Below are 57,671 nucleotides of genomic sequence, written 5' to 3' on the forward strand. Positions count from 1 at the left end.
CCCGCTGGCTTGATCGCAGATCATGAGGCAAACAAGGTTAAAGGGCGAGAAGAATTTAGGATGACATTACAGATTACACGATGAAGGGGCTAGAATGAAAATGAAAGCAAAAATGATCCTTATGCTGCTCGCAGTTATGCTGGTTGTATCCGCATGCGGCAAAAAAGAAGAGACACCCGCTGCGGAAGGTAATAATGAAGGCAGCCAGGCGACTCAGGAAGTTACGTTGAAAGTGGCTACATTGATTCCGCCAATGACCGATGTACTGGATATTGTGAAGCCGCTGCTCAAGGAAGATGGCGTGAATTTGGAAGTCGTCGTCCTGTCCGATAACGTTCAACCGAATACGGCTTTGAAAGACAAGGAGGTTGACGCTAACTTCTTCCAGCATGTGCCTTATATGAACCAATTCAACGAAGCCAATAATGCGAACCTGGTAGCTGTACAGCCGATCTACAACGCGATCTACGGTGCGTATTCCAAAAAGTACAAAACCACTGAAGAACTGCCTGAAGGAGCAACGGTCGCTATTGCCAATGACCCTTCCAACATCGGACGTTCACTCGTGATGATGGAACAAAACGGTCTGATCAAGCTGAAAGAAGGCGTAGGATTCAACGCTACACAGGCGGACATTATCGAGAATCCGAAGAACTTCAAGTTCCAGGAAGTAGACCTGCTCATGCTGGCCCGCATGCTGGATGATGCAGATCTGGTTGCCATGACACCGGCGTATGCAAGCCCGCTGGGACTTACACCGAAGAAGGATGCACTGTTCACAGAGAAGGATGATTCCCATTTTGCCATCACTTTGGTTGCGCGTGAGGACAACAAGGATTCCGAAGCCATTCAGAAGCTGGCCAAACGTATGGCAGGCCCTGAAGTGAAGGCTTTCTTCGAAGAGAAGTATGCAGACATCGCCATTCCGGCGTTCGAATAACAGTTGCTATGCATAGATTGATCTGATCCATATCCGATACAAAGGGCTGGATGATCATCAAAAAGATCCGAGCGTAAACCGTTCGGATCTTTTTTCGTTTGGTTGCATGGGAATACTGTTTAAACGTTAGGTCTGGCTTGACGTTCCTTCTCACGTTCCATAAGGCGCACCAATTTCCGCTCGGTGGCCGTATCCTGTGCAGGAGTGTATATACTGCAACGCAGATCGGTATTACCCTGAACCTGTAACGAGGTCAGATTGAACAACATTTTGCCTGCTCTGGAATGTCTGAATTCAATCAGTACGTCTGGTGCACTGCTCACGCTGCTTTGTTTCCATAGGGACTGGAACTCCGGATATCGATCCATCATTTCATTCAGAAACAGATTGTACCATTCATCGTCGACATATTGGCCGTAATAGGCACGGAAGATCGCAAGGTATCCGAGGACAAAATCCTCCCAGTTGACTGCCAGTCTCCGAAATTCCTTTCGTTCAAATAATAGACTAATCATGTTTCGCTGTTCGGCAGGAATCTGCTCAAAATCAATGAAGACATGACTGGCTGCTTCATTCCAGCCAACAATGTAGCAGCGGCGATCGGAAATAATGGTGGGACAATTCTGGAGCTCCTGCAGTATTTTTTGCAGGGAAGGATGGAGCTGGTAAGGTTCTTCCTCACGGATATGAAGTTCGGAGTAATGCTCCATGGCAAGGGAGAACAAGTACTTGCGTTCATCCGGGGTCAATCTGAGTGCGGAAGCAATGTTATCCAGCACCGAATGGGATACCTGAATATCCCTTCCTTGTTCAAGCCAGGTATACCAAGTCGTGCTTACGCCCGCCAATTGGGCTACCTCTTCTCTTCTAAGACCCGGTGTTCTGCGCCGGGTGCCTTCCGGCAAACCGACCGCTGACGGAGCTATTTTGGCACGTTGAGTTTTCAAAAATACGGATAAAGCCTGAAGCCTGACATCCTGGTTCATCTCATTCCACCCCAACCTCATTTATCATGGTAGTCATTATACTATTATAATTCACAACTTGTAATAGGATACTGCACGTGCCAATATAAATGCAGAAGTTCAGTCGGTTAGCCTGAATGGCTAGGGAGGATGAGTTAGATATGGAACGCGAACGTGTTGTGATTACCGGCATGGGAATTGTCTCGCCGCTTGGCAATGATGTAGATACATTTTGGAACGGACTTGTGAAAGGGCAGTCAGGAATATCATTAATTGAAAGCTTCGATACCACTTTATATAAAACCAAAATGGCTGGTGTTGTCCGAGATTTTGACGGAGAGGGTCGCTTCGGACGCAAGGAAGCCCGCCGTATGGATCGATTTTGCCAATTTGCTGTAGCGGCAGCTGACGATGCTCTTGTGCATTCGGGACTGGATATGGAGAAAGTGGACAGGGAACGGGTTGGGGTATACATTGGTTCCGGCATCGGCGGCATTCAAACACTGATGGAGCAAGGAAAGCTGTTGTCCGAACGTGGTCCAGGCCGAGTTAGTCCCACCCTTGTGCCAATGATGATTTCCAATATGGCAGCTGCCATGGTGAGCATGAAATTCGGATGTTGGGGACCGACTCTTTCCCCTGTGACTGCCTGTTCCATTGGAAATACAGCCATAGGTGAGGCCTTCCGGCTAATTCGTGACGGAGGTGCAGATGTCATTATTGCAGGGGGAACCGAAGCGGCTATCACGGAAGTTTCGCTGGCCAGCTTCGGTAATGCTACCGCGTTATCCACAAGAAACGAAGCCTATGAAACGGCGAGTCGCCCCTTTGACGCTGGAAGAGATGGGTTTGTGATGGCAGAAGGTGCGGGGATTGTGGTGGTAGAGTCTCTATCCCACGCTCTCGCTAGAAACGCACATATCCTGGCTGAAATTGTTGGATATGGTGCCAGTTCAGACGCATATCATATGGTAGCAACCCATCCGGAAGGCCGCGGAGCATTCCTGGCCATGAGAGCTGCGCTTGCTGACGCGAAGCTTCAGCCTGATGACGTGGATGTGATTAACGCCCACGCAACCAGTACCGAAGCAGGAGATCTCTCGGAGACCCGAGCGATTAAACAGCTCTTCGGTGAAGCTGCTTATCGTATTCCCGTGACGGCCAATAAATCGATGACTGGGCACATGTTAGGAGCCGCCGGTGGAGCGGAAGCTATCTCACTAATTCAAACCTTGCAGCATGGCATCATTCCACCAACGATTAACCAGGAGCAGCAGGACCCGGACTGTGATTTGGATTATGTACCTAATGAAGCCAGGGAGGCAGAGATGCAGATCGGAATGTCCAATTCTTTTGGTTTTGGCGGGCATAATGCCGTCGTTGTTTTTCGCAAACATTCGTCCTGACAACAAGAGAACAGCAGCAGCCGAAGGGCTGTGCTGTTCTCTTTTTTATGTGTGTTTGGTCACCTGTATTCTTTATGAAGAGAGGGATGTTGATTCCGTTTTGCTCGTAAAAGATTTCTTCAGCCATTGGCCGCGCCATTTGGACTGCATAACCAGTACAAGCAGCATGGACGCGGCTGCGATCAGACTAAGGATGACGAATCCCGGCGTATAGGACTGGTAGGAACTATACAGTTGACCAAGAATCAACGGGAGTGCGTATCCACCCAAGCCACCTGCCGCGCCGACAATGCCTGTCATCAGACCGATTTCATTGCCGAAACGCTGTGGAACCAACTGGAACACGGAACCATTACCAGCCCCAAGGCACATCATGCCCAGGAATAACATGACGACGACCACAGGAAGTGGAGGGAGGAAAGATACACCTACAAGCATGACACAGGCACCAGTGTATAGGAATGTCAGCATTCGCGTACCACCGATCTTGTCTGCCAAGTAACCGCCAACAGGTCGGAAGAAGCTTCCGGCAATAACGCAAAAGGTTGTGATATCAGCGGCCCGGACAGGAGATAAGCCATATTGGGTGTTGAAGAAGATGGTCAGATAGTTACACAATCCCACGAAACCGCCAAAGGTAACACAATAAAATGCACAGAATACCCAGGCATCCCTTTGTTTCAGCAAGGTGCCGTACTCGGAGAGCTTCTTCGGTGCTGGCCGGTTGGGACTGTTACGGGCGAAGATAGAGAAAAGGATAAAAACGACCACGATTGGAATGATGGCGAGTCCAAAAACGACTTCCCAGCTGCCGAAATGAGTAGCCAGTCGGTTGGCAAAAAGGGTAGCGAGTACCGTCCCGCTATTCCCTGCTCCCGCGATTCCCATGGCAAGTCCCTGGTGCTCCTTGGGATACCATTGTCCTGCGAGTGGAAGGGCGGCGGCAAAAGAGGCCCCGGCAACACCGAGCAGGAGAGCAACAACATATAACTGGCTTAGTGAGTCCACCCACAACCAGCCTAATAATAAGGGAATTAGCGTTATTCCCATTCCGATCTGGGCCGTAAGTTTTGGACCAATATAATCGGACATAAAGCCAAGCACAAGTCTAAGAATGGAGCCGCCAAGGATGGGCAATGCCACGAGGTTGGCCTTTTCCAGAGGGGTCATCGGGTAGTCCATGGCAATAACAACTGCGAGGGGGCCAAGCATGCCCCAAATCATAAAACTGATATCAAAATACAGAAATGCCCCGAAAAGGCTGGGCTTATGCCCGCTCTTCCAAAAACTTTTGCTCTCCACCATTCAGCATCGCTCCTCATCCAATTGAATAATCTTACCCTGTCTTTGTGCAGTTCAGGCAGAAAAAGGCCGCAATTCGTCCAGATGATGAACGATTTGCGGCCTCATTGCCGACAGGCAGGACACGTCATTGTGTTCCTGCACCTGATTTGATCACAGCACGGTGATTTTGATTCAAATTATAAAAAGAGAATTTATGTGTGTCAAGAAAAATAACATAAAAATTTTAATTAAATCGTTTTGAAAGTTAATTCGGAAATGTGTGTTAATTTTGTTGACACATAATATGGTTTGCCGTAATCTGAATTTAATATGAAATCACACAATGGCGTGTGAATTCCTGAGGCAACGGTGCCCTTTTCCGATCCATGGAGAAGGGATTTTTCTGTTTATTTTTTACTCAACATGTAATAGAGACAGGGGGCAGCCCATGAGCAAGAAGAGACTGGTCGTTATTGGAAACGGGATGGCAGGTGTTAGGTGTGTGGAAGAAATCATAGCCGCATCTCCGGATACATTCGAGATTGTCATCTACGGAAGTGAACCACGTCCCAACTACAATCGGATCATGTTATCCAAAGTATTGCAGGGCGAGCACGATCTGCAGGACATTATCATTAACGACTGGAGCTGGTATGAGGAGCATGGCATACGGCTATGTACGGGAGAGGTCGTCCACAGGATCGATATTCAAACTAAAACGATTGAAACGTCGTCCGGGATAAGGGAGTCCTACGATATTCTGATCCTGGCGACGGGGTCTTCTCCGTTTGTTCCGCCCATTCCTGGCGTGGATAAAGAGAGGGTTATGTCCTTCCGCACGATAGATGACTGCATGCTCATGTCCGATTATTCCAAAGTACACCGCAAGGCAGCCGTTATTGGTGGCGGATTGCTTGGACTTGAAGCTGCCCGCGGGCTGCTGCATTTGGGAATGGAAGCAGTCGTGGTGCATAACGCACCTTATATTATGAACCGGCAGTTGGATCTGCAGGCAGCGACCATGCTTCAACACGAGTTGGAAGCTCAAGGCATGTCGTTCCTGTTAGCCAAAAACACACAGAAAATCGTTGGCCGGTCCCAGGCACAGGGGCTTCAATTTACAGATGGATCCAGGCTTGAAGCACAGGTTGTCGTTGTTGCCGTGGGCATTCTCCCCAATGTGGACGTGGCCCGGCGGAGCGGAATCAGGACTAATCGGGCGATCGTGGTCGACGATTATATGCGTACCAGCGTACCTGATGTTTATGCTGTCGGTGAATGTGCCGAACATCGGGGCATCAGTTACGGTCTGGTAGCTCCTTTATATGAGCAAGGTAAGGTACTCGCACGTTTTTTATGTGGGCAGGAGACAACAGCGTATAAGGGTTCTATTCCCTATTCCCAACTGAAGGTCTCTGGCGTTGATGTGTTCTCGGCCGGAAACATTAGCGGAGAAGAAATGCGGACGGCTGTACAGATGCTTGATGGTATTCGCGGTACGTATAAGAAAGTATTGATGAAGGAAGGGCACGTAAGTGGAGCGATCCTGTTCGGGGATACGACGGAGAGTGCCAGCCTATTGGGACTTGTACAGCGTGGGGCTGGCATCGAAGAACTCGCTCCGCGCGAGGAAGGGACGAATCCAGCCGAGAAGGCAGCAGCAGCATTGCCTGATCAGGAGACGGTGTGCGCCTGTAACAATGTGAGCAAAGTGACGATCATGAGGGCCATACAGGATAAGGGGCTGCAGACTGCTGAACAGGTGAAGGAGCATACCAAAGCCTCCGGTTCCTGCGGCGGATGTCGTCCAATGGTTACCGCCCTTGTGAAGCACACTCTGCATCTCCAGAAAAACGGCGGTAGTGCAAGCGAAGCAGCAGCTGCGGCGAAAACGACAGAATGGCCCGTTTGCAGTTGTACGGATCTGGGCCATGCCTCACTGAAAGAAGCGCTCAATGGGTTGTCGGATGGAGATCCCTATGAGCTTGCAGCTTCAGTAGAGCATCACCATCTGTATGGAATTCATGAGGGAAATGGAATGAAAAGAATCATGCAGCAGCTGGACTGGAGAACAGAAGAAGGCTGCCATATCTGCCATCCTGCACTTCGTTACTATTTGAACATAACCGGAAAGTGGATAAGTTTGCATCAGCCTGATCGGGCTGGAAACCGGAATGATATCCTGCGGGGCGCGGTTGTGGGTATCGAGGTCCATGCAGGTGATATGAAGTTCGAAGCCATGGCAGAGGACCTTCAATTCAGGTGGGTTAATGCAGATATGCCTGCTCCCGTGAGGGTCGTCTTGTCGGGTGGAGCAAGCTCATGGGTCAGCCCCATCGTGCAGGATATCGGTTTGCAGGAATCTCCCGCCGGCTGGGAAATTTACGCGGGTGGTCATGCAGCCCATCCGGTAAAAGAGGGGGGACTCCTCGGACTTGCCGAGACGGAAAAAGATGCAGTGCGGCTGATCTCGGCATGCGTGGAGTGGTATCGCCGAACCGCCTGGTACGATGAACCCCTCTGGGCATGGGTAGAGCGATTGGGATTCATATCAATCCGCGAAAATCTGCTGGATCAACAATTCCAGAACGAGTTGGCGGGCAGAACGGTAAGCGAATTGACACTTACTTGATCAAAAAGGTAGGGAAGGGAGTGAAGATGGAATGAAGACATCAATGGAACACAGTTCGTTTGTTTCAAAACTGCATGTACGGGAGACACAATGCCCCTATTGCAGCGTACAGTGCAAAATGACCGTCGAGGAAGTTGCTGGGCCCATCGCTGGTGAGCGCCGTGCCACGTACACCGTTGAAGGCGTGCCGAATGAAGCTTCACAGGGGAGATTGTGTGTCAAAGGCATGAATGCACATCAGCATGCACTGAGTGGACAGCGACTTCTGCAGCCTCTCATCCGCCGGGATGGTGAACTGATACCTTCTTCATGGCCAGAAGTCACTGAATATATCGCAGGGCGTTTTACCAGTCTTCAGAATCAATATGGTGCCGATGCAATCGGTGTGTATGGAGGGGGTTCCCTCACCAATGAAACAGCCTATTTGCTAGGAAAATTCGCAAGGGTTGCTCTAGGGACACGATATATTGATTATAACGGTCGCTTCTGCATGTCTGCCGCTGCCTCTGCAGGAAGTAAGGTGTTTGGTATGGATCGGGGGCTGACATTCCGCTTGTCCGACATCCCTCGGGCCGAGTGCATTGTACTTGCAGGGACTAACGTTGCAGAGTGCCAGCCCACTCTGCTGCCTTATTTCAACCAGGCGAAGGAAAATGGAGCGTATATCATCGTTATTGATCCGCGCAAGACAGCTACTGCAGCCATTGCCGACCTTCATTTGCAGGTCAAGCCGGGTATGGATGCACGGCTTGCGAACATCATGCTGAAGATCATTATGGAAGCCGGGCTGGTGAATGAGCATTTTATTGATGCAAGAACCCAAGGGTATGAAAGTTTGCGGAATGCGCTGAGCGAGATGGACCTGGAACAATCCGCAGCACAATGCGGGGTGGACTTGGCTATGATTCGTCAGGCCGCAATGGCCTATGGTCGGGCGGAGACAGGCATGATCATGACCGCGCGCGGAGTGGAGCAGCAAACGGATGGACATCTCGCTGTCCGTCATTTTCTTAATTTGGTACTGGCGACTGGAAAAATCGGCAGACCAGGCTGTGGTTACGGTGCGATCACTGGACAGGGAAACGGACAGGGCGGAAGAGAGCATGGGCAGAAGGCCGATCAGCTGCCAGGATATCGTTCCATAGAAAATGCACAGGACCGCGCACATGTAGCATCCGTCTGGGGAGTTGCGCCTGAAACCTTGCCGGGGAAAGGTGTATCTGCCTATGAAATGATGGAACGGGTGCATGAGCAGGAGATCCGTGCCCTGCTTGTGATGGGCTCCAACCCGGTTGTATCCAATCCCAATGTGCGCTTGGTGGAAGAAGGCCTCCGCAAGCTGGATTTTCTGGTCGTGGCGGATATGTTTCTGTCCGAGACGGCGAAGATGGCTGATGTGGTGCTTCCGGTCACGGCTTATCTGGAGAACGAAGGTACGCTGACCAATCTGGAAGGCCGGGTGCTGTTACGGGAACAGGGCAGACCTGCACCAGGAGGGGCCCGTCACGATTGGGATATTCTATGCTCCATCGCCAGCGGACTCGGCAAAGCTTCTTATTTTCAATATGCATGTGCCGAGGATATCTTCAATGAACTCAGACTGGCCAGCCGGGGCGGGGTTGCAGATTACTACGGAATGACCTATGAACGACTGCGGACGGAGAAAGGTATCTATTGGCCCTGCGTTTCTCTGGAGGATGAGGGTGAAGGATTGCTGTTCAGTGAGCGGTTTGCCCATGAGGACGGCAGGGCTGCATTTACAAGTGAATTAAGTGCTGGTTGGCGTGATGTCTCGCGGGAATTTCCTCTGATTCTAACCAATGGCCGCGTCCTTCCTCACTATCTAACTGGCGTACAGACCCATCGGAGCCCAACGCTGGAAGCCCGTGAACTGGAGAATTTTGTGGAACTTCATCCGGCTACAGCTGCGCGTAATCGAATTATGGATGGAGAGTGGGTCGAGATTCAATCCGTGCATGGGAGCTTCACGGTACGTGCACGTATTAAGGAACATATTCGCGAAGACACGCTGTTTGTACCGATGCATTGGGGTGGCATTCAGAACGTCAATCGGGCGACAAGACCCGAACTGGACCCTTATTGCCGTATGCCAGGCTTCAAAACGGCGGCTGTAACGATTCGCCCCATGCGATTGGCCAGATGAATCCAAAGCTGTTCATTTTCTCATAACACAAATCAGGTCTGCATGAATGCTGATGTGGCTGGGAGTTCCAAGGTTATTGGAACAACCCGGCTTTTTTTGCGTAAGTACGTTGGGAGTGCAGTAGTTCGCAGGTTTCAGGTAAACGTGAGGAATGGCTCATGATTGTGGCGGAAATATTGGTTATGATGCTAATAAGGGGTACATGTGTACGCATTTTTAGTTTTTTTACTAGACTGGTGAGACGTAACTAGTCAGTTCATATAGAAGAAGGGAGGGTGCGTTGTGAACGTATGGGTCACGGTCAAAAGCCTGGGCAAACGCAAGCCTGCACTTGCCAAACAAGCCACAGCACTTCCGGAAACAACCGGAACGTTACGAGAGCTAATTAAACATATGGTACACGTGCAGGTGAACGCTCTTCAGGAGAAGAAAAACAGTGCGGCGTTACTCACCTATCTTATGCCTGAGGAGATTCAACTTAAGGGATTAACGGGAAAAGTCGGCTTTGGTGAAGTGTATAATGAGGAGATTCAAGGCCTGGAGCATGCGGTCCAAACGGCTATGACGGCTTATGAAGATGGACTATACAAAGTCTTCCTCAATGATGAAGAATTGTCCGAGCTGGATGCACCACTGAAGTTGCAGGAAGATGACGAATTGGTGTTTATCCGGTTCACCATGCTTGCCGGCCGCTTGTGGTAATAAATGATAAGGAGGAGATTGGATGAATCAGAACGATAATGAACAGGTGTATATCAACGGTCTGCAAGAGAAGGCAGAGTCATTGAACGGGACCTGGCAGGAGCTTGCAGGATATGTGGTGGAGATGGCTGGTTCCACATATTTGCGCGGAGATGAAAAAGTATATCTGAATACAGAGGAATTTCTGCAAAAGCAGGCTGCCGAAACGGGAGAGCCCTTATTTGAACCCTTGCTGAACGTGCTTGGGCAGCTGGTGAATGAACGGTTGGTGGAACGATTCCGTTACATTGCTGACCGCGCCACAAATTACCCGTACAGCATCATGTATGAGCGCCGGCCATTTCGCACTTCCGATCCTGAACAGCATATTGGACAGGTGATCCGGAAACTCATTGGACTGCTGCGCATGGAGATGCGGCAATTCTCCATGGACGAATATGTATCTGTTCGTGAATACAAGTTTGATTATCTGTATGAGATCCGAACTGTGCTTCCGGACTGCATCGCCTATGAACTGGACCATGGCAACGGAGATATGAAGCAGGCATTACACGAGATCATATATGGCGACAATCAGTCGGCGTTGCTTACTGGCGAGATGATCAAAGGCATATTCATGAGTGACCAGACAGAGGCGTACCATATGGTTGGTGAGCTGCTTGTGGCAGCAAGGCTGCAGGAAGGACTGCGCCAGAGTATCGTTGAACGGATGGATGAAGGAACCATTGAAGCATTTATATACATAATAAAAGTAATCATCGATCACAATCTGATTCGTTTCAGTTCAGTGGTTCGAGCATTGGCTGTATGGACAGGGCTCGGAATTGAAGCGGCCAATTCGCGCGTTGCATCACAGTTGATTGAGCAAGCCTATGAAGCGCTGACCGATGCAGCTGTTCGTGAAGATTGGGAGCAGGATTCAAATGCCAATAAGATATTCATCAGTCTGTGGGCGACGGCTGTTATTGAAGAGGACCATCTCAATGACAAATTGATCCGTATTATGGATCAAGGCCAACTGTATCAGAAAATTGTTGCGCAATATGTGCTTGCGAACAGTCAGAATCGTGACCTGCGGCTAAGCATTGCCCGTCGGTATTTGGACGTACAGGATCTGGAGCTGATGCACTGGACTATCCAAAACTATGATGCCATGTACATGCATAACTGGCACTTCGAGGATGGAGAGAATCAGCGCAGCATTCACATTTCGCCCCTGCCTGTCTTTGAAGACAAGGCAATTCGGCGTCAGGACTTCGATCAATTTAAGCAGCTGCTGGACCGCATTCCTCTGGGAGGGGAAGGTGGACCATCTGGCGTTCTTGAATATGTCCATTACCGGATTGAACGGAATGATGTGGTCAAAAAAATGCTCTATCTGGCTGCGTATGATATGGACCCCGATTGGATCGGAGAAGTCATTGCAATCAAGGACATGCTGAGCCCGGAACTTCGAGGCGAGCTGTTATCCCAGTTCGTTCAGCAGCCCGATAACGAGGTGCAAAGACAGTTTGTGTTTGAGAGCCTGTCCGACAAAAGCATGAGCAACCGGGAGATTGCTCTAGTCAAAGTGAGGAAGCTTGTGCTGACTACTGACGAGATGAAACAGATGGAGGCCTTGCTCAAACTCAAGACCGGTTCACTTCGGCAGAAGGTCATTCAGGTTCTTTTGCTGCAACCTGTGGATCAACTGGCTGTTTCACTGGAACGTTTGCTGAAGGCGAAGAATGAATTGCAGCGTCTGGGCGCACTGGAACTGTTGACCGAGATTTCTGCAGATCCGGAACGTGCAGATCAACATGAACAATTACAGCCGTTAGCCCGACTGATCCAGAAGCCTACCGCGAAGGAGCAAAAGCTGCTGGACAAGCTGACGAAGGAGGGCAGCCGGTATACCTCTTCGAATGGTTTTGGATTGTTCGATCCATCCCGGGTGGAGCCACTGCTGGAGGAGAAGCGTGATCTTAGTGATTTCAATCCCAAGGAGATCTTCACCCTCTCGCTGGAGAAGGCCAAACCATTTCTGGAAGGATTAGATGCTCTGGTCCATCAACACAGGGATCATGAGTATGAGGTAGAGTATTATGCGGGCTACCGTGAGACGCTTTTGATTGGAGCCGGCCTGCGTTCTATGTTCTCCTATGCGGAACGAAATCAGATGAAACAGATGGAGCAATATCCTCTCCACGAAGTTTGGGAGGCGTATGTTGCGCAGAGTGATCTGAACAGCCTGGAACTCATGCAGCTTTATTTTATTTTGCAATTCAGCACACTGAGCGGCAACTTAAATGAACATTACAGCTATTATCACGATCAATATGATTATAACGAATTAAGCAAAATCCCGTTATTGGAAGGCTGGCGCAAGTCTTTTGCCGAACAGACCTATCCTCTTTCCTATATGGAAGAAATGAAACAGATGGCGGCTTCGCTGACCTACAAGGATCAGGTTGCTGAATTGATTGCAGCCGCGTTCAGGGACAGCAACCCTGCAGATACATTTGAGATCGCGGAGAAAACATGGGCTTCCATTATCGCCAGTATGCCGGACGATCAACTGGAGAAGGAAGCTGGCATGCTTCATATCCTGACGGAACGGTGGAACTACCTGGTAAGAAGCAGAATATATGATGATGCCAGTTTCCAACGATTCTTCCAAACGGCGTATCAGTTCATCAACCTTGTGGGAAATACACAGCGTTTCTCCCTTTTATCATTCGAGGATTACGTGCGGGCATTCAAATTACGTTTGATTGACAAGCAGACGATATACCGTCAGTTGCTGACGGGCGGGGAGCGTTTTGCATTCATTCGTGAGCTGACGTCGACACGCACCGAAGGCATCATGGATGATCCGGAACTGATAGAGCTGCGGAATACCGTCGTTGAACGAATTTTGGAGATCGAACTGACACGAGGTGAGCTTTCCACCGAAGTCAGCACACTGGCCATGAAGTTTGAACGAATTGAAGGCATGGAGCATTGGGTGCATCTTGTCTCAGCCATGGATAAGGATACGTTTGTACGAGGCTATATCTACAGCTACGGAGATAACACAACACGCAAGGAGACGTTCAGTCACCTGATTCAAGTCTGTCATCCGCGTGAGGGTGAGGATGAGAAGCTCCTAGGGCAATTGCTTGAGCAATATCCGATTCAGGAGAAAAAGCTGTTGGAAGCCGCCATGTACGCACCGCAGTGGATGGAGATCGTAGCGAAGCATCTGGGATGGGAAGGACTTCGCAGTGCCGCATGGTACTTCCATGCCCATATTAATGAACGCTTTACGGCTGAAAAGGAGACCATCGTCGCTCACTATTCACCGATATCGCCGCAGGAATTCAACGACGGAGCATTTGATATTGCCTGGTTCGAGGAAGCTTATGCTGCTGTCGGCGAGGAACGATTCAATCTGTTATATGATTGTGCCAAATACATTTCCGGTGGAGCAAACCACCGCAGATCCCAGTTGTTCGCCGATGCAGCGTTAGGGAAGCTTCGTCTGGAGGATATGCGTCAATCTGTACAGGAGAAGCGTAATAAGGACCATCTGCTCACGTACAGTTTGATTCCATTCCAAGCGGAGCAGAAACAGGATCTGCGAGAACGTTATGATTTCATTCAGAAATTCCTGCTGGAGAGCAAGCAATTTGGTGCCCAGCGTCGTGCCAGCGAAGGTGCAGCCGCGCAGATTGCTCTTGGTAATCTTGCACGCAATGCAGGGTATACGGATGTCACCCGGCTGATCTGGAACATGGAAGCGAGCAAGCTGGATGAGATGAAATCCTATTTTGAACCGAAGGCCCTGGATGAGACAACGACAGCACAACTGGCCATTGATGAGGAAGGCCAGTCCGAGTTGGTTCTTGTAAGTAAAGGGAAGACACTCAAATCGGTACCCGCACGGTTAAAGAAAGACGGATACATTACGGAATTGAAGGAATTAAAAGGAGATCTGGTACAGCAGTATCGCCGGGCAAAACAGGAACTGGAGCGTTCCATGACGGCAGAGACGGCCTTTACCGTCCAGGAAGCTGCCAGCCTCATGCAAAATCCGGTCATTCGACCGCTGATTCGCACGTTGGTGTTCCAGTCAGGTGACCGTTTGGGGTATTTCGATGCGGAATCTGCCTGCCTGATTGTACCTGGCGAACAACGTACCACACATGCATTGGAGGAGCAGGATCCACTGGTGATTGCACATCCACTGCAATTGTTCCGCAGCGGGACATGGAGCGAATTCCAGCGGGATCTGTTCACCCGTCAGGCACGTCAGCCGTTCAAACAGGTCTTCCGTGAGCTGTACCTTCCAAATGAGGATGAGCTTGCGAATGGAACCGTCTCCCGCCGTTATGCCGGGTATCAGATTCAACCGAAGAAGACCGTTGCCTTGCTGAAAGGTCGCCAGTGGACCGTCAGTTATGAGGAAGGCTTGCAGAAAGTCAGCTATGAGCATAACCTGATAGCCAATCTGTATGCCATGGCAGACTGGTTCTCACCGGCAGATACGGAAGCACCTACGCTGGAGACAGTACAATTTTATGACCGCAAAACGTATAAGCCTGTAGCCTTGAAAGATGTACCGAAGGTCTTCTTCTCGGAGGTCATGCGTGATATTGATCTGGTAGTCAGTGTTGCGCATGTGGGCGGGGTGGATCCGGAAGCCAGCCTGACAACGATTGAAATGCGTCATGTTATCGTGAATGAATCCCTACGTCTGCTCAAGATAGACAATGTACGACTGGATGGCAATTATGCACGGATCAAAGGCGACCTTGGCGAATATGCCGTTCATCTCGGCAGTGGCAATGTGTTTAAACAGGCAACTGGTGCGCTATATATCGTACCTGTGCATAGTCAGCATCGGGGGAGGATCTTCCTGCCATTCCTGGATGAAGATCCAAGAACAGCTGAGATTTTATCCAAAATCATGCTGCTCGCAGAAGATAAGAAGATCAAAGATCCACAAATCCTGGCGCAGCTGAAGAGCTAGAAGTAACTCGAGATCGCAGGCAAGATTAGGACAGAGCAGGTGACATGGTTAGTAAGAATGGATGTAAGAATTAAGGAAGTTTGACTAGAGAAATGCGATATTATTAGAGTGAGTAATGAAGAAATAGCAGCCGGGGTACCTGTTAAAAGGGACTTCGGTTGCTTTTTATTTTCCATGTGGAACGAAGAAATTTATTGCATCCGTTTACAAATGGACTTTGGGCCCAGGTGCACAATTGAAATTCCTTAATATGATAATTAATTGAATAAATTGTTAATTTGAAAGTGGGACATAACGACTGTTTTCAAAAGTAAATGTTTTGTATGATTTGAGTTACAAAAATGTAATTAACTCGTTTTCATATGATGTTATACGAAATAATTCTGACATCATACCTAAGAACTAATCCACTCCTTCCGGCTCCATTTCCATATTTAAGGGGATGTAATTGATCCGCAGGTCGGCTATCGTAAGAAAGCGAAATTGCTCGCTCGCTTGTCGAGCCGCACTTTTCGTAGCGATGTGCAGGGCTGCCTGAATGCTTGAAGGGCTGGGACAAGCCAGTTTGCATTCCCTTGTACACATGTATTCAAGCAATGTGTGCAAGAAAAATGATCAAGAGAGAAGGAGAGCTTACAAACATGAACAGAAGACTCAACCTGATTTTCCTCAAACGATGGTTTATGCTGTTAATCATCGTGGCGGTTGCGGCCATGCCGTTACACGCCTTTGCCGCAGAAGCGGATTCCGGGGCAGATCGTCCTTGGATGAACAAATCCTTATCTGCGAAGGAACGCACCGAGCTGCTGCTCAAGGCGATGACGCTGGAGGAGAAAGTCGGATTCGTTACTGGTAAAGTAAATAACTATTATGGTTTCTATAATGATGGATTGGAGCGGCTTGGCATTCCGGCACTGCAGATGGCGGATGGACCAGCAGGGGTGCGTGTTGCCAATCCGGATGTGCAGGACAAAAAGTCCACGGCACTGCCTGCACCGATCGCATTGGCAGCATCCTGGGATACCGATCTTGCCAAACAGTATGGTGATCTGATCGGACAGGAAGCCCATGATACAACACATAACGTTGTTCTTGGTCCTGGTCTGGACATTGCACGTACACCATGGGGATCACGCAACTTCGAATCCCTGGGTGAGGATCCACTGCTGGCTTCCGGCATGGGTGCAGCGTATGTCAACGGGATTCAAAGCAACCCGGTGATTGCAACGGCGAAGCACTACATCCTGAACAATCAGGAAACGGAGCGTTTCACAACGAATGCAACAGCCAGTGAACGTGCGATTCAAGAAGTTTATGCACGTCCATTCCAGGCTATTGTTGAGAAAGCGGATCTCGGTTCCGCCATGTGTTCATTTAACCAGGTGAACGGTACATATGCTTGTGAGAACAAGGAGATGCTGACCGATCTGCTCAAGGACCAGTTTGGCTTCGAAGGGTTCGTCATGAGTGACTACGGTGCCAATTTCAGTACAGCCAAATCGGCTAACGCGGGTCTGGATCTGGAGACACCAGGGGAGCCTTATGGTAAATGGGGAACGCAGCTGCTGGAAGCCGTGAAAAAAGGTGAAGTCAGCGAGCAGACCATTGATGAGAAGGTTCGTCGCATTTTGCTCCAAATGTTCGAGAAAGGGCTGTTCGACAACCCTGTAACCAATACGCAGATTAATGCGAAGGCAGACGGTAAGCAAGCACGGGAAATTGCTGAGCAGAGCATGGTGCTGTTGCAAAATAACAATGACGTGCTGCCACTTTCGAAGAAAGAACTGAATTCCATTGCAGTTATTGGACCGGATGCAGACACAGCTTCTGCAGCAGGTGGAGGCAGCAGCCTCGTTAACCCGACATACACTGTGAGTCCGCTTGAAGGCATTCGTAACCGTGCAGGCAATGGCGTGGAAGTGAAATATGCAGCCGGAACGGATCCTATCTCCGCCGGGGATGCATTTAACGGTCCTTCCGCAGTACCATCCACACTGTTGTCTCCGGCAGATGCCGAGAAGAGCGAGCAGAATGTTGGTACGGACAAAGCGGAATATGGTCTTCGTGCCGAATACTGGACCAACACGAACATGGAAGGTGACCCTTCACTGGTTCGTACAGACAATCAGGTTAACATGAATCTTGGATTTTATAACTATGAAGGGTTCAACGCCCAGTCCTCCAAGCTTCCGGTTACACCAACGGAATTCAACAGTAAAATGTCCGCACGTTGGACAGGTTCCATTACAGCACCCAAAACGGGTGATTACAAATTGTCTCTGACCAGCCTGGGATCTGCGAAATTGTACGTGGATGATCAGCTGCTCGTAGAAAATCAAGGTGAAACGCTGAGCACAACGAAGAAAGCAATTACGTTAAAAGAAGGCGAATCCCACAACATTAAGATTGAATACCGTACCGATTTCCCGGTACAGTCAAGCCATGACATGGGTGCCCAAATGCGTTTCGGCTGGGAAGCACCTGAAGATGCCGTGGATGCCAAAATGCAAAAAGCAGTGGACCTGGCCAAAAAATCCGATGTGGCCGTTGTCGTGACACGTACGTATGACAGCGAAGGTTATGTGGACCGTTCCGATCTGGAACTGCCGAACAACCAGGAGCAATTGATTCGTGAGGTTGCAGCAGCAAATCCGAAGACGATTGTTGTACAAATGAGTGGCCGTGCCGTGGAGATGGACTCCTGGCAAAAAGAAGTACCTTCCATTGTTCAAGCTTGGTATGCAGGTCAGGAACAAGGTAATGCGGTAGCTCGCGTTCTGTTCGGTGATGTGAACCCATCCGGTAAATTGCCAGTAACGTTCCCATCGGATGATTCGCAAACACCAGTATCCACTGCGGAACAATTCCCGGGTGTGAATGGCGTGGGTACTTACTCAGAGGGAATCTTTGTAGGCTACAAAGGATATGACAAAGAAGGCATGACACCAGCATTTGCGTTTGGACACGGGCTGTCTTACACGGATTTCGACTACCGTAACCTGCACGTGAAAAATACAGGCAAAGGCAACGATGCTACCGTAGAAGTGTCCCTGAACCTGCGCAATACGGGTAAAGTTACAGGTGCAGAAGTTGTACAAGTGTACGTGGGCAAACTGCCAACGAGTGTGGAAACACCGGAAAAACAACTTGCTGGCTGGGCCAAAGTCGATCTGAAGGCAGGCAAACAGCAGCGCGTTAAAATTAAACTGGATCGCAGTGCACTTTCCTATTGGGATGAAAAGTCACATGAATGGGTAATGCCTAAGGGTAAGGTATCTGTTTATGTCGGCAGTGCATCGGATGATATTCGTCTGACAGGTAGTGTGAATATCGGAAGCAAGTCCGGTAAATAAAAGGAAGAAGCAAAAAGTCGTGGCCCATGGGCCGCGGCTTTTTCCACACCTGGAGAGGAGCGTGTGATGAGATGAAGTCACGATGGAAAGAGAGGAAAGCAGCCTGGATCATCCTGCCGCTCGTTGTATGCATTGTGGCTGGTTTCGGCGTTTGGTGGATGACAAGCCACACCGAAGAGGATGCCATACCGCCACCAGTAGAGAAGAAACCTGCAACAGCTGAAGTATGGCTGACAACCGGAGATCAGCAGCATTTATTGGAACCGCAGCAGCCAATCTCTTGGAATACATCGGAGGAGAATGATTCCGACGCAGATGCAGATTACACTATCATCATTGATCCGTCCCAGACGTATCAGACCATGGATGGATTCGGTGCTGCCATGACAGGTTCGTCCACCTACTTAATCAACCAGCTTCCACCAGAGCAGCGAGAACAGTTACTTCAGGAGCTGTATACCACGGAAGGCTTGAATCTGGACATGGTGCGACATACCATTGGTTCCTCCGATTATTCGGTGGATGCATCAGGGAAACCATCAAGTTACACGTATAATGATATCGAATCGGGTACGGATTATAATATGGAGCACTTTTCGATCGAGAAAGATCAGGAAGTGGTGGATATGCTGAGACACATTGTTGGACTAAAGCCGGACATCAAGGTTATGGGCACGCCCTGGACTGCCCCGTCCTGGATGAAATACGGCGAGAAGACCATGAATGGCTGGTATCTGGATTACAGCAATCCTCAAGTGTATGATGCTTACGCACGTTATTTCGTAAAATATATCCAAGCCTATCAGGCCCAGGGTGTGCCCATCTATGGAATGACGCTGCAGAATGAACCGGAGTTCACCACGGCTAACTATCCGAGCATGAGCATGGGGGCAGAGGAACAGGCCATGTTTATCCGGGATTACCTTGGGCCGGCCATGCAAGAGGCAGGACTGGACACGCGAATCATCAGTTATGATCATAACTGGGATCAGGCAGTGGAGTATACAGGCAGCGTACTTGGCGACGAAGCCGCTGCATCCTACATTGATGGTTCGGCATTCCATTGTTATGGAGGGGAGCCTTCCGCCATGTCGGAAGTGCATGATCGTTTTCCGGATAAAAACATCTATTTTACAGAGTGCAGTGGTGGGGAATGGAGTCCTGATTTTGGCGAAAATCTAAGTTGGCAGATGTCCAATCTGATAGTCGGTGCTCCGCGAAACTGGGCCAAAAGCGTACTGCTCTGGAATATAGCGCTCGATCCGCAAGGCGGACCTACAAATGGTGGCTGTGCGAACTGCCGGGGAGTAGTGACAATCAACCCGGATAACGGTGAGGTGACCCGTAATGTCGAGTATTATGCGCTTGGACATGTCAGTCGTTATGTGCGTACAGGAGCCTTAAGAGTGGAGTCTACCCAAGAATCGGATGAGCTGAAAAATGTAGCTTTTCGCAATCCGGATGGAACCATGGTGCTGGTTGCGGCTAACACGGGGAACAAAGATGCTGCCTTCCATGTCGTTATGGAAGGAAAGACGTTTCAATACACGCTACCATCCCAATCCGCTGCCACGTTTCGTTGGAAGCCAGAGGACACCTCAAATAGCGGGGTCGGGATAAAAGGTAGATAAGACCAATCATTACATCAACTTCTACGTCTGCAAAGCAGCATTTGATTTTACCCACTCCTTGGAGTTATGCACTATAATAAACACTACATTGGAGGGGAGGAATTGAAAGTGATGGTTACACCATACCGTAAGCAGGATCATGCCAAGCTGGTTTCCATCTGGGAACGTGCTGTGAGGGCGACGCATACGTTTCTGGCTGAAGAGGATATTGTCTTCTATAAAAGTGTGGTGAGTGAAGCTCTGTCAGGCATGGAAGTATGGGAAGCGGTGGACTCGGCGGGAGAACCCATTGGTTTTATGGGGCTGGATGGCAAGCACATTGAGATGTTATTCGTGGATGTGGATCAGCATGGGCAAGGGGTCGGACGGATGCTTGTTACGCATGCCATTGACCTTAAGGGTAACGATCTCAAAGTGGATGTGAATGAACAAAACGAGGGAGCTGCGCGGTTTTATACCCGGATGGGGTTTGTGCAGACAGGCAGATCGGAGCTGGATGGCTCAGGTAATCCTTTTCCCCTATTACATCTGGAATTAAAATAGAATTCCCCCGTAACCAACATCTTGAGATGGATGGTCGCGGGGGATTTTTCATACGTTAGTGAGTCTCATCATCGAGAAAAGGTTTGTTCACCGCATAATACATGAAGCCCATCAGCAGCACGCCCCCCACCAGATTGCCGAGGGTTACCGGAACGAGGTTATGGATGACCCCGCCAAACGAGATCGTTCCCGGATGATTCAGTACCAGCGCGATGGCGAACGTGCACATATTGGCTACGCTGTGCTCATATCCGGAGATGAAAAAGCAGAAGACAAACAGCATCATGGCGAACATCTTGGCGCCGTTCTCCTTCATAAACATCGGCACGAAGAACGCCAGGCACACAAGCCAGTTACATAGAATTCCCCGGAAAAAGAGCTGCATCGCCGGTGCCTCCATCTTGTGCTCCACCACACTTAGCAGAAATCCATTGACCTGAGATGAATCGAATAATCCAGTCAGATAGATTAATAGAGCAAAGACAGCCGCGCCCATCAGGTTCCCGCTGTAACTGGCAATCCACAGCTTCACGACTTCGAGCCAGCGCAGCTTCTTCCTGAGTGCAGCATACGTGTAATAAAACGTATTTCCGGTAAACAGGTCACCCCCGCCATACGCAATCAGAATAATAGCCGCTCCAAACGTAAGTGCTGCCATGGGGTATGTAAATGGGGACTGCTCCATATAGAAGAAGTTACCTGTCTTAAACGCCACGATCACACCAAATCCGATAAACATGCTGGCTAACATGGAACGTGAGAGGTACCTGATTAAACTTTGTTTGTAAATCTTGTGCTTCTTCAAGGCTAATTGTTCAACGTTGCGTAAACCTTCGGTTTCCATAATTCGCCTCCCGCTTCTCGGTGTAATGCTTACATTATAACGAAAATTTGGAAGAAGTGTGGTATGAGTTTAATCTACCACTGCAGCAGTACAGTTAAACAATCACTATCTAATCATGCAGATACCCAGACATATTGAATGCTATTTCACTGGAAAAGGGTACATGCAGGCGCCTAGAATTTCAGCCAGTTGTTCTGCTGTTCGTTCACGTGGGACTAATTCTTCTGCGTAGGAACGCTCCAGTTTGGCTCTCATAAAACGTTCGGCATATTCATTGGGACGGGAGTGAAAGTCTTTGGTGTACTCAGCATAGTCATGCGCATCCCGGACCTTTTCCAGCACACTGTTCAGCAGAGGACTGCCCGCGTAGAGGAGAGAGTCGGTTTCCTCGCATTCAAATTTCAGGAACATGATGGCCTTCTGCAAAGCATTGATTTCACCCTGGGTCAGGTAGACAGGCTTCACGGCATGTTCTCCCGATGCTGCATTGGACCGATCCATATTTTCATAAGCTTCATGTTCACGGGAAGAAGGGTCATGTTTGTTCATAGGTTATCACTTCCTTGGTTCGATTGTATTACCCGCTTCGCAGAAGAGCCGAAATCGGGATCGGATTGAAGTGATTCTAGCGCAGACCGAGCACCGGAAACGTGTTGATGTGCAGCAAGAACGGCAAATGCAGCTCCCTTGACCAGGATGTAGGCATTCCCCTGCAAAACATCCAGAGCCAATTGAATCTCGGCTTCGGTGATGGGCAGTAGGGCTAGAGTCTGCAAGGCGTAGTTTTGTACATCCTCATCTTCGTCCGGGTCACGAACAAGCTGCGCGGCAGCATGCAGGACTCCATCCAGAAGATCAGAGGAGCATACCATACCAAGGGCACGCCAGGCTTCGATGCGCACCAGATCTTCTTCTTGAGAATTCATGCCGATAGCCAGAACTTGCTGCGTGAGATGATGGTCTGTTAGCTCTGTCAAATTACGAAGAGCCTGCCGCTTTTCTTCTTCACTGAGTGCGTCGAAATCTAGCTGTTCAAAGTTATTGTAGTTTGGTTCAGACATAGCGATCGTTCACCTCCTGAATGAGAAGCTAGGATTGAGGCGGAAGCTGGATAGGACGGGCAGCAATTGCTTCTTCTACAATCTGTTCGGGAGTCAGGTCTCGATCATCCCAGAAAATCAAATTACTGATCTCGGCATATGGCAGCAGCTGCTGCAGCTCAGTCAGCATATCATCCAGTTCCGCTTCCGTTCCTTCGGCATTCATCAGCTTGCGAACCTGTTCTACTAATTGTGCATGGTCGGACATAACAAGACCTCCTGAATAATTCATAGTGTAAGTAATCACTCGATCCGTATAGCAAGATTGCCAAACTGCTCTCCCTTTTCCATACGTTCGAACGCTTTCGCTGTGTCCTGTAACGGATACACTTTATCGATTACAGGGTGTATATTATGTTGTTTCACCCACTGCAGCATCTGGACAAACTCTTCACGGCTTCCCATGGAAGTGCCGATCAGGCTAACTTGAGGGAAGAAGATGGATCTGATCGGAACAGTCAGATCATCTCCAGAGCTTGCCCCATACATTACGATTCGGCCACCCGGTCGGATAATATCGAAATATTGGGGGAAAAGGGCTTGTCCGATGCTATCCAAAATCAGATCCACGTGGTCAAGTTTGTTATGCTTACTCCAATCTTCATGACTACCGAATGCTTGTTCAGCTCCCAATCGAATTGCTTCATTTCGCTCCTTGAGGTTACTGTTACCTTGGCTCCGGCTGATACCGCCATGAGAAGAGCATAGGTGGCTACGCCACCTCCAATGCCGGGAATCAGAACATGTTCTCCCTGCTGAACACCACCACGGGTGAATAACGCACGATAGGCCGTCAATGCCGATAGGGATAACACCCCTGCTTCCTCCCATGTGAGATGAGATGGCTTGGGCAAGGCATTATCAGCAGGGAGTGTGATGTATTGTGCAAGTGTTCCATCCGTTGGTCCACCTACGATCTCAGGTACAATCGGCACATCTGCTGCAAAGCTCCAACCCAGAGTTGGATGAATAATAACTTCATCACCTACAGAAGGGTGTATTACTCCTTCGCCAGTTTCTACTATTATACCAGCCCCATCGGAGCCTGGAATGAGCGGGGCGTCATGGGTTGTCCGACCTGCCATGATGAAGAGATCGCGATGGTTAAGACCGGCGGCTTTTAACTGAATTTTGACTTCGCCGAACCCTGGTGGTCGACTTGTGAATGATGTATATTGGAGCCCCCTGAGGCCACTTCGGCCTGAATGTATAATAGCTTTCATAATGTTATTCCTCCCGTTGATGTAATTAAAGGTCATGATTGAACCTCATTGTACAGTTGGGGTGGTTTCACGTAAAATGAACAGAATTGAATGTGGGTATCAATAAAAACAATAGCTAGCAAGCAGGTGATTATCGTGGATGCAGGAGATCTAAAAATATTTCGGACTGTTGCTCGAGAAGGAAGTATTAGTAAAGCAGCATTGGCACTGAATTATGTGCAGTCCAATGTTACAACGCGGATCAGGCAGCTGGAAAATCAACTTCAAGTTCCACTTTTTCATCGCACGAACCGGGGAATGGTACTTACACCTGCTGGAGAGCATTTGCTCGGGTATGCAGATAAAATACTGGATTTGTTGCATGAAGCAGAATTGTCGACTCAAACAGGAAGTAAACCTGCAGGAAAGCTTCGTTTAGGTTCCATTGAGACAGCGGCCTCCAACTTCCTTGCTCCATTCCTGGCTAAATACCATTCCTGTTATCCAGAGGTACAGGCTTCACTTGTCACAGGAGGGACCCACGAGCTGAATCAGAGGGTCATGCAGCATGATCTGCAAGGTGCCTTAGTCTATGGGCCAGTCGATCATCCTGAACTGAACTATATCAAGGTGTTTGATGAAGAACTGGTTCTGATTGCGGAACCCGGCTTGCATCAGGTGGCCGAAGTATTAGGTAAACCGATGTTGTTCTTTGAGATCGGGTGTACGCACAGAATTCAAGCTGAAGCTTTTCTACATAGCCGTGGGGTCCATACGCTCAATGTAATGGAATTTGGTACACTGAACACGATCCTAAGTGGTGTATCTGCCGGAATAGGGGGATCTTTACTCCCGCGATCTTCGGTTGTTCAAGCCGAATTAAGAGGAGAGGTTTCTGTGATATCTTTGCCAGAGCCATATTGCAGATTGGAAGTGGGACTTGTACATGCCCGAAAAGCTCATCTATCGGCCGCATTACGTGGCTTACTGGAGATGATGACATTGAGGCCAGGAATAGAGAAGGATAAATAGATTACTTCACAAAACTAAACAGGGCTGAGCACTGTTGTTAATAGTGAGTTGCGAAACTCAATTCTTATAAATAGCAAAGTGAGGTTCGATGATGAGCTTTTTGATCATACCCAAACTAATCTGTGCAGCAATCATTGCTCTACCGGGTTATCTTCCTGTTCCCAATCAAGAACGAACTGTATTGGCAGATCTCAAACAAAATCAACAAGACATTACATTAAGCGCAGCAACCAAACCTGTTCAAGGGATGTACTCCGGTATTACAGTCACATGGAACAACCAAACGAAATTATTTCCATGGGAAAACATCATCGAACGGGCTTTTTACCCGGAAGTCGTTATCAGCAATTTAGATGGAAAAGGTCCGGACGAAGCCATCATTATACTTACGACTGGAAAAGGTACTGGCGCGCGGGACTCAGCCATTCATGTGTTACAAGAAGATTGGACTGAAATCCCCGTCGGGGACCCGATAGCGAAAGCTCAGAATTCGTTGTCTTCGATGTACAAGGAACACCAGGCAACGGTTGAATACACGATGAACATTGCTGGTAAAGCGTATGTCTATTCTTATCCTGTTGAAGATGCGCACATGTGGTTTGAAGAGGCAAGCATTGGTCGTATTTTGAGGTACAGGGTTCAGGACAATAAACTGATTGCTGAAATGCCGGTGCAAGTTTCTCCGGGCACTTATACAGGTACGATGGAAGTTGAATTCAGGGAGTACAATGGTAAATTGATTCCCTCGGAAGTCAGTTACATTGAGGACCTCTAGTCAGTAAATATGCTCATATCGAGATCATTTGGAAGACTTTATCTCACTTATAGAGGAGGATGTTTCGTGGAATCCAAGCCACTGGAACCGATTCGGACACTTTTGGATCAGGCATATCAGACCGTAATGGGGAGGAGCTGTACTCCGGAATCGGAGCAGGCGATCGTTGATTTTGAGAAAAAGCACAATGTTGATCTTCCTGAATCGTACCGGGACCTTTTGCTGTACTATGGTGCTTGTAACTTCGGTGATCCCGCGCTCTATTCCGTACAGGAATTGGACTGGGCATACCCTGCATTTGTGGAAACGTATCATGAGTATAAGAAGGAGTATGACTTGTCTGAAGACCTGAATCCGTTCCCGATTGGCGGCTTTGGAGAAGGAAGCATTGCTGTTCTGGAACGGAATTCGGGTAAAGTTCTGATGCTTATCCATGACTATGCAGGGGACCATCCATTTCAAGAGGTGGCCCCCCACTTTAACGGATTGATGGAGATGTTAGCTGAGTCTGCGATCTGGGTTCAGGAACAGATGAAGTAGTTAAACTAGGTGACAGATTGCTCTTGAATATATTTGCGATATAGGGCCGGTGTGATCTCTTCGAATTTTTTGAAAATTTTGATAAAGTACCCGGATTCATTAAAACCCAGCTCATCACTGATCTGTGAGATCGGCATGTCGGTGACCTCCAGCAATTGCTTGGCCCACTTGATTTTGAGTTTGGCCAGATAGGTTGTGAAATTGTCCCCAGTTTCCTTGGCGAACAGTCTGCTGAAATAGCTTGGACTAAGGTGGCATAGATCTGCCATGTGTTTCAGTGTCACCTGCTCACTCTTGTGACTGTGAATATATTCGAAGGCGGGCTGTAACGCAGGGCTGGTACTTGCATTATCGCTTGGACTGTTTTTGAGATAGGCATCCGCAATCGCATTGGTCATTTCCTTTTTGATGGATTCAATATTGCGAATGGAATACCCGGGCAAAATCGTGGATAGATTAACGGATTCCTGAGAGCCGGAAGCCTTCTCGAACATCTCCACCAGCAAATTTTTATTGAGAGCTTCCTCTACAATATAGTTGCACAGCAGGGACAGCATGTTGGAAATTTTCACAATCTCTTCATAGGTCATGACAGGCAGCTGATCATAATCGTCCTGCAGTTCCTGCAGCTTCGCTTCATGCATGGGCACGTTTTTGGAAGAGACGATCTGTTCCAGATCAGTTCCTTTATTGGGATCTGCAAGTTTAACTTGCCCTGCGAGCACGGCACCAATGTATTTCCCGTCAATTGTGATGGGAATGGCGATATCAATAATATTGAAATGACACAAGTACACATAAGGCTCATTCAACCGAACAGCTTCCAGCCCGCCACGTGAATCGCATTTTTGGCAGTAGGGAAGCAGTTCGGGATCTTTGCGTACATTTTGGCAGAACGCTTGGCAGCTGCTGTGGCTTGTCACTGGGATGCCTTTGTAGTCGACGGTCAGGATGGCCAGCTTGGTTACATTTGCCAGTGAATCCTGTAGGCGCTTCCATTTATTTAGGTCGAGAATTTTATTAATGTGCAAGTATTCTTTAATCATTATGTGAACCTCCATAGCTAACCTGATTAATGGCCCTTAAGCGCTAAAAAGTTAGCAAGTTGTACATATTAGAATAGGATGCAAACGGGTAATGTAAGATGATGTCAACATTCAACCATCCAATGACAATAACATACCATGATTTCAGAAAAAAGCAAAAAATTACGATTGGAAGTTATAATAATTTGTTATTAAAGTCCAATGTGTCTCTCGCATTCATGAGATATATTTAGGTTAATTGTGAACCATTCAAATTTGATCCATTAACACGACCCTATTAACTATCTTTAGGAGGCATACACTACTATGAGAAAAGCATTTATCAGTCCAACCAAATATGTGCAAGGCGAAGATGAACTGTTGAACCTTGGTTACTTTGTGAAATCCTTCGGAGATTCCGCGTTGTTGATCGCACATCCGGATGATGTTCAGCGTGTAAAGGCAAAGCTTGATGCAACAGCAGAAAAGTTTAATATCACCTTTGTTGAAAGCGGTTTTAGAGGGGAGTGCTCCCGTCAGGAAGTGGCTCGTCTACAGGAAATTGCGAAGGAAAAAGGATGCACCTGCACCATCGGTCTTGGAGGTGGTAAAGCCATTGATGCAGCCAAATGCGTAGCGGAAGGTGAAGCATTGATCATTTGCCCAACCATTGCTGCAACCGATGCACCAACAAGTCACTCGGCGGTATTGTATACACCGGAAGGATCTTTTGATGACTATGCGTATTTCAAACAAAGTCCAAGCGTTGTGCTGGTGGATACAACCGTAATCGCTAACGCACCAACACGCTTCCTGGTATCCGGTATGGGAGATGCCCTCTCTACGTACTTCGAAGCAAGAGCAACAGCGAAATCGTATTCCCGTGTAAACGCGAGTCTGCCAATGGGATCCCGCGAAGGTTATACGCCATCTGCTGTAGGTACGAATGCAGCACTGGCGCTGGCTAAATTGTGCTATGAAATGCTGCTGACTGACGGAGCGAAAGCAAAAGTAGCCAGCGACAGCAACGTTGTAACGCAAGCGCTGGAAAATATCGTTGAGACCAACATTCTGCTGTCAGGTCTTGGATTTGAAAGTGGCGGTCTGGCCGCTGCACATGCCATCCACAACGGATTGACGGTTCTGGAGGGTACACATCACTTCTTCCACGGTGAAAAAGTATCCTTCGGTACGATTGCACAGCTCGTCCTCGAAAATGCACCAACCGAAGAGCTGCATGAAGTTATGGACTTCTGCCTCGAGGTGGGACTGCCTGTAAGCTTGGCGGATATCGGTGTAGATACCATTACGCAAGAAGAGCTGCTGAAAGTGGCAGAGATCGCATGTATTCCGGAAGAATCCATTCACGCTATGCCGTTCCCGATCACCGTTCCAGAAGTGGCTGCTGCCATTGCAGCGGCTGACCGTATGGGTCGGGAATACAAAGCTCGCCGGGAGGCAAAGTAATGAAGAAAATTATCAATGAGGCTGAAAATGTCGTGATGGAAATGTGCAACGGGATTGCGCTGGCGCACCCCGAGCTTGAATTTTTGAAAAAGTATAAGGTCATCAAACGCAGAGAGATTAATACGGACAAAGTCAGCCTCATCAGCGGCGGCGGCAGTGGCCATGAACCGGCTCACGCTGGCTATGTGGGGAAAGGCATGCTGGATGCTGCGGTATGTGGAGATGTATTCGCATCTCCTTCCCAGATTCAGGTGTACCAGGCAATTAAGGCAACGGCCAGCAGCAAGGGCACACTCTTGATCATCAAGAACTACAGCGGTGACATGATGAATTTCAAGAATGCTGCACATCTGGCGGAGGAAGACGGTATCGATGTACAGTATGTACGTGTTGAAGATGACATTGCTGTACAAGACAGTCTCTACACCGTAGGACGCCGCGGCGTAGCCGGAACGGTTCTGGTCCATAAGATCGCCGGAGCTGCAGCTGAAGAAGGGCGTAGTCTGGGAGAAGTGAAGTTGGTTGCCGAGAAGGCAGCCCAGAACGTACGCAGCATTGGTTTTGGATTTACGTCCTGTACTGTGCCTGCCAAAGGAACACCAACGTTCGAAATTGCGGACGATGAAATGGAGTTCGGTGTTGGTATCCATGGTGAACCTGGTATTCGTCGTGAGAAAATTGTTTCTGCTGATGAGCTTGCAGGCCGCATGGTTGAAGCCCTGCTCGCTGACATGAAGCTGGATGGCGACACATCCGCGGAGATTGCAGTGCTCGTGAACGGATTTGGTGCAACACCGCTGCAGGAACTATACTTGCTTAACAACTCCGTTCAGCGCGAGCTGGCAGGCCGTTCGGGTCTACAAGTAGCCACCACCTTTGTTGGCAATTATATGACCAGCATCGATATGGCTGGCGCATCGCTGACGATCCTGAAGCTGGATGATGAACTCAAGTCGTTGTTGTTTAAGGAAAGTGACACACCTGCATTCAAGGTTTCCGGTCCTCCGGCTGCACAAGTAGCCTACTCCGAAGCACTTGAAGCAGTTGTAGGTGAAGACGCTCCAGTTTCCTATGAAGTGGAGACACCTGCATCTGCTGCAGTGATTAACAACAATCAATTCTCCTTGGACAACATCGTGTACCTGATCGATAAGATGGGTGAGATCATCATCAAGAACGAGGTACCGTTTTGTGAATTGGATTCTCATGCAGGGGACGGCGACTTCGGGATGAGCGTGGCGAAGGGCTTCCGTCAGCTGAAGCGCGAATGGAACCATATTATCAACGAAGAGAAGAAGAATATCGGTTCGTTCCTGGATGCATGCTCGCTCGTTATTATGGAGTATTGCGGCGGGGCATCCGGTCCAATCTGGGGTTCGGCATTCCGCGCAGCGGGCAAAGCTGTAGGAGATAAACAGCAGCTGAACGTATCCGAGTTTGCCGAGATGATGCAAGCAGCCGTGCAAGGCATTCAATCCACGGGTGAGCGGTCCTTCGGACGCGGCGCAGTTGTGGGTGACAAGACGCTGATTGATGCACTCGTACCTTGTGCCGATTCCTGGACACAAAGTGCAAATGCCGGTGATGACTTCAAAACCGCGTTTGCCAAAGGGGCACAAGCGGCAGTCGAAGGTGCGAAGAAAACCGAAGACATCGTGGCACGCATGGGCCGCGCAGGTACGGTTGGCGATCGCAGTCTGGGATATCCGGATGCCGGTGCATACGCACTGGGAGTTATTTTCACAGAGCTGTCCGAGTCAATGAAATAGATATCCATAATCAACGTTTCATCCAATATGGATGTAAGTAAGAAAGACCACTTTGTAGCTTGGTTACAGAGTGGTCTTTTTGTTTAAGAAGCTATAGCGGCAGGGCAGAAATTTGGTGTCCTCATGCCAAATAGTGTAATCTGTAGAACAGATACGTAAGGAATGTGCATGGATCAGCACTCAAACAAATTGAACGAGAAGGGATCAGGATCAGGTAATGACACAAAAGTTATATTACGACTCCGCATACACGCGGGAATGGCATACACAAATTACCGGTAGAGTGGACAAGGAAGACGGTACATATATCACGCTTGCGGAGACGGCATTTTATCCGCATGGGGGTGGACAACCTTGTGACCTGGGCCGAATCGGAGGTGTTGCTGTTCTTGATGTAAATATCGAAGATGGCGAGGTATGGCATAAGGTCGAGCAGGCGCCTGAGCAGAAGGAGGTTCAATGCGAGATTGACTGGGAGCGCAGATTCGATCATATGCAGCATCACACAGGGCAGCATCTGTTGTCAGCGATCACGCTGAAGCTGGCTGATGCGATGACGCTCAGTTTTCATCTGGGAACCGAATATGCAACGATTGATGTAGCTGCTGCAGAACTGGGAGCGGATCAATTGACAGCCATTGAGCAGGAAGTGAACCGCCAGATTTACCGCAATGCCCGCATTAGCAGCTCCTGGGTTACTGCGGAGGAAGCAGCGCGTCTGCCGCTTGTGAAGCAGCCTTCTGTGACAGAGGACATTCGCATTGTAGAAATGGAGGGCGTGGAATACAACGCCTGCGGCGGCACACATGTAGCGGCAACAGGCGAGATCGGCATCCTTAAGCTGCTGAAAACGGAGAAGGTTAAAGGTGGCACGCGCATCTACTTCAAGTGCGGATTCAGAGCATTAAACGAATTCGTGGCAGTACAGCAGGTGTTAAACGGAATATCGGTGAAATTAAAAACCAGCAGGGAAGAGCTGCTTGACCGTATCGATAAAATGGAAACAGACCAGAAACAGCTTCTGTCCGAGCTGAGTACGGTCAAATCGACCAATGATGCGTATTATGCGCAGGAACTCCTTTCTGCACGGGAAGGATTGGTTATTGCCCAGGTATTCGAGGACAAATCCCTCAAGGACATGCAGAGCCTGGCAACCAAGCTGACGGAGGAACATGAGGGTATTGTTCTCTTTGCCAGCATCTCGGAGGCCAAGGTCGTTCTGGCACAGAACGGGCAGCCGCCAGAGTGGTCTTGCGGTCCATTCTTCAAGGGTAATCTCGGAGCCTACCAGGGCAAAGGCGGGGGCAGTGACAGAATGGCTCAAGCAGGCTTTGCCAGCAGTGAAGATGCCTTAGCTTTTTATGAATTTACCAAGGACCAACTGGGACATCACTAAGATGAGTTTTGTTTCTGGAACGGAACGATATCAGTAAGGAGCAGCACGCCACAAATTGTGGCGTGCCTTTTCACATGAGGGGAAGATCCGTCTGAGCAGAGCTAGTAATACATCCCATCATTTTCCTATGATATACTCGGGGGTATATCGATCAGACGGCAAGGAGGTACAAAGGAATGACAGAACGTATTCCATGCATTCGTGAAGGATGCACCAATACGATTTTACCTGCAACCGCGGCCAAAACAGGTGGTTACTGCATGCCCTGCAAGCAGGAGATGGAGCGGGAGGAACGCCGGAAATACATTGAAGCGAATCGACGAGACGTGAATTTGTATGAGGGAGTGCATGATCCGGTGCAGATTCTGAAAATCATGCATATACCTCATGTACGCGATCCATTAATTCACTATGTGCCATATGAACGTTCCCAAGAGCAAGTCTACCTGTCCCTGTCTGCCGAGCAGCAGGAAGCGATGGCAGACTATGCGATGGAGTTGATTCCTACCGATGATATGGATACCGGCAAAGACATTCTGCTGTACCTGGTCTGTTACCATGATATCTCGCTCGCTGCACAGATTCCCGAGCTGTTGGAGCAGGAGATCTACTATCCTGCGATCCTATATAAAAGTGCCTCAGCGAAAGTGCGGGATCTACTCTTGCAGCAGGTGCACACCGATGACGAGAATCGTAACCATATCCTGATTATGTTAGCCTATATCGGCGATGAGGTAGTCGTGGAGCAGTTCTGGCAGTGGAAGCAGTCTCCGCCGGTCTGGGCAGATCAGTTATATGTAAAACCAGAGCAATACACCTTCGAAGCCGGGTGGGAACTCACCGAGGACGGGAAGCGCAGAGAATTGTTCATTACCCCAAGTTATTCATTACATAAAGGTGATGCAAAGGATGAAACAATTGCGCCTTCAAGCGGCGTACCCATTCAAATGCTTCAAACAAGTTCCGGCAGCTGTCCATGGTGTGGAACCGCTTTAACCACTTTGGTTGCTCTGGATGTGCGACATCCGGCCTTGCAGAATGTTTCCTGGCAAGCCGAAAAGCTACAGATTCGAACTTGCATCAACTGCAGCTGCTACGGTGTAGTCTATATGGAGACAAGCTCAGCAGGGGAGCCCTTCTGGAGTTCCCTCAATGTCATGCCAGTAGGAATGGATGACATCGATCCGGAAAACTCGTTTGAACCTGCCCCGGATGCTGGTTATTCATTCTACATTTCGACAGAACCCCGTCAGGCCTTCCATGGCAGTGAGTGGGCCATGGAACCGTCACTATCCCAGATTGGCGGTCATCCCGGATGGGTTCAGGATGCAGTATATCCGGTCTGTCCCTGCTGCTCCACAACCATGAAGGCGGTTGGGCAGGTAGACTGGGCACAGATCGAGGAGTATGGCGAGGGCATGTATTATATGTTCCTATGTGAGCAGTGTCAGATGACTGCGGTGACGTATCAGCAATCTTAACTAGATTGCCGAATGATTGGAGCAGGACTCTGAATAGGTTCCAAGTAGTATTATGTTTTGGAGATAATTAGGGAAAAGTGGACTATGTAAATACATCGTGAGTAGCTACCTACTCACGGTGTGCCTCATTTATAATAATATTTCATACTACGGGTTACCGAATTCTTGTGCCATTGTAGTGAGGATGAAAGCTTCGTTTAACAACGGAAACTTATTATATGAGGTACGCTATGACTACTATAAAAGTAACACCAGAGCAACTTCTTGCTGTATCCAGACAGTTCGAAGCTGCTCAGAACCAGATTTATCAGATGAATAACTACCTGAAACAACGAATGTTTGAGATTGAGAGAGCATGGGATGGGAGTACAAAAGAAAACTTTTATGCTGATTTTACTCATGCACAGCGGGTTATGGATAACTTTGTGACCTTATCCATGTCAATATCGAAAGAGCTCAGAAGTCATTCCGAAAAGTTTCGGATGGCCGATAGTCAAACGGTACAATCCTATGATCCAAGATGTGCTCCACCTCCACCGGATGAATGTAGGGCTCCCGCAGCCGATACACGTAATGCTTTCCAGAAGTCTGCTGATAGTTTGGTCGAATTGGGACAAGCTTTTATGCAATCTGCAGATGATCGGTATCAGAAGCGTTACGATAGTGTAGGTGGATTTTTGGATTATTGGACGTTCGGCATCCCTAGTGGTCTTGTTCAGGGGTATGTGGATCGAGCGAATAAAGCGTTCGACTCTCCGAATGATACAGCGAATTGGCTTACATTCGGTATTCATGGTACGATCCGTGAAGCTACGTTTCCAACGAATGCTTGGTCTAGTGAGCACTGGGCTAACATTTTTGGCGTAGGTGGATTGATGCTAGGTGGCGGGTATGCTTCTACGATGATTAAGCCCCACAATCTATTTACGTCTACAGGAGTGGGAGCGAAAATCAATTCGTTTTCCCGTCCTGGAACAGGAAATATGACGGGTGGCTTTCATGGTTTTCAGGATCAACGCTTGCGAATCACTGAAAACATTGCCGAAAGCAAAAAGGCGAGAGAGTCCTCGAAATTTTCTGAATTTGTGGAGAAGGAAAAGGAGATTGTTAAGGAGACTGTTGAAGTTAATTGGAATCTCGATGATTTAAAAAATACAGAAGCTTTCAAAAAAGGAACAACGAGCAACGCGTTAAATCATATTTTTGAGGGCGAACTCATAAAAGGACAAGCAGTTGGATTTCATTATGAAGGTATGCCAAATAGTAAGGGGAAAATTGTTGGGAATGTTGATCCCCCTAATGAGTATGGTGTATACAGAGCTAATATAGAAGTTGATGGAGTACTGAAGAAAGCAAAGACAACGTTTTTTCCGAAAGATTGGACATCGCAGCAAGTTATTGACGAGATAAATATAGCTTTCAACAACAAAGTTGTTTTCAAAAATAATAGGTATAGAGGGACTGCAAGTACAGGGATGAATATTGAGTTTGTTGTAAAAAATGGGAAAATCACGTCAGCATATCCGTTGTATTAAGGAGAATGGAGATAACAACATGATTAAATATTTGTATACAACTGAATACAATGAAGATTTTAATGAGGTTATTTTGGATTTCGGTATAGATACATCATTAAAGAATGGTTATCTGATTAGTAATTCACTAGGTTCGGATATTTTTGGAGATTTTGCTACTGTAAAGGATGAAATTGAAAAATTACTCGAATTATTAAAAGGAAAGGTAACTACATACGAAGGTGGGGGGAATGTAAACATAATAAAATCAGATGAATATTTTACAACTATTGAAGACATTTTTGCCGAAGATGGTGAAGAGGACAGTACATGTAAAATTGAGACTTTAGAATATATAAAGATCATACTGGTTTGGGCAAAAGAAAATTATCAGTATAAGTGCAAACAAGGCGTTATGTTAAGAGAAGAAGCAGAATCAGCAGTAGACTGGATAAATAAAAGATGCAATGAGGTGTATGAACTAGAGAAGTCGACAGGGCAGTGAAGCATTACCACTAACCGCTTGTGTTTGATTTTTAGTATGAATAGAGGGACGTGGTTATATAAACCAGGTCGAGCACGGTCAGGGCCCACCATGGTTGACCTGGTTTATGTTATCTTCGTTTTCTTGCGGAAATGCAATTTTTGATTCGATAACCCGATGGTAATATTGTTAAAAGCATCATTTGCAAATTAGAGAACTACAGATGCTATCTTGGAATAGAACGAGTCCAACATATTACACTCTAAAGAAAGCACTTCTAATAGATTAGTTTGTACATCCTTCTACAATTCCGCGGATGCCTGCGTCAGGAGACCCGCTAGCCATTCGTAATCCGGTGTATCCTTTTCCTTGATCTTGATCGTTTTGCGTTCCGCTGGGCCTTCAAATAATCCATCGGGCAGATCAAGAGCAGCCGCATTAAAAATGGTGAAGGACATCGCCTGCTTGGAAGGGGAGATGACGGCCGCATATTTGCCGTTCTTCAGGAAATGAGGCTTCTTGTATTGTATACGCTCCTGCGCGTCCGGAATGGAATCGTGCACGAGCTGGCGTAATTGTCCTGCCACGGCGATTTGCCAGGGGGTTGAGATCTGTTCAATAAACTCCGTGACTTCTGTATTCAAGGCCATTATTGTTCTTCCTCCATTTGTATTGGATTAAGTGCTTCCCACTCCGGCTTCAGAATGCCCATCATCAGGCGGTCATAACGGCGTCCGTCCCGGTATACCGCGGAGCGTGCTCGTCCCTCTAACTGAAAACCGGCCTTCTCATAGGCACGGATCCCTTTTGCATTATAGGAAATGACGTCCAGCCCCACACGATCAAGGTTCATCTCATGGAAGGCATATCGCAAAATCAGGTTCAACGCTTCTGTTCCATACCCTTTGTTGCGATGTTCGGCAAGTCCGATGCCAATGGCCAGCTGCCCGCAGCGGTTGTTCCATTCAATGCTGTGAATGACAACAAAACCGATTAATGTATCGTCATCATGCGTCCGGAGCCTGAAGTATACTTCTTTGTTTTTCGTTTCCCCCTCATCCTCCAATTGCTTCTCCGAGTAGGGGATGGCGATATCGGTATCCACATTACGAAGATACTCGGGATCTTCATTCCATAGCAGCATCGTCTGCACGTCTCCCTCACGTGGAGGTGTCATTTTCAATCGTTTGCTATAAAACAGGTTGTCCGTTGTCAGTGTCATGTTGGTCTCCTTTAAAGATAAATGAAGCTCGCTTCACCTCAGTACGAAAATGAACTGTATGGTTGGCTCACTATCTTCGCCCCTTTGGAAAATCAGATAGCCCCATCATACTGGAAATTTTAGGGGATCACAATACACTTTTCAGTGGGTTTTCTTAATCCCTTGTCAGTAAACCTGCCACGGTAGTAAGATGAAATCATATAGTTTAAAAACAGCGATGGAACACACCAAAATTGTTGGCAGGAGTGGTTGTTATGGAGATCAGAGTGGATGATTTGAGTGGGGATCAGGTTCAGGGGTTAATCGCAGAACATTTGCTTGGCATGGCCGAAGATTCGCCGCCGGAAAGCATTCATGCATTGGATCTGGATGGGTTGAAGAAACCTGAGATTACATTCTGGTGCGCATGGGAAGGTGAAGAATTGCTGGGATGTGGAGCCATGAAGGAATTGAGCGCCGAGCATGCCGAACTGAAATCAATGCGTACAGCCAAGGCTCATCTCAGAAAAGGCGTAGCAAGACAAATCCTTACACATATTATTGAGGTTGCCAAAAGCCGGGGATACAAACGGATAAGCCTGGAGACTGGATCAATGGATTCGTTTATCCCGGCACGCCGGATGTATGAAGACTTCGGATTCGAATACTGCGAGCCTTTTGCAGATTATACATTGGACCCGAATAGTGCATTCATGACGAAGGACTTATCACCGCTCGAATAGTCCTCCTCGTTGTTTCAATTTCGTTTACAAAAGGGTAATCAACCAGGATTCTGTCTTGACAGGGTTCTGGTTTTTTGACGTGGGTACGTGAATTGAATGAATTTGCCATAACGAATCTCTGTGCTGAGACATGAACAATAGGGTATACTGGAAATTATGTTATAAAAGCTTGAGTGAAGATTACAGACGTTGTTGACATCAGGAGGACTTGAATTGGCTCAGACAGAAGGAACATTACAGAAAAAGCTTAAACCAAGACACATCAGCTTCATGGCCATGGGCGGTGTCATTGGAACCGGAATTTTTAAAGGCAGCGCCGAAACGATTGGACTCGCAGGTCCGGGTGTTATTTTAACGTACATTTTTGCCGGACTGTTACTGCTGGTTGTAATGGCAGCGATGGCGGAGATGGCTACCGTCTATAAAAACAAAAACATGAAAGACTTCGTGCAGGAAGCCTTTGGCAGCAGGGTATCCTTTGTAATGGGGTGGATGTACTGTTTCCTATGGTTATCCGTATGTGTCATTGAGGTGATCGCTGCGGGGAGCTTCTTGCAATATTGGTTCACGGAAGTGCCGTTATGGATGCTGAGTCTGGCGTGCGCGGCATTTATTATACTCGTCAATCTGCTGAGTGTTGGGGTGTTCGGTGAGTTTGAATTTTGGCTGGCGGGCATCAAGATTGCCATGATCATTATATTTATCATCCTGGGTGCCGCATTGATCTTTGGCATTATTCCAAGTGATAACACACCTTATCTGCAAAATTACACACAAGCCGGAGGTTTCCTCCCGAATGGTTGGTCATCGATCTTCTCCGCGCTGCTGGTCGTTATGTTCTCGTATGGAGGCTCGGAACTCATTGGTCTGACACTGACGGAGACGGAAAATGCGGACAAAGTCATGCCGAAAATTGTGGGAAATTTCATGCTCCGAATTATTTTGTTCTTCACGCTGCCGATTCTCATCATCTGTGGTCTGATTCCGTGGAATGAGCTCGGGCCGGAGAGCAGCCCGTTTGTACAAGTGCTGGCTTCCACAGGTCTACCTGGTGCAGCGCATATTATGAACTTTATTCTGGTGACTGCCGTCCTATCGGCTGCAAATTCCGGCATCTACGGCGCATCCCGGATGCTTCATTCCATGGCGCTGGGTGGTGAGGCTCCCAAAGCACTGTCCAAAACCAATCGGAGCGGCAGTCCGGTAAATACACTCTTGGTTTGTTCCGTTATTTTGCTCGGAGGCTCCATGCTTGGACTGTTCGCTCAGGATCAATTGTTCCGCGTATTGCTCGCAGTGCCAGGGTTCGTCGTGATGCTTGTATGGATCTGCATTGCCACTTCCCAGTTAAAATTGCGGAAGAGATACCCGGTCACACCGACATTCAAAGTCTGGGGATTCCCTTACGTAACCGGACTGGCCGTACTGGCGCTTGGTGTAATTGCGGTGATGTTCATATTTGATGAGGGCAATCGGTTCAGCATCAGTATCTGCCTCGGTGTCCTTGCCGTATTGATTATCTGGTCCCTGATTCGGTTCAGGAAGTCGAATGGACAGGAAGTTTAAGGTTTGCAGAAGTAAAATTGAAGAGTAGAGGTGTGGACCTCTACATGGACCAAACATCTCGGCATTCATGCCGGGGTGTTTTTTTATGTGCAAAGGAATGAGCTCAGAGTATAAGAGGACGATCTGTTGCATTTGGGAGATATTGGGGGTAATACGAACTATGGAAATAAACCAGCAGTCTCTACGAAATAATGTAGTTCCATTTTATAATAGAAGGCCAAGTGTATATTTGAATCAATTAAATATTTCATGCCTACAGATTCTTATAACAACGTAATACATATTTTGAACGAGGTATCATATGACGACGATAAAGGTAACACCTGAACAATTATCATCTGTTTCTAAACAATTTGCAGTCGCACAGAGCCAGGTTTTTCAGATGAATAGTATCTTGAAACAACATTTATTCGAGATCGAAAGACAGTGGGATGGAAGCACAAAGGAAAAGTTTTATGTTAATTTTGTTGCTGCACAAAAGATAATGGATAACTTTGTTTCATTATCTCTGTCGATTTCCAAAGAACTCGAAGGACATGCAGAAAAATTCAGACTTGCAGATCAGCAAGCAGTGCAATCTTATGATTCGAGGTGTGCACCGCCACCGCCGGATGAATGTAGGGCCCCGGCAACGGACAACCGTAATGCATTCCAAAAATCAGCTGACAGCTTGGCCGAGTTGGGTCGTGCATTTATGCAATCTGCGGACGATCGATATCAAAAACGTTATGATAGTGTAGGGGGATTTCTGGATTACTGGACGTTCGGTATCCCGAGTGGACTGATTCAGGGATATGTAGACCGGGCGGATAAGGCATTTAACTCTCCCAATGATACAGCAAACTGGCTTACATTCGGTATTCATGGAACGATTAGGGGGGCTGCTATGCCAACCAATGCCTGGTCCAGCGAACACTGGGCGAATATGATTGGTATGGGAGGGCTGATGGTTGGTACCGGATATGCCTCTTCTATGATCAAACCGCATAATCTACTGACATCTTCAGGAGGGGGCGTGAAAATAAATTCGTTCACACGTCCATCGGGTACAGGACAAATGACGGGTGGATTTAATGGCTTTCAGGATCCCCGCATGCGAGTATTGGACAATATTGCCGAGAGTAAAAAGGCGAGAGAATCATCTAAGTTTAATGAGTTTGTAGAGAAGGAAAGGGGAATTGTTGATAAAACAGAAGAAAAAATAGATATGTTTAGAAAAGATACAGATGATCCATTAAAAGTAGTTCTGGGTCCAGGAAGGGAGTCTCATCCCGAAAAGTGGAAAGAAATTATTGATAATTTGGAATCAAATGGTGTCGAAGTGATTCATAGAGGCGAGGATATGGCTTATTCCCCAAAAAGAGGTGGCCCTGGACAACTAATTATAAATGAAGATGCTTCAATTGGGGCACTTATCCATGAATACACACATTATCTAGACGATATGAATAAGGGATTTCCGGGTATGAGTTATCATTTTCAAACAATAAATCGTGTTAAAATGGAATTGAATGCATATATGAGAGAAATCAAAATAGCCGAAGAGTTGGGTCGGAATGACATTGCGAATACTCTATTTGAGAATTATTTAAGAGAAAGAAAAACGTTAACTAGTCACTTAAAATAAACTAGATGGGTGATCATAAATGAATTTAATTAATAAAATCGAAGAAGGAAAATGTTCAGTTGAAGAGTTACAACAATTACTAAATGAGCAGAATCCAATCGTTCTGTATCATGTAATGACTTATATTGGCAAAGAAAAATTAGACACTAATAGCATGCAGAGAAAGTTGGAGGAGCTATCGTCCAGAAGGGAATCCTCAGATAAGTTATTAGGTTATTATAAGGTGGGAGACCTTGCAATAGCCACACTGATAAAATTAGGAAAAGCGCCTTCTGAGCTATCTAGTTATCAATCGCTCAGTGAATTTGATCAAAAAATGATTATAAATTTGCTCGAAGAGTTAGAATGGTAGATCAGTTTTCTCTAGAGAATTTGATGCCTATTGAATCAACTTAACATTTTAACCCCTGAAGTATCTAACGAAGTAATTTTTGGTCAGATCCAACGGAAGTTGGTGCACCGAGCTGCACTGGATCGAACATCTCGGCATGTATGCCGGGATGTTTTTTTTGTGCAAAGGAATGGCTCAGAGAGTCGAGATCAGGCGGCAACGTGGACTTGCTCTTTCATGTCTTTTCTATATTGAAAAGTGAGGTGGAGAGACTTGGCAGCAAGAGCCTTTAGAGATCATTGAAACCAGATATGAAATTAGAAGTATATATTTAGAAGAATTAATTATTTTAGTTAACGATTGGGAGAAGGGAGAGACGGATGTAATAACATTATTTTAATAAAGTTAGGTTATGAAGGATTAGCAGGGGGAGAGTTTAAGCAGAAGTGTAATTCTAAAAGTGTGAGTTGCTACGTAATGATGAAGTTTGTGTTTGGATACAACCCTAGAGGGAGGATGAGTATGCCATTCATTGGAGGAATAATTTTAGTCTTTATCTTAGCATTTATTCTATGGTCATTAATGTTCCCGCTATTCAATATGGTAGGTAGGAGAGTGTTAAAAAGATACAATAAATTCAAACAAGAGGAGAATGTAAATGAAGAATCTAAAGACGTTTAAGGTAGGAGCAATCTCAGTAGCTTTAGTGATTATTGTGGGAGTAATATTGGTAAGCTTTTTTGTGACACGAATTCCTAACGGTTATGTTGGCGTTGTCTATTCACCAAATGGAGGAGTAAAAGATAATACGCTGAGTCAGGGATGGAAGTTGGTTGGTGCGTTTGATAAGGTAACCAAATATCCAATTCGAATTCAAACCGTTGAATACAAGGATATTCAGATTGCTACGTCTGACGGAAAAAACATCACAATCGATTTTGCTTACAACTATCAAGTAGAACCAAGCCAAGTGTCTTCGATTTTTAATACTTTTGGACCCATTAGCATTCAGGAAATTGAAGATACATATCTGAAAACACGTTTTCGTGATGCAGCCCGGAAAGGTATTTCTAAATTTACTGTAATTGATGTATATGGAGAAAAATCATCCGAGGCTGGCGTAGACGTTCAACAACGTTTCGCAGACGATGTCAAAGAACTGGGTTTCATTGTATCCAATGTGACCGTTGGTGTTCCTCAACCAGATGCAAAAACCCAAGAAGCCATAGATAAACGAGTCGAGGCATCTCAAGAGCTGGAACGTAAAACGACTGAGCTTGAAATTGCGAAGAAAGAGGCAGAACGTAAACGTGTGGAAGCACAAGGTAACGCAGACAAACTATTGATCGAAGCAGAAGGTCAAGCCAAAGCAAATAAAGAGCTTCAACAATCACTTACAAGCCAACTTGTTCAATACGAAACGATTAAGAAGTGGGACGGTGTGCTTCCATATGTCAGTGGTTCCAATACGCCAATGATTCAGTTACCAACTGCAGCTGCAAAGACAGAAGAGGTAAAATAAATGAAGGGGAGTTTTTCTCCCCTACTGTGATACAAATATTCCTTAACAAATCCAACGGAGAGGTGCCCATTGAATCAACTTAACATTTTGCCCCCTAAATCATTTAACGAAGAAACCTTTGATCAGATCCAACAGGAATTGCTGACAAGAATACACTTGCAGAACAGCTTCAACAAGGAGGATGTCCATCTGGTGGCAGGAGTGGATCTGGCATACTGGGAGGATGGAGACCGTACATTTGCGGTGTGCTGCATTTGTGTAGTGGACTACTTTACCCATGAGATTGTGGAAACGAAGTCCTTGCAGGATGAGATCAAGGTGCCCTACATCGCAGGGTATCTGTCCTTCCGGGAGCTGCCGCTCATTCTGGATACGATAGGCCAACTGGAGAATGATCCGGATCTGGTCATGTTTGACGGAAACGGCTATCTGCATCCTCGGCATATGGGGATCGCCACACATGCTTCGTTTTACCTCAACAAGCCTACCATCGGCATCGCCAAGAGTTATCTCCGAATTCAAGACAAGGACTATGAGATGCCAGCAAGCGAATCGGGTGCATTCACGGATATTGTGATTAACGGTGAAGTCTATGGGCGTGCACTGCGAACGCATTCACAGGTTAAACCGATCTTCGTCTCCTGTGGCAATGGGATCGATATCAATACGGCTACAGAAGTGACCCTGGCGTTAATTAACAAAGAAAGCCGATTGCCTATCCCTGTAAGACAAGCTGATTTGGAAACGAAAAAGCACCGGGCTGCACTGAAACAACTGGACAGCAATAATGGCGACAAGGGTGGATCATACGACGAATAATACCGAAAACTCTGACGCAAACGTTGGAGTTTTTTTATTTGCACTATAGCGTACAATTTCACCTCAAGCAGGCTGCGACAAGTTCCGTCCAATTGAAGCTGGCACAGTAATTGATGTGAAGCGAGACATATCCAGTAACGGCGTGCCTTTTTTGGTGTGAACCAAGACGAACAGATAAAGATATCCTCAAATCCATTAACTCTTGAAATAATCCAGCTCGATCGCCTGTCTGAACTTCTGGGCAAACCGTTCGGCGGCAACGGCAACCTCCTTGGACTCGGTCTGTACGAAGCCAATTTGCATCTTGGGCTGGTCAATGGAGGCAATCTCAACCATCTTCACAAGGCCTTCTTTCCACAATGTGTTCTGGTAGAAAGAGAAATCGTGACCGATGCTGGCTGCTATATTGTTTCTAAGCACCGTGTTGATCGCTTCCGAATTATTGGTCTTGAAGAGGATGGATAATGATCCATAATCGTATCTGAAATCCTTAATGAAATCTTCTATGAAGCCATCGCGGTACAGCGCGAGGGGATGCTCCTTCAATTGATCCGGCGTCACCCGATTCAGCTTGGCCAGATCAGACTGGTGATGGGTGCCTACAACCAGTTTACCGGAATACATGGGGCTGAAATGCAGTCCGTCAAACTCACGCAGCTGTTTCGTGTAAATGGCAATGAAGCCAAGGTGTGCCTTGTTGTTCCGGATATCTTCGATAATCTCCATGGAACCTTTCTCTTCTATGGAAATGTTCAGTAGAGGATGCTCCCTTTTCATATCGGCAGTGGTCTGGACAAGGTAGTGCATGACACTGGGAAAAGTCGCTACATGCAGGTCCCCTGTCAGGCAGGATGCTTCCACATTCAGCGATTTCAATTCATCGACCCGCTGCAAAATGTCCAGCGCCTTGGCAATGAATTGTTTGCCTTCTGTTGTGGGGTGCGTCCCCTGCCGGGAGCGTTCGAACAGGACCAGGCCAAGCTCCTTTTCCAGACGATGGATAGACTGACTGATGGCCGATTGGGTAACATGAAGGTGCTCCGAGGCGGCGGAAAACGATTGGGTTTTGGCAATTTCAACGACATATTCAAGCTGTTCCAGATTCATGGGTTCATCTCCGTTTTAACATTACTGCTACTAATATTAACATTAGTATCTATAAATATGAATAATAAGTGAACGGCGATATAATACATAGACAAGCTATTTATAAGCTCAACTAAAGGGGATGGATTTACATGAAAGCAGCAGTATGGTACGGCCATAAAGATGTTCGAGTGGAAGAACGTGAAGTTCCGGTCGCTGGATCCGGACAAGTCAAAATTAAAGTGGAATATGCGGGGATCTGCGGCAGTGACTTGCATGCTTATCATCATGGTGTAGGAATTCAGGAAGGTGAGAATCATCCGCTCTCAGGTCAGCAGGCACCATTGACATTGGGCCATGAGTTCGCCGGAACGGTCAGTGAATTGGGAAGGGATGTAAGCGGTATCAACATAGGAGACCGTGTTGTGGTGGAGCCATTGTATCATTGCGGTAAATGCGAATACTGTATCCAGGGTCGCTATAATCAGTGTACCGAATTCGGCTTCGTAGGTTTGAATGGGGATGGTGGTTTTGCCGAGTATGTTGTTGTCGAAGCATATATGGTGCACCCATTGCCAGACAATGTTTCTTTTGAAGAAGGTGCACTTGTTGAGCCTACAGCGGTAGCCTTCCATGCCGTTCGCCACAGCAAGCTGAAAGTGGGACAGAAGGTAGCTGTGTATGGTGCGGGTCCAATTGGACTGTTGACCATTCTATCCGCCAAAGCGGCAGGAGCTTCCACGATCTATGCGGTTGACGTGTTCGAGGAACGCCTGAATCTGGCAGCTAAACTGGGAGCCATTCCGGTGAACAGCGCCAAAGTGAATGCAACGGAAGTAATCCTGGAGCAATCTGGCGGAATTGATGTCGCGTATGAAGCAGCAGGTGTACAACCTACGATGGATAGCGCTGTAGCAGTAGTCAAAAAAGGCGGAGAAGTGGTTGTCATTGCAGCCATCCCTAACCCACTGCAGGTCAACTTCTTCGATCTTCTGGTGAAGGAAGCGAACCTGACGGCCACACTGGCATATCGCCACATTTTCCCTGAAGTTATCTCTCTCATTGCTGAAGGAGCACTCGATGTGAAACAGGTTATTACGAAGAAAATCAAACTGGATAACATCGTGGAAGAAGGACTGGAACTGCTGATGAGCGACAAGAGTCATGCGAAAATTTTGGTAGAGATCGGCGGTTAATAAGCAGTGTTACATTGCCGCATCTTCCAATAGTAAAGGCCACTCGGATGAGTGGCCTTTTTTCATCTTATCACTTAATTGAACTGAGGTTTATCACTTGCGCTTAATAGCATGTGTTCTCATATGAATCATGAATCGTAACGATAACAGATGGCGTTGCCGCCGCTGCTGCGTGTACTGAATTCTTCATCCTCCACAAAGCCAAAACGTTCATATAATCGGATGGCATTCGTCATCTGCCCGCCCGTGAACAGATACACCGTATTTTTGCCCATGTCCTTGGCAGATGTAACACACTGACGAAGGAGCTCCCGGGCAATACCGTGACCCCGCCACGCAGGATCCACGCCAAGCAGACGAATGAACGGATAATCAATCGGGAGTTCAAAATTGGGATAAGCATTGTGTGCGGTTTCGAACAATTGCACGGTCCCCACAATCTGATCGTCCACTTTGGCGACCCATAATTGTGTGAGGTAGGGATTATCCAGTGATTCCTCGATGTCTTTCACATAGGCTTCCCAACGTTGTTGATCCTGAAAGGTATCCTTGTATTCTGCGTAACTTGCAATGAGGATATCTATGATCCCTTTATGATCAGCTTCTGAAGCGGGTTGAATCGTGACTGCCGTTGTCGTCATTTCAATTTCTCCTTCTGAAATGGGGTGGATGAAATACAGTTATTTCACATCTTAACACAACTAAATTTATCGGAATAATCAAAATGTTCTATAGATTACGTATGATTTTCTATGAGTAAGTCTATGCCATCATCTTCACTTCTCATACGAATCCAGCAATTATAAACGATTGAGCTGGGTGGAATACAGATTATTGCGGTATTCCGTTGGCGTATTGCCTTCATACTGCTTGAACATGCGGAGGAACAGCTTGTAGTCCGTGAATCCGCATTGTCCGGCAATTTCTTTGACACTGGCATTGGTATTGAGCAGCAGCTGTTTGGCCCGGTTGATTCGCTGGGTGAGGATGTACGTTTTCAAGCCGATGCCTTTTTCGCGTTTCACCATTTTGGAGATATAGTCCTTGTTAAAATTAAAATGCTCCGCAATCCTGCTAACCGTGATATCCGTATGAAGATGAATATCAACCCACTTGCAGATATGGTCAACGACCGCATTATGGGGGCGATAACCAGCCTCCGCGTTTCGCTCCAACTCCTTTAACAGCAGCAGAAGTGCCGCTTCTGCCTCTTCGGGGGAGAAGGACGAGACATGCAGCAGCTGCTTGAACAGCTGATTGGCCGTCGAGGGTACCGGGATGGTCACATGTGTGGGATAACGATCGAACCCTTCAGCCAAGGTGTCATAGTGAACCCAGTAAAAGCTGACAGGAGCATCGCTTATCTGGTAACCATAATGGGTATGCCCCGCTCGCAAAAACAGAAGATCATTGGCGCGAACCACGTAATACCGATCTTCCTCCGCAATATACATCTCGCCTTCCAGCATCAAAATGATCTCATGCACAGGCATGATCCGCTTCATATGTGTCCAATTGCCTTCCGTAATGAACTTGCCGCACAGATAATATTGGAGTGGCTTTTGCATAAGACGGATTTATCCACCTTTTCTTGGATTATGAGTCTGATGTAGTTGTATTTTATTTGATAACATGTGGATAATCAAGGATGGATATGAGGCAGTAATCATGCAACGTATAAATGGAAACACGGATTTTACCCTTTCACATGCTTCAGAAAAGATATTAAAAGTCATCATATCATTACATAATGAGGAGGAGCATAGTTCATGATTGAAACGAAAAAGGGATTTTTGGGTCCCGAACACGTGCATTTGTTAAATGGGGTTTTCCAAACATCCCAAGAGGTCGGGGAACGGTACCTGTTATCGCTGGACATCGATCGGTTCCTGGCCCCATGTTACGAGGCACACGGATTAACCGCGAAGAAGGAGCGGTATGCCGGTTGGGAAGCGCGGACGATCAGCGGACATTCCCTGGGGCATTATCTGTCTGCTCTGGCTGTGACGTATCAGGCGACAGGCAACAAGACACTCAAACAAACTTTGGACTATGCCGTCACCGAGCTTGCGGGAATACAGCAGGCAACAGGCAGCGGATATATCGGCGGATTGACGGAAGAAGCGTTCCATATCGCATTCCGGGCCGAACATATCGGTGGATTCAATATCGGCGAATACTGGGTTCCATGGTACAGCGTGCACAAAATCTATCGTGGCCTGATTGACGCCTATACACGGACAGGCAACGGTCAGGCACTTGAAGTCGTTACTCGGTTTGCAGACTGGGCGGTAGAAGGAGTGCTCCCGATGACAGAAAAACAGATGCAGACGATGCTTCAAAGTGAGCACGGAGGCATGAATGAGGTATTTGCACAATTGTATGGCATCACGGGCACAGCCGTATACCTTGAGATTGCTAACAAGTTTACCCATCAGTTGATCCTTGGACCCTTGGAACATAAGCAGGACGACCTTCAAGGCAAGCACGCCAATACTCAGATTCCCAAAGTGATCGGAGCAGCCGAAATTTATAATCAGGATCATTCGCACGAGAGCTACCGGACGGCCGCTGAGTTTTTCTGGGACACAACGATTCATCATCGCTCCTATGTGTTCGGTGCCACGAGCATCGCGGAACATTATGAAGCGAAGGGCATGGAGAGCCTGGGTATCAAAACCGGAGAGAGCTGCTGTACCCACAACATGATGCATCTGACGAAGCAGCTGTTTGCCTGGAACCCGGACAGTGCCTACATGGACTATTATGAGAACGCTATCTACAATCACATCCTGGGCACGCAGGACCCTGATACAGGTAACAAAACATATTTTGCTTCAACCCTCCAGGGCCATTACAAAATCTACGGGACACATGATACTGCATGGTGGTGCTGCACAGGCTCAGGGATGGAGAACCCGGGCAAATATGCCGAGGCCATCTATTTCGAAGATGAACAGGATCTGTATGTGAACCTGTATATCGCATCCGGGCTGGACTGGACGTCACAGGGACTATCCCTGAAGCTTGAAACCGACTTTCCTTATTCGGAAAAGGTAACCCTGACGATCACCGGAGGCAACGCCTCGGCTAATCTAAAACTACGCGTGCCTTCATGGCTGCAGGAGCCAATGACGGCAACCGTCAACGGGGATGCGGCCCATCCGTATACACGGATGGAAGCCGGCTATCTCTCCATCCAGCGCACATGGTCCGCCGGGGATGTCGTCACCATCACCCTGCCGATGTCGCTGAGCCGATACACGTCAAGGGATGATACCCACAAAGTCGCCTTCCTGTATGGACCCATTGTGCTCGCGGGCGCTCTGGGAAGCGAAGGGCTGCCGGAAGATACCATTGTGGATGAGACAGCCCTGAATCCGAAGACGGCCCCGGTACCCGTGATTTGGACGGAGCAGGAGGATGTCCGGGAGTGGATCAGCGTCGTGGATGCGGGTACGTTAACGTTTGAACTTAGCAAGGATGTTACGTCTACGGGCGAACCCGTGAAGCTGATTCCGTTCTACGATGTGCATCATGAGTTTTATACGGTATACTGGCCGTTTAACGATGAAGGTGATGCGCTGGAGAAAGAGCTGAATGATATTACGATCGACAGGGTGCAGCCGGATGGGCAGCAGGATGAGATCGGGCATCATCTGGATAGCAACTGCCGAGCAGAACACCATAACGGTTCGTACACGGACAGCCGCAACAGGCTGCATATGTGGCGGGAAGCCTTTGGCGTCAGCGGAGCATATTTCAGCTACCAACTGGCCGTGGAAAGTTCAGGTACCAATGTTTTGTGCGTCGGCTACTGGGGCGGGGATCATTCACCATTTGAACGCGAAGGAACGAGGTATGCCAGAGAGTTCAACATTGTGGTAGATGGAACCGTAGTCGGTGAGCAGCGAATTCATATGAACAAGATTGGTGAAGTGTTCTATGCCACCTATGATATTCCTGAGACGGTTACCTCCGGTAAAGACAGTGTGACAGTAACATTCCAGGCCATTGGTGATCGTGGGTGTGCAGGAAAAGTCGTAGAGGTGCGTACAACCCGAAGCAAGCCGGAATCCGTGATCTCATAAAACGGCAGCGCATGGAAATCAGCAAACACAATGGTATAATGAGGACAAAGTCGATTAGGGATCAGGGAGGTTGAATGTGTGGCAAAACCGGATAACAAAGGTATCTATAGCTTTCAGGATTGGCTGACCTGGGAAGGAACATGGGAACTCATTAATGGCAAAGCCTATAATATGTCCCCGGCACCGACCTCTATGCACCAATTTATCGTGGGCGAGCTGCATTTCTCCTTGCGAACTTTTTTGCAGAACCAAAAATGCTATGTGTTTGTTGCACCCTTCGATGTGTATTTTAGCGAAAATGAACAATACGATGCACCTGATCATGTTGTACAACCGGATCTGTCAGTTATTTGTTCCAAGGACCAAATCTCCAAAAATGGCTGTTACGGTGCACCGTCTTTAATTATAGAAGTATTGTCTCCTTCGACTGCCTTAAAGGATTTTAACGAGAAATTTAATTTGTATCAGAAATATGGTGTGAATGAATATTGGATTGTCGATCCTGGCAACCAGACGGTACATGTATATACGCTAGAGGACGGAAGCTATCAAGATCGCAGGCTGTATACGGAAGATCAGACGATTCAATCGAAACTGTTCCCGGATCTGGCGATACCCTTTCATCAGCTGTTCAGGCTGGAATAGAATATTATTTAAGTTACTCCGGTGCCCTGTGCCCGGAGTATTTTTGATTTCTTTTTCCGGCTCGTCCTATATAAAAAATGACACGCAATCTCCATATTCCACGTATTACCTGTAAATCTTTCTTTTTCCGTTACCGGATAATCCATGTTTTTCTTCGTCCGAATTGTACCTGCTGTTATGAGATTACAAAATTTGTCCACGTGTCCATGGAGATGAAATGGGATGAGCCTGGGCCACGTATATTATGAATATCCACATTCATCGACCTGAATGAGACAGCATCATGTACAATGAGTGATATACCTTAGTGGTAAATATCGACAATTGGTCCATCATATAGCGAGAAAGGAGGTCAGCTTGTTACATGACCAAATACATAAAATGGTTGAGCCTGATTTTCGGCATCGTTGTCATCAATGTTCTGTTATTTTCGCCAGGCTTTATCGGACTTGGCTTCCGGGGTGAAGCCTTCTCCACTGCGCTGTCCGTCACCCTGCTGTTCGGGAGTGTGATGGCCCTCTTTTACGGAAGTTACACTCTGCTGTTTAGACAGCCGGTGGTCCTGCCCGTCAAGCAGATCGAGACCCATGAGGATTATGTAGAAGCATTGTCTTTTTACAGACGCATTAAAGTGCTTGAAGAAGATATCACGCTGGGATTGTCCCAACTAAACCGGATGAAGAAAAAGAAAGAAACGCTCCTGAACGTGCTGAACCAGCGGTTCGATCCGGGGGAGCTGAGTTATAAGAAATTTGCCTCCGTCACGCTTGAAGTGGAGAAGCTGCTGTATCTCAACATTCGAAGCGTGCTGAATAGACTCCATGTGTTCGATGAAGCCGAATACGCCGCCCTGATGAAATCCAAATCCTCCAAGATACCGCCAAAATTATTCCAGGAAAAAACCAAAGTATATAACGACTATCTATCCTATGTGAAAGATTCGCTCCATACCAATGAAGAAATACTGCTCAAACTCGATCAGCTGCTGCTGGAAATATCACGCCTGGACAGCTTTGAAGCCGGGGATATTGAACAGATGCCCTGTATGAAGGACATTGATCAGTTAATCAAGCACACCAAATTATACAGACAGTGAGGGGTTGCATTTATGGCGAAGAAGGGGAAGTTTTTTCTCATATCAATTGTGATGCTGGTGCTCGTGTTCGGATTGGTCTATGCAGGAATTACATTGACATCGAATTTCGGCAAATCCAGTACACAGGTGACAACAGAGAATGCAGGCAAAGAATTAGGCAAGTTGTATGCGGACATTGCGCCAGCGACGGCTGAACCCGTGAAGGGGCAGATTGATCTGGATCCGGTTGATGTGGCAGATGCCCTTCCGGATATCTCGAAGTTCCCGATTACCGTTGAGAATACCACGAACGAGTATGTAGAGATCTTCTCTTCCATTGAGAAGTCGGGCACCGGAGCAGACGGCTGGTTGACCGAGGTCAGTGAAGAATTCAACAAGGCCAACATTACAGTGGGCGGTCAACCGGTATCGGTAAAAATCCGTAATATCGCTTCCGGTACGGCAGCCGATTATATCAAGTCCGGCAAATACGTACCTGATGCATATACCCCTTCCAATGAACTGTGGGGCGAAATGGTAGCCGCTAGCGGGGTGAAGACGGAGAAGGTATCCGATAGGCTCGTGGGCAACGTCCCCGGAATTGTGATCTCCAAAGCCAAATATGATTCGCTTGTTGATACCTACGGATCCGTTAACGTCAAAACGGTAACCGAAGCGATTGCCAACAATGAACTCGCAATGGGGTATACCGACCCGTTTGCCAGCTCCACAGGACTTAACTTTCTTGTGACGGCATTGAACACGTACGATAGCTCCAATCCGCTGGGGGAAAAAGCGATTGAAGGCTTCGAGAAGTTCCAGGCCAATGTGCCATTTACGGCTTCCACAACCATTCAGATGCGCGAAGCCGCGAAGTCGGGCCGATTGGATGCCTTTGTGCTTGAATACCAGACATACGTCAACACCGCAGACCTGAAGAGCGGATATGTTTTTACCCCGTTTGGTGTAAGACATGACAGCCCGCTGTATGCACTGGGGCAGCTGCCGCAGAACAAACAGGAGATTATCCAGAAGTTTGCGGAGTTCGTGACCCAAGAGAAATACCAGCAGTCGGCGGAAGAATTCGGATTTAACGGTTTGCAGGATTACAAGTCTGAGCTGGCGACCGTCGATGGGGGAACTCTATTATCCGCGCAGAAGGTATGGAAAGAGAAAAAGAACGGAAGTAAACCGATCGCTGCCGTATTCGTTACGGACGTATCCGGAAGCATGGATGGGGAACCGCTGAACCGGTTGAAGGAATCTCTTCGCAAAGGTCAGAAATATCTGGGCACCGACAATAGTATAGGCCTCGTTTCTTATTCCAGTGGGGTAACCGTGAATCTGCCGATTGCCAAGTATGATACGAACCAGCAGTCCATGTTCGTCGGGTCCGTGGATAGTTTGCAAGCAGGCGGCGGTACAGCGACTTTTGACGGTATCGTGGTAGCCATGAAGATGCTGGAAGACTATATGGCCGCTGACCCGAACGTGAAACCGCTGATTTTTGTCCTGAGTGATGGAGAGACCAATGAGGGACATACACTGAAAGATATACGTGAACTGGTCGAGACCTACCAAGTGCCAATCTACACGATCGGATACAACGCTGACATCAAAGCCTTGGAGAGCATCTCCAGCATTAACGAAGCAGCCAGCATCAATGCCGATACAGATGATGTCGTGTACAAGATCGGAAATCTGTTTAACGTCCAGATGTAAGTAAGTAATCTACCCCGAAAAAGGGAGATCAAGAAATCTGGGGATAACAGCGATCAGAAGATGGTACTGCATTCGTAGTGGCCGAGTGTAATCATCATTAGTTCATTTATAAAGTGTGTAATTAAGGGGGAGTTTGGATGTCGTTTTCGATGGAAATACCTAGCCAGAAGGAGATTCAGAAGGTTATCGAGGAAGAGGTGAAGCCCGTTCCGGCCGAGGTGGCGGAGCTGCAGCAGGTGGCGAACGCCAACGTGGAGATGATCATGTCACTGGATCTGGAATCACTGGATAAGCGCAAGGAGATTTTACAGTCCATTGAAGGCTTTGGCATGAACACCATGAGATCCTCTTCAGAGAAAAACGCGTTGCTTCAAGTCTCTGTTGGACATCTGTCCAAGACGGGAGACGAGGGCGGTCAGGTTGCCAAAGGCTTGACCGAGCTGCACATGCAATTGAAGGATCTCGATCCCAGCGTGGTCGATTTCGCCAAGACCGGATTCCTCGGCAAATTGTTCAACCCGCTGCGGGCTTATTTTCTCAAATACCAGAAGGCTGATGCAGTCATCGCCGATATCGTGACATCCCTGGACAAAGGCAGGGCAACATTGCGCAATGATAATACGACACTGGAGATCGAGCAGCAGACGCTGCGGGAGCTGACCAAACGATTGCAAAAGGAAATCCAGCTCGGTGTGCTCATGGATGAATCGATCGACGGACAGATTGAAGCAGCGAAGGTTCGGAATGAGGACCCGGAGAAAGTCCGGTTTATTACGGAAGAAGTATTATTCCCGCTTCGTCAGCGGGTCATGGATCTGCAGCAGATGCTGGTCGTGAACCAGCAGGGCATCATGGCGATTGAGGTGGTCATCCGCAACAACAAGGAATTGATCCGCGGAGTCGACCGGGCTAAGAATGTGACAATCTCTGCACTGAAAATTGCCGTAACCGTTGCCAGTGCGCTGTACAATCAGAAGATTGTTCTGCAGAAGATTGAATTGCTCAATCAGACGACCAATGACCTGATTGCAGGCACGTCCAAAATGCTGAAGGATCAAGGCATCGCGATTCAGAAGCAGGCGTATGATGCCAGCATTTCCGTCGATACGATGAAGCAGGCCTTCACGGACGTGCTGTCCGCACTGGACTCCATCAGTGTATATAAGCAGGAGGCACTACCGCGGATGCGGGAGACGATCAACCAGTTCCGTGAACTTGCGGATACCGGAGAGCAGCAGATCCAGCGCTTGGAGAAAGGGCAGAAGCTGGGGTTGTGATCAAGAGTGAAATGGGGATTGCATCACATTTTCCTATACATTCTGTAATTCAAAAGCGACCAGTTCCCAATTTAATTGGAGAAAGGTCGCTTTTTGAATTTTAATAAGATGTGGCATTATCGATGAGCTCGACAATAACAGCATTAATGACTCCCTGATGATATTCCCTATAACATTTAAATATCATAACCCATCTTTCTAGCATAGGCGTACAGTTGTAGTTGGGTATAATCAAGTAGTTCGTCTCCAGTGGTTACTTTAGCATTGCCTTGTTTAAGTAGGGTATAATTCACTTTGGTCTTGGACACTGCTTTCTTGTACAGCAAGTACCCTTCAAGTTGATTATAGCTCCCCTTAACATATGTGGCATGAATTTTCTTCAGTTCCGGATTGGTAGGCTTGATTTGTTTTAACTTGGATACATATTTCGTATAGTTGGGGATAACTGTATTCGTAAGTTTTAGATACATGGATTTGCGATTGCTTGAGTTAACACTGGAGCCGATGCTTTCCAAAGCATCAAAGGCTTTTTCCTCATAGGATTCTAGGGCAAAAACCTGATTAAGATAATTTTCAAATTCCTGTTGGTCTGCCGTTAGCTCTGGTTCTTCCTCGGCGAAATCCTCGTACCAGTTGTCATCTGTAATCGTATCCTCTTCGTAGGCATCAAACTCATCCGAATATGTAGGGTTTACATCATCTGCTGCAGCTGCATATGACCCCATAGGCATAAGTACTCCACCGAGTAGAGAAAGACTTACAATTGACGATAATAACCATGTTTTCTTCAAGCGAAATGTCCCCTGTCTGTGTATGTAATATTATTCCAGATGATAATCTAACATAGATTCAGCAAAAGTTACAGGAATGTATTTACATCATTTTGGTTGTGAAGTTTCCTCGAAATCATCTCGATCACCATACTATATTGAAAATAGCGGTATTCATTTTCAGTCTTTCAACACGACATTGTCAGGCCGGTAATGAATGATCTTGAATAACTCCTCGGCCATGTAAGCGGGGCTGTGCTTGAAATCCTGTCTAATCCACTCCAGGATCATGCCGAATATCGCATGGGACTGGTAGCTTGCCAGCAGTTCAGGGTTAATGTGCTGCGGGAATATTTGATTCAGATCCTGTAAGGAGAGATCCCGAAGAACATCACAGATCATGCGCTGGAAGTTGGAAGAAGCCTCGGATTTTACAACCAGCGTGTAGAATTGTGCGTGCTGGTGCACATGCTCAAATATGGTGATTGCCGAAGAGGGCATCAGACCAACCTCGAACTTTTCCATACCTTGATAGGGTTTGCGAAAAGAAGTGACCAGATCCTGTATCACATCATCAATAATCTCATCAAACAGGTCTTCCTTGTATTGATAATGTCGGTAGAAGGTGCCTCTGTTCAGATCCGCAAGCTGGACAATATCCGTGATGGAAATTTCTTTAAAGGGATATTTTTGCATCAAATGGATGAGTGCATCCTTCAATGCAGCTTTTGACTTCTTGATTCTTCTATCCATTGAATTGGAAGTATCAGACATATAGAATCCTCCTGGGAATGGCCTATTTAGAGTAAAAGTACATTTATGCTCCATCGTGTTCAATAACGTACAAAAGGGAAAGCTTTTACTGATTGAACCAGAATGCTATGACTTATTATACTAAGGATAGGAGTTAATGAACATTTGTTTGTTAACTTATTGTAAACGAATACACAAAGGAGGATACATGAGATGAAACTTCAAGATAAAGTAGCTGTTGTTACAGGTGCAGGTTCAGGTATGGGGAAAGCAATCGCCACGCTCTATGCACAAGAGGGGGCCAAAGTGGTTGTATCCGATATCAACGAGGAGTCCGCACAGACGGTCGTCAATGAGATCAAAGCCCAAGGCGGTGAAGCCATCGTGGTTTTGGCCAATGTAGCCAAAGAAGAGGATGTGCAAAACCTTATCGATACGACAGTTAGCACGTACGGTACAGTAGATATTTTGGTGAACAATGCAGGAATTATGGATGGCATGGAACCAGCTGCAGAGGTAACGGATGAGAAGTGGGAACGACTCTTTGCGGTGAATACCACAAGTGTCATGCGTACAACGCGCAAAGTGCTGCCGATCTTCCAGGAAAAGCAAAACGGCGTCATCGTGAACGTTGCTTCGGCAGGCGGATTGCATGGTGGACGTGCTGGAGCGGCATATACGGCTTCGAAGCATGCTGTAGTCGGATTCACTAAAAACACAGGGTTTATGTATGCAGAGCAAGGTATCCGCTGCAACGCCATCGCTCCGGGAGGGGTAGCAACCAATATCGGTGCCTCCATGGCAGGGATCAGCCAATTCGGTGCGTCCAGACAACAATTGGGCATGGCGATCAACCCACGCATAGGAACAAGTGAAGAGATTGCCAAGGTAGCGCTGTTCCTCGGCTCGGACGAGTCCAGTTTCGTAAACGGAACTGTGATTGAAGCGGACTCAGGGTGGAATTCCTATTAATCCGTCCATAGTATAAATCGGATAATGATATGTAAACGAGAAGCCGCATGCTGCGGCTTCTTTTTTTGCTGCCATCCATCGCTACTAACTATAGGCAATTCAAGTAATAGGACAAACGTTTGCATTGCTCTAACGAAGCTCAAAAATCATTTAAATGGAGGCCGGTTTAGACTTCGAAAAGAGAGAAGATTCGCGCACAATTAAACGATGCGGAATAATGACCGGATTCTGAGGCAGCGTTTCCCTGTTCAGAATTTTCAACAACACTTGAACGGCAGTATAACCAAGCTGGTAGGTTCCAATATCGATGGAGCTTAAAGGCGGAGAAGCCAGTTCTGATAAGGCAATGTTGTTAAAGCTGACTACACTGATATCCTCAGGTACACGGTAACCAAGTTCGGCAAGAGCTCTCAGTACGCCAAAAGCAACATTGTCATCAATCACGACGATGGCAGTAGGTCTGTCCGGCAGGGCCATGAACAATGACATGGCTCGGAATCCACTCTCTTGTAGGAATTCACCTTCCACAATCCAGTCATTATTGGTATGAAGTCCCGCTTCGGCAAGCGCCTTTTGGTATCCTTGCATGCGGTCATGCGATAACGTAATGTCCGGCGGGCCGCTGACGAATCCAATCCGTGTATGCCCTTGAGCAATTAAATGCTGGGTCGCATCATAAGCGGTCTGTACGTTGTCGTTATCAACCATGGGCGCGTCTGGGTGAGCTTCGCTGCGTCCGATCAGTACGAAGGGGAACTTTTCCTCCTCCAAAAAGGAGATGATTGGATCGTCCCGTTTGGAGCCTAACAGCAGAATGCCATCCACTCTTCGTCCATGAACCAGGCGGGAAATGGCGTGCAATTCATTGTCTGATGACGTTTCAGTGGTCAGCAGCAGTTCGTAATTCATGCGGGTGGCATGCGTAATAATTCCTCGCAGCAGTTCTCCGAAAAAGTAGTTCTGAAACAATTCTTCTGCAGGACGTGGAAGCATGATGCCAAGGGTTTGGGTCGTTTTGGATACAAGGCTCTTG

Annotated in this window: 47 protein-coding genes and 1 pseudogene (2 of these 48 only partly in view); 32 read left to right on the top strand and 16 right to left on the bottom strand. The window is 47.5% G+C overall.

Going from position 1 to position 57,671, the window contains the following annotated elements; genetic code table 11:
- Both PIL01S_RS16425 and PIL01S_RS16430 read left to right on the top strand, forming a co-directional pair.
- Positions 1 to 26 carry the final stretch of a methionine ABC transporter permease gene (locus PIL01S_RS16425; RefSeq protein WP_246058356.1) on the top strand. 667 nt of this gene lie to the left of the window's left edge, so 26 of the gene's 693 nt are visible here — the last part of the coding sequence; its start codon lies off the left edge, out of view; the stop codon is at positions 24 to 26.
- Between the two features lie 74 nt (positions 27 to 100).
- Complete coding sequence (locus PIL01S_RS16430; RefSeq protein WP_127538427.1) at positions 101 to 940, top strand: MetQ/NlpA family ABC transporter substrate-binding protein; 840 nt, start codon at positions 101 to 103, stop codon at positions 938 to 940.
- A 119-nt stretch (positions 941 to 1,059) separates the two neighbouring features.
- On the opposite strand, the gene PIL01S_RS16435 is transcribed toward PIL01S_RS16430, so the two are convergent.
- Entirely contained in the window at positions 1,060 to 1,926 is an 867-nt protein-coding gene (locus PIL01S_RS16435; protein WP_127538428.1) for a helix-turn-helix transcriptional regulator, read from the bottom strand.
- 140 nt (positions 1,927 to 2,066) lie between these two features.
- On the opposite strand from PIL01S_RS16435, the gene fabF reads away from it, so the two are divergent.
- Complete coding sequence (gene fabF / locus PIL01S_RS16440; protein ID WP_127538429.1) at positions 2,067 to 3,311, top strand: beta-ketoacyl-ACP synthase II; 1,245 nt, start codon at positions 2,067 to 2,069, stop codon at positions 3,309 to 3,311.
- A gap of 72 nt (positions 3,312 to 3,383) precedes the next feature.
- On the opposite strand, the gene PIL01S_RS16445 is transcribed toward fabF, so the two are convergent.
- Positions 3,384 to 4,613, bottom strand: a complete 1,230-nt coding sequence (locus PIL01S_RS16445) for a nitrate/nitrite transporter (protein WP_127538597.1) — start codon at positions 4,611 to 4,613, stop codon at positions 3,384 to 3,386.
- Between the two features lie 430 nt (positions 4,614 to 5,043).
- Here PIL01S_RS16445 and PIL01S_RS16450 point away from each other — a divergent pair, with 430 nt between their 5' ends.
- The 7 genes from PIL01S_RS16450 to PIL01S_RS16480 all read left to right on the top strand — a co-directional run bounded on the left by PIL01S_RS16450 (position 5,044) and on the right by PIL01S_RS16480 (position 20,613).
- The gene (locus tag PIL01S_RS16450) at positions 5,044 to 7,227 is read left to right on the top strand and encodes an FAD-dependent oxidoreductase (RefSeq protein WP_127538430.1); all 2,184 of its coding nucleotides are present in this window, start codon (positions 5,044 to 5,046) and stop codon (positions 7,225 to 7,227) included.
- Positions 7,228 to 7,258: 31 nt separating this feature from the next.
- Positions 7,259 to 9,391: an assimilatory nitrate reductase catalytic subunit NasC gene (gene nasC / locus PIL01S_RS16455; protein WP_127538431.1), complete on the top strand. Its 2,133-nt coding sequence runs from the start codon at positions 7,259 to 7,261 to the stop codon at positions 9,389 to 9,391.
- A 282-nt stretch (positions 9,392 to 9,673) separates the two neighbouring features.
- Complete coding sequence (locus tag PIL01S_RS16460; RefSeq protein ID WP_127538432.1) at positions 9,674 to 10,093, top strand: hypothetical protein; 420 nt, start codon at positions 9,674 to 9,676, stop codon at positions 10,091 to 10,093.
- A gap of 22 nt (positions 10,094 to 10,115) precedes the next feature.
- Positions 10,116 to 15,086, top strand: a complete 4,971-nt coding sequence (locus PIL01S_RS16465; protein WP_127538433.1) for a DUF4132 domain-containing protein — start codon at positions 10,116 to 10,118, stop codon at positions 15,084 to 15,086.
- A 641-nt stretch (positions 15,087 to 15,727) separates the two neighbouring features.
- On the top strand, positions 15,728 to 18,439 hold the full coding sequence (locus tag PIL01S_RS16470; protein ID WP_127538434.1) for a beta-glucosidase: 2,712 nt from the start codon (positions 15,728 to 15,730) through the stop codon (positions 18,437 to 18,439).
- A 71-nt stretch (positions 18,440 to 18,510) separates the two neighbouring features.
- Complete coding sequence (locus tag PIL01S_RS16475; RefSeq protein ID WP_127538435.1) at positions 18,511 to 20,070, top strand: glycoside hydrolase family 30 protein; 1,560 nt, start codon at positions 18,511 to 18,513, stop codon at positions 20,068 to 20,070.
- Positions 20,071 to 20,181: 111 nt separating this feature from the next.
- Positions 20,182 to 20,613, top strand: coding sequence for an acetyltransferase (locus PIL01S_RS16480; RefSeq protein WP_127538598.1), 432 nt, complete (start codon positions 20,182 to 20,184; stop codon positions 20,611 to 20,613).
- 55 nt (positions 20,614 to 20,668) lie between these two features.
- Here PIL01S_RS16480 and PIL01S_RS16485 read toward each other — a convergent pair whose 3' ends face one another.
- The 5 genes and pseudogenes from PIL01S_RS16485 to PIL01S_RS16505 form a co-directional block, all read right to left on the bottom strand.
- Entirely contained in the window at positions 20,669 to 21,457 is a 789-nt protein-coding gene (locus tag PIL01S_RS16485; protein ID WP_095288637.1) for a formate/nitrite transporter family protein, read from the bottom strand.
- Positions 21,458 to 21,598: 141 nt separating this feature from the next.
- Positions 21,599 to 22,006, bottom strand: a complete 408-nt coding sequence (locus PIL01S_RS16490) for a hypothetical protein (protein WP_127538436.1) — start codon at positions 22,004 to 22,006, stop codon at positions 21,599 to 21,601.
- Entirely contained in the window at positions 22,003 to 22,518 is a 516-nt protein-coding gene (locus PIL01S_RS16495; protein WP_127538437.1) for a hypothetical protein, read from the bottom strand. The genes PIL01S_RS16490 and PIL01S_RS16495 overlap by 4 nt, the downstream gene beginning before the upstream one ends.
- Positions 22,519 to 22,546: 28 nt before the next feature.
- On the bottom strand, positions 22,547 to 22,765 hold the full coding sequence (locus tag PIL01S_RS16500) for a hypothetical protein (protein ID WP_246058358.1): 219 nt from the start codon (positions 22,763 to 22,765) through the stop codon (positions 22,547 to 22,549).
- Between the two features lie 35 nt (positions 22,766 to 22,800).
- Positions 22,801 to 23,780 (bottom strand): annotated as a pseudogene (locus PIL01S_RS16505) (zinc-binding dehydrogenase).
- A gap of 135 nt (positions 23,781 to 23,915) precedes the next feature.
- Here PIL01S_RS16505 and PIL01S_RS16510 point away from each other — a divergent pair.
- From PIL01S_RS16510 to PIL01S_RS16520, 3 genes are all read left to right on the top strand, one after another.
- The gene (locus tag PIL01S_RS16510; protein WP_127538439.1) at positions 23,916 to 24,791 is read left to right on the top strand and encodes a LysR family transcriptional regulator; all 876 of its coding nucleotides are present in this window, start codon (positions 23,916 to 23,918) and stop codon (positions 24,789 to 24,791) included.
- A gap of 91 nt (positions 24,792 to 24,882) precedes the next feature.
- The gene (locus PIL01S_RS16515) at positions 24,883 to 25,566 is read left to right on the top strand and encodes a hypothetical protein (protein ID WP_127538440.1); all 684 of its coding nucleotides are present in this window, start codon (positions 24,883 to 24,885) and stop codon (positions 25,564 to 25,566) included.
- A gap of 66 nt (positions 25,567 to 25,632) precedes the next feature.
- Positions 25,633 to 26,106, top strand: a complete 474-nt coding sequence (locus tag PIL01S_RS16520) for an SMI1/KNR4 family protein (RefSeq protein WP_127538441.1) — start codon at positions 25,633 to 25,635, stop codon at positions 26,104 to 26,106.
- A 5-nt stretch (positions 26,107 to 26,111) separates the two neighbouring features.
- Here the strand turns inward: PIL01S_RS16520 and PIL01S_RS16525 are convergent, their stop codons facing one another.
- Positions 26,112 to 27,152 carry a PocR ligand-binding domain-containing protein gene (locus PIL01S_RS16525; RefSeq protein WP_127538442.1) on the bottom strand — a complete coding sequence of 347 codons (1,041 nt, stop codon included), beginning with the start codon at positions 27,150 to 27,152 and terminating at the stop codon, positions 26,112 to 26,114.
- A gap of 306 nt (positions 27,153 to 27,458) precedes the next feature.
- Between PIL01S_RS16525 and PIL01S_RS16530 the strand changes: the two genes are divergently transcribed.
- The 6 genes from PIL01S_RS16530 to PIL01S_RS16555 all read left to right on the top strand — a co-directional run bounded on the left by PIL01S_RS16530 (position 27,459) and on the right by PIL01S_RS16555 (position 35,263).
- Positions 27,459 to 28,598, top strand: coding sequence for a glycerol dehydrogenase (locus tag PIL01S_RS16530; RefSeq protein WP_095361055.1), 1,140 nt, complete (start codon positions 27,459 to 27,461; stop codon positions 28,596 to 28,598).
- Positions 28,598 to 30,367: a dihydroxyacetone kinase subunit DhaK gene (gene dhaK, locus PIL01S_RS16535; RefSeq protein ID WP_127538443.1), complete on the top strand. Its 1,770-nt coding sequence runs from the start codon at positions 28,598 to 28,600 to the stop codon at positions 30,365 to 30,367. Before PIL01S_RS16530 ends, dhaK begins: the two co-directional genes overlap by 1 nt.
- A gap of 217 nt (positions 30,368 to 30,584) precedes the next feature.
- Positions 30,585 to 31,763 carry an alanyl-tRNA editing protein gene (locus PIL01S_RS16540; RefSeq protein WP_127538444.1) on the top strand — a complete coding sequence of 393 codons (1,179 nt, stop codon included), beginning with the start codon at positions 30,585 to 30,587 and terminating at the stop codon, positions 31,761 to 31,763.
- 176 nt (positions 31,764 to 31,939) lie between these two features.
- A complete protein-coding gene (locus tag PIL01S_RS16545; RefSeq protein WP_127538445.1) occupies positions 31,940 to 33,244 on the top strand; it encodes a DUF1963 domain-containing protein in 1,305 nt (434 codons plus the stop codon).
- A gap of 230 nt (positions 33,245 to 33,474) precedes the next feature.
- Positions 33,475 to 34,779, top strand: coding sequence for a WXG100 family type VII secretion target (locus PIL01S_RS29870; protein WP_246058363.1), 1,305 nt, complete (start codon positions 33,475 to 33,477; stop codon positions 34,777 to 34,779).
- A gap of 19 nt (positions 34,780 to 34,798) precedes the next feature.
- On the top strand, positions 34,799 to 35,263 hold the full coding sequence (locus tag PIL01S_RS16555) for a hypothetical protein (protein ID WP_127538446.1): 465 nt from the start codon (positions 34,799 to 34,801) through the stop codon (positions 35,261 to 35,263).
- Between the two features lie 281 nt (positions 35,264 to 35,544).
- Here the strand turns inward: PIL01S_RS16555 and PIL01S_RS16560 are convergent, their stop codons facing one another.
- Positions 35,545 to 35,886 (bottom strand): DUF1801 domain-containing protein, encoded by a 342-nt coding sequence (locus PIL01S_RS16560; RefSeq protein ID WP_127538599.1) that lies wholly within the window; start codon positions 35,884 to 35,886, stop codon positions 35,545 to 35,547.
- 5 nt (positions 35,887 to 35,891) lie between these two features.
- Positions 35,892 to 36,464: a GNAT family N-acetyltransferase gene (locus tag PIL01S_RS16565; RefSeq protein ID WP_174818706.1), complete on the bottom strand. Its 573-nt coding sequence runs from the start codon at positions 36,462 to 36,464 to the stop codon at positions 35,892 to 35,894.
- Between the two features lie 254 nt (positions 36,465 to 36,718).
- On the opposite strand from PIL01S_RS16565, the gene PIL01S_RS16570 reads away from it, so the two are divergent.
- The 6 genes from PIL01S_RS16570 (at position 36,719) to PIL01S_RS16595 (ending at position 43,051) form a co-directional block, all read left to right on the top strand.
- Positions 36,719 to 37,186 (top strand): GNAT family N-acetyltransferase, encoded by a 468-nt coding sequence (locus PIL01S_RS16570; protein ID WP_127538447.1) that lies wholly within the window; start codon positions 36,719 to 36,721, stop codon positions 37,184 to 37,186.
- Positions 37,187 to 37,399: 213 nt separating this feature from the next.
- The gene (locus PIL01S_RS16575) at positions 37,400 to 38,752 is read left to right on the top strand and encodes an amino acid permease (RefSeq protein WP_127538448.1); all 1,353 of its coding nucleotides are present in this window, start codon (positions 37,400 to 37,402) and stop codon (positions 38,750 to 38,752) included.
- 301 nt (positions 38,753 to 39,053) lie between these two features.
- On the top strand, positions 39,054 to 40,379 hold the full coding sequence (locus PIL01S_RS16580) for a WXG100 family type VII secretion target (protein ID WP_127538449.1): 1,326 nt from the start codon (positions 39,054 to 39,056) through the stop codon (positions 40,377 to 40,379).
- A 19-nt stretch (positions 40,380 to 40,398) separates the two neighbouring features.
- A complete protein-coding gene (locus PIL01S_RS16585) occupies positions 40,399 to 40,731 on the top strand; it encodes a hypothetical protein (protein ID WP_127538450.1) in 333 nt (110 codons plus the stop codon).
- A 637-nt stretch (positions 40,732 to 41,368) separates the two neighbouring features.
- Positions 41,369 to 42,232: a prohibitin family protein gene (locus PIL01S_RS16590; protein WP_127538451.1), complete on the top strand. Its 864-nt coding sequence runs from the start codon at positions 41,369 to 41,371 to the stop codon at positions 42,230 to 42,232.
- A gap of 69 nt (positions 42,233 to 42,301) precedes the next feature.
- The gene (locus PIL01S_RS16595; protein ID WP_127538452.1) at positions 42,302 to 43,051 is read left to right on the top strand and encodes an endonuclease V; all 750 of its coding nucleotides are present in this window, start codon (positions 42,302 to 42,304) and stop codon (positions 43,049 to 43,051) included.
- A gap of 195 nt (positions 43,052 to 43,246) precedes the next feature.
- Here PIL01S_RS16595 and PIL01S_RS16600 read toward each other — a convergent pair whose 3' ends face one another.
- A complete protein-coding gene (locus tag PIL01S_RS16600) occupies positions 43,247 to 44,158 on the bottom strand; it encodes a LysR family transcriptional regulator (RefSeq protein ID WP_127538453.1) in 912 nt (303 codons plus the stop codon).
- A gap of 131 nt (positions 44,159 to 44,289) precedes the next feature.
- Between PIL01S_RS16600 and PIL01S_RS16605 the strand changes: the two genes are divergently transcribed.
- Complete coding sequence (locus PIL01S_RS16605) at positions 44,290 to 45,333, top strand: 2,3-butanediol dehydrogenase (RefSeq protein ID WP_127538454.1); 1,044 nt, start codon at positions 44,290 to 44,292, stop codon at positions 45,331 to 45,333.
- A 128-nt stretch (positions 45,334 to 45,461) separates the two neighbouring features.
- On the opposite strand, the gene PIL01S_RS16610 is transcribed toward PIL01S_RS16605, so the two are convergent.
- Both PIL01S_RS16610 and PIL01S_RS16615 read right to left on the bottom strand, forming a co-directional pair.
- The gene (locus tag PIL01S_RS16610) at positions 45,462 to 45,974 is read right to left on the bottom strand and encodes a GNAT family N-acetyltransferase (protein WP_127538455.1); all 513 of its coding nucleotides are present in this window, start codon (positions 45,972 to 45,974) and stop codon (positions 45,462 to 45,464) included.
- 159 nt (positions 45,975 to 46,133) lie between these two features.
- Positions 46,134 to 46,901 (bottom strand): helix-turn-helix transcriptional regulator, encoded by a 768-nt coding sequence (locus PIL01S_RS16615; RefSeq protein WP_127538456.1) that lies wholly within the window; start codon positions 46,899 to 46,901, stop codon positions 46,134 to 46,136.
- Positions 46,902 to 47,102: 201 nt separating this feature from the next.
- Between PIL01S_RS16615 and PIL01S_RS16620 the strand changes: the two genes are divergently transcribed.
- The 5 genes from PIL01S_RS16620 to PIL01S_RS16640 all read left to right on the top strand — a co-directional run bounded on the left by PIL01S_RS16620 (position 47,103) and on the right by PIL01S_RS16640 (position 54,143).
- On the top strand, positions 47,103 to 49,424 hold the full coding sequence (locus tag PIL01S_RS16620) for a beta-L-arabinofuranosidase domain-containing protein (protein ID WP_127538457.1): 2,322 nt from the start codon (positions 47,103 to 47,105) through the stop codon (positions 49,422 to 49,424).
- Positions 49,425 to 49,502: 78 nt separating this feature from the next.
- Positions 49,503 to 50,069: a Uma2 family endonuclease gene (locus PIL01S_RS16625; RefSeq protein WP_127538458.1), complete on the top strand. Its 567-nt coding sequence runs from the start codon at positions 49,503 to 49,505 to the stop codon at positions 50,067 to 50,069.
- Between the two features lie 364 nt (positions 50,070 to 50,433).
- The gene (locus PIL01S_RS16630) at positions 50,434 to 51,165 is read left to right on the top strand and encodes a hypothetical protein (protein WP_127538459.1); all 732 of its coding nucleotides are present in this window, start codon (positions 50,434 to 50,436) and stop codon (positions 51,163 to 51,165) included.
- Between the two features lie 12 nt (positions 51,166 to 51,177).
- Positions 51,178 to 52,866 carry a vWA domain-containing protein gene (locus PIL01S_RS16635; RefSeq protein ID WP_127538460.1) on the top strand — a complete coding sequence of 563 codons (1,689 nt, stop codon included), beginning with the start codon at positions 51,178 to 51,180 and terminating at the stop codon, positions 52,864 to 52,866.
- 137 nt (positions 52,867 to 53,003) lie between these two features.
- Complete coding sequence (locus PIL01S_RS16640) at positions 53,004 to 54,143, top strand: toxic anion resistance protein (RefSeq protein WP_127538461.1); 1,140 nt, start codon at positions 53,004 to 53,006, stop codon at positions 54,141 to 54,143.
- A gap of 176 nt (positions 54,144 to 54,319) precedes the next feature.
- Here the strand turns inward: PIL01S_RS16640 and PIL01S_RS16645 are convergent, their stop codons facing one another.
- Positions 54,320 to 54,934, bottom strand: a complete 615-nt coding sequence (locus PIL01S_RS16645; RefSeq protein WP_127538462.1) for a hypothetical protein — start codon at positions 54,932 to 54,934, stop codon at positions 54,320 to 54,322.
- A gap of 159 nt (positions 54,935 to 55,093) precedes the next feature.
- Positions 55,094 to 55,687, bottom strand: coding sequence for a TetR/AcrR family transcriptional regulator (locus PIL01S_RS16650; protein WP_127538463.1), 594 nt, complete (start codon positions 55,685 to 55,687; stop codon positions 55,094 to 55,096).
- Positions 55,688 to 55,879: 192 nt separating this feature from the next.
- Between PIL01S_RS16650 and PIL01S_RS16655 the strand changes: the two genes are divergently transcribed.
- Positions 55,880 to 56,638 (top strand): SDR family oxidoreductase, encoded by a 759-nt coding sequence (locus tag PIL01S_RS16655; RefSeq protein ID WP_127538464.1) that lies wholly within the window; start codon positions 55,880 to 55,882, stop codon positions 56,636 to 56,638.
- Positions 56,639 to 56,788: 150 nt separating this feature from the next.
- Here the strand turns inward: PIL01S_RS16655 and PIL01S_RS16660 are convergent, their stop codons facing one another.
- A protein-coding gene (locus PIL01S_RS16660; protein ID WP_095361074.1) for a LacI family DNA-binding transcriptional regulator crosses the window boundary here: on the bottom strand, positions 56,789 to 57,671 show its 3' portion. Its footprint extends 152 nt past the window's final position; 883 of the gene's 1,035 nt are visible here — the last part of the coding sequence; its start codon lies off the right edge, out of view; its stop codon occupies positions 56,789 to 56,791.

Source organism: Paenibacillus illinoisensis NBRC 15959 (assembly GCF_004000925.1).
Lineage (GTDB): Bacteria > Bacillota > Bacilli > Paenibacillales > Paenibacillaceae > Paenibacillus > Paenibacillus illinoisensis.

What these genes read in the sequence shown, in the direction of transcription:
- PIL01S_RS16500 (WP_246058358.1), bottom strand. Translation starts at nt 22,765, where the DNA reads ATGTCCGACCATGCACAATTAGTAGAACAGGTTCGCAAGCTGATGAAT.
- PIL01S_RS16465 (WP_127538433.1), top strand. Translation starts at nt 10,116, where the DNA reads ATGAATCAGAACGATAATGAACAGGTGTATATCAACGGTCTGCAAGAG.
- dhaK (WP_127538443.1), top strand. Translation starts at nt 28,598, where the DNA reads ATGAAGAAAATTATCAATGAGGCTGAAAATGTCGTGATGGAAATGTGC.
- PIL01S_RS29870 (WP_246058363.1), top strand. Translation starts at nt 33,475, where the DNA reads ATGACTACTATAAAAGTAACACCAGAGCAACTTCTTGCTGTATCCAGA.
- PIL01S_RS16615 (WP_127538456.1), bottom strand. Translation starts at nt 46,901, where the DNA reads ATGCAAAAGCCACTCCAATATTATCTGTGCGGCAAGTTCATTACGGAA.
- PIL01S_RS16570 (WP_127538447.1), top strand. Translation starts at nt 36,719, where the DNA reads ATGGAGATCAGAGTGGATGATTTGAGTGGGGATCAGGTTCAGGGGTTA.
- PIL01S_RS16630 (WP_127538459.1), top strand. Translation starts at nt 50,434, where the DNA reads ATGACCAAATACATAAAATGGTTGAGCCTGATTTTCGGCATCGTTGTC.
- PIL01S_RS16635 (WP_127538460.1), top strand. Translation starts at nt 51,178, where the DNA reads ATGGCGAAGAAGGGGAAGTTTTTTCTCATATCAATTGTGATGCTGGTG.
- PIL01S_RS16545 (WP_127538445.1), top strand. Translation starts at nt 31,940, where the DNA reads ATGACAGAACGTATTCCATGCATTCGTGAAGGATGCACCAATACGATT.
- PIL01S_RS16485 (WP_095288637.1), bottom strand. Translation starts at nt 21,457, where the DNA reads ATGGAAACCGAAGGTTTACGCAACGTTGAACAATTAGCCTTGAAGAAG.
- PIL01S_RS16585 (WP_127538450.1), top strand. Translation starts at nt 40,399, where the DNA reads ATGAATTTAATTAATAAAATCGAAGAAGGAAAATGTTCAGTTGAAGAG.
- PIL01S_RS16530 (WP_095361055.1), top strand. Translation starts at nt 27,459, where the DNA reads ATGAGAAAAGCATTTATCAGTCCAACCAAATATGTGCAAGGCGAAGAT.
- PIL01S_RS16650 (WP_127538463.1), bottom strand. Translation starts at nt 55,687, where the DNA reads ATGTCTGATACTTCCAATTCAATGGATAGAAGAATCAAGAAGTCAAAA.
- PIL01S_RS16610 (WP_127538455.1), bottom strand. Translation starts at nt 45,974, where the DNA reads ATGACGACAACGGCAGTCACGATTCAACCCGCTTCAGAAGCTGATCAT.
- PIL01S_RS16580 (WP_127538449.1), top strand. Translation starts at nt 39,054, where the DNA reads ATGACGACGATAAAGGTAACACCTGAACAATTATCATCTGTTTCTAAA.
- PIL01S_RS16540 (WP_127538444.1), top strand. Translation starts at nt 30,585, where the DNA reads ATGACACAAAAGTTATATTACGACTCCGCATACACGCGGGAATGGCAT.
- PIL01S_RS16655 (WP_127538464.1), top strand. Translation starts at nt 55,880, where the DNA reads ATGAAACTTCAAGATAAAGTAGCTGTTGTTACAGGTGCAGGTTCAGGT.
- PIL01S_RS16600 (WP_127538453.1), bottom strand. Translation starts at nt 44,158, where the DNA reads ATGAATCTGGAACAGCTTGAATATGTCGTTGAAATTGCCAAAACCCAA.
- PIL01S_RS16490 (WP_127538436.1), bottom strand. Translation starts at nt 22,006, where the DNA reads ATGAACAAACATGACCCTTCTTCCCGTGAACATGAAGCTTATGAAAAT.
- PIL01S_RS16470 (WP_127538434.1), top strand. Translation starts at nt 15,728, where the DNA reads ATGAACAGAAGACTCAACCTGATTTTCCTCAAACGATGGTTTATGCTG.
- PIL01S_RS16515 (WP_127538440.1), top strand. Translation starts at nt 24,883, where the DNA reads ATGAGCTTTTTGATCATACCCAAACTAATCTGTGCAGCAATCATTGCT.
- PIL01S_RS16475 (WP_127538435.1), top strand. Translation starts at nt 18,511, where the DNA reads ATGAAGTCACGATGGAAAGAGAGGAAAGCAGCCTGGATCATCCTGCCG.
- PIL01S_RS16605 (WP_127538454.1), top strand. Translation starts at nt 44,290, where the DNA reads ATGAAAGCAGCAGTATGGTACGGCCATAAAGATGTTCGAGTGGAAGAA.
- PIL01S_RS16435 (WP_127538428.1), bottom strand. Translation starts at nt 1,926, where the DNA reads ATGAACCAGGATGTCAGGCTTCAGGCTTTATCCGTATTTTTGAAAACT.
- PIL01S_RS16640 (WP_127538461.1), top strand. Translation starts at nt 53,004, where the DNA reads ATGTCGTTTTCGATGGAAATACCTAGCCAGAAGGAGATTCAGAAGGTT.
- PIL01S_RS16450 (WP_127538430.1), top strand. Translation starts at nt 5,044, where the DNA reads ATGAGCAAGAAGAGACTGGTCGTTATTGGAAACGGGATGGCAGGTGTT.
- PIL01S_RS16555 (WP_127538446.1), top strand. Translation starts at nt 34,799, where the DNA reads ATGATTAAATATTTGTATACAACTGAATACAATGAAGATTTTAATGAG.
- PIL01S_RS16525 (WP_127538442.1), bottom strand. Translation starts at nt 27,152, where the DNA reads ATGATTAAAGAATACTTGCACATTAATAAAATTCTCGACCTAAATAAA.
- PIL01S_RS16620 (WP_127538457.1), top strand. Translation starts at nt 47,103, where the DNA reads ATGATTGAAACGAAAAAGGGATTTTTGGGTCCCGAACACGTGCATTTG.
- nasC (WP_127538431.1), top strand. Translation starts at nt 7,259, where the DNA reads ATGAAGACATCAATGGAACACAGTTCGTTTGTTTCAAAACTGCATGTA.
- PIL01S_RS16565 (WP_174818706.1), bottom strand. Translation starts at nt 36,464, where the DNA reads ATGACACTGACAACGGACAACCTGTTTTATAGCAAACGATTGAAAATG.
- fabF (WP_127538429.1), top strand. Translation starts at nt 2,067, where the DNA reads ATGGAACGCGAACGTGTTGTGATTACCGGCATGGGAATTGTCTCGCCG.
- PIL01S_RS16495 (WP_127538437.1), bottom strand. Translation starts at nt 22,518, where the DNA reads ATGTCTGAACCAAACTACAATAACTTTGAACAGCTAGATTTCGACGCA.
- PIL01S_RS16430 (WP_127538427.1), top strand. Translation starts at nt 101, where the DNA reads ATGAAAGCAAAAATGATCCTTATGCTGCTCGCAGTTATGCTGGTTGTA.
- PIL01S_RS16480 (WP_127538598.1), top strand. Translation starts at nt 20,182, where the DNA reads ATGGTTACACCATACCGTAAGCAGGATCATGCCAAGCTGGTTTCCATC.
- PIL01S_RS16590 (WP_127538451.1), top strand. Translation starts at nt 41,369, where the DNA reads ATGAAGAATCTAAAGACGTTTAAGGTAGGAGCAATCTCAGTAGCTTTA.